Below are 56322 nucleotides of genomic sequence, written 5' to 3'. Positions count from 1 at the left end.
ATTAATCCTGATCTTTCTTCAGCCGGATACGACGATGAAGAACTCCCACTTGCTGTTATGCCAGTGCTGTCCTTTTGTAATGCCTGGTTTAGAAATATTGACACTGAACTGTCCATGATTGCTTGTTCTCAACAGCTCGGTAAAGCTGCCTCTTTCATCTCGGTTCATCTTCAGATCAAAGCAGACCTTTTCCTCTGGCAGATAGGACAGATATGTTGAATACAGTTTCTTGGCAAAGGAGCCATCCGGGATGGAAGGCATCAATAAAGTATTTGGCTGAGATTTAAAACTTTCCAATAAAGAAACTATCTCACCTAAGGTCGCCTTATGGGTAACCGGAACATAGCAGTATCTTCCATCTTCTTTACTTACTGTATCCAACCCATCAAATTCACAATGATGTTCTCTTCCTTCCAGGGCATCCAGCATCTCTTCGACAAGATCATCGATATATAAGAGCTCCAGTTCCGTACTTGGATCATTGACCTGGATTGGCAGATCCTTGGCCATGTTGTTGCAGAAGGTAGCTACGGCGCTGTTATAGTTTGGACGGCACCACTTTCCAAAAAGGTTCGGAAAACGGTAGACCAGTACTTTGGCACCGGTTTCCATTCCATAGGCAAAGAACAGTTCTTCTCCGGCTAATTTAGATCTTCCGTAGTCACTGGTTCCATAGCGGCCGATCAGGGTTGCCTGGATGGAACTGGACAGCATGACAGGACAAGTATTTTCATACTTCTTCAATGTATCCAGCAGGTCGGAAGCAAAGCCAAAGTTTCCCTTCATGAATTCTTCCTCATTCTTTGGACGGTTGACACCGGCCAGATTGAAGACGAAATCACATTCCCTGCAGTACTGTTCCAGTTCTTCCTTTGTTGAATCGATATCGTATTCAAAGATCGAATCAATCACTAGATCTCTTGTTCGGTTCTTGCCTTCTTGGATGTTCTTTAGATTTTCCACCAGGTTCTTTCCTACGAACCCCTTGGCTCCGGTTATTAGTATTTTCATAAGGCCTCCTTATAAATATAAAGTATCGAAACATATGTTCATCACTCTAATTCTATATCTCTATTACAATATGTACATCTAAGTTATTTGAAATATTTTATAGTTTTTTTATTTTCTAGTAGTTTTAATTATCACATCGAATAATGATTGCTCTTTATAATTTTTTATTTAAAATTATTCAATCGTTGTTGCAATTCTTTGATCATAAAATCTAAACGATTAATTTCGCTAATACTATAATAATTTCCCCACAAACTTTGTTTATTTTTATAATTGTTAAAAACTTGCTGAAATTGATTATAGTATTGTTTCACAAAAGAATAATCCATAAAAATTAGATAGTTTTTATAAATACTAGTTCTAAATCTAAATCTTGTTAGCGGTGGTACAATTGAATTTAATGAATGATATATTTCAAATATGTATTTTGAATATTTCATCATTATTTCATATTTTATAGAACTAAAATCAATATTAAAAAAAGCATTGTTTTCTATTGAATCTAATAGTAATTCATACTCGTTAAGCAAAGATAATTTTGGAATCATACATTGATAAAAATATTCCCTATCCGCTTCTTTCCGTTTGGTAGAGTGTTTATCCGAAAACACTATTTCAAACAGTGTCGGAATAACCTTTTTAACAAAAAACATCAATATATAAATTGCAATATATATGCATAAGCCAAAAGAAACAATCGATAAGAAATAATCAAGTAGTAAGTAAAATGATAAATTTTCCAATTTATTAAAAATCGATATGGTTCCGTTTAAAACAGCCATAATAATAGATACAATAAAAGAGCTAAGGTTATAAAAAGAAAACTTCTGATTTTGGTTTAATTCATAATTTTTTATAGTAGATTCCTTTTCTATAGTCTGTATATATAGATTTATTATTTCAATTTTTTTCATAATTACATTTTTGCTACAAAATAATCATACTCTTTCATTTCACACAAACTACTAAACAGTTTTTGCGCATTTACTGTTTTTTTAGAAAACAAAAAATCAAAAATAAATACTAGAGACTTTTTTATACATGCTATTTTCTTATCGGCATCTTTATCATTTAGTTGTTTATAATACCTTGTAAAGTCTGCTAATAATATTTCCCTTAATTCTTTTTTTAAATTTCTATATTCTTCATTATTATCCAGTATAAATAAAAAAATCCTTGACAATAATTCATCTAAACACATGGGCACTGCATTCCACCCAATCAACTTCTGATAAGCAATCTTTCTTAAAACAATTCCAGAAAACATATATTCCTTATTAAAAACATTATCTCGAATAAATTGAATACCTTTATTTACATTAGAAAAGCGTATTGAAAAATCTGTAGGATCTAAATCATAATAATTATTTACTTCTGATGTTAAATACTCAGTAAATGATTTTTCAATGCTATTTCCCTTTTCCCACTCTAAATACCTACCTATCACATCATAAATTTTTCTTAATTCATTGGCCCTAAATTCTAAAACACTATTTACATCTGGAGCTCCCATTACATAATCTCTTATATATTTTTTCCCCATAGAACTTCCTCTTTTTTATACTCATTATATAATTGATAATAGAATTTACTTTTCCCAATCTTTCAAAGCTTCCTGCACATAGTCTGTTGTAAGGATCTTCTGGATCGTTCCCTCTACATCCAGTCTCTTTGTATTGTGGCTTGTATAAGATTCATCCGCTTCCGTCTGTACCTTTCCATTTACCATGAACTTATCATAGTTAAGATCGCGGCTGTCTGCAGCTACTCGATAGTATCCACCCATATCTTCCGCTCTTAATCGTTCTTCTCTTGTCATCAATGTTTCGTATAACTTTTCTCCGTGTCTTGTCCCTATGATCTTGGTTCCTGTATCTCCAAACAAAGACTGTACAGCTTTGGCAAGATCTCCGATCGTAGAGGCATCGGCTTTCTGGATGAAAAGATCTCCCGGATTGGCATGTTCAAAAGCAAATTTAACAAGATCTACCGCTTCATCCAGGTTCATCAAAAATCTTGTCATATTTGGATCGGTGATCGTGATCGGATTTCCTGCTTTGATCTGATCGATGAACAAAGGAATGACGCTTCCTCTTGAACACATGACATTTCCATAACGGGTACAGCAGATCACTGTGTTTCCTCTTTCGGCTGCCACTCTGGCATTGGCAAAGATGACATGTTCCATCATTGCCTTTGAGATACCCATGGCATTGATTGGATAGGCTGCTTTATCCGTGCTTAGACATACGACACGTTTTACATTGTTCTCAATGGCTGCATGCAATAGATTGTCTGTACCGATAACGTTGGTACGAACCGCTTCCATAGGGAAGAATTCACAGGATGGCACCTGTTTCAAAGCTGCAGCATGGAAGATATAATCCACACCTGGCATGGCATCACGAATGGACTGCAGGTTACGGACATCCCCAATATAGAATTTTACCTTGTTTGCATATTCAGGATAACAGGCCTGCAGATCATGCCTCATATCATCCTGTTTCTTTTCATCACGGGAGAAGATACGGATCTCTCCAATATCGGTTGTTAGAAAGTGTTTTAGAACCGTATGACCAAAGGATCCGGTTCCTCCTGTGATCATCAATGTTTTTCCACTAAATGCTGACATATTAAGCCTCCTCCAATATATCTGCTATTCTTTTGCACGCAAATCCGTCCCCATAAGGATTAGATGCATGACTCATACGCTCATATTCGCTTTGATCACTTAATAGTTTTGAAAATTCTGAATAGATAGTTGTCTCTTCTGTCCCCACTAATTTTAAAGTTCCTGCTTTGACCCCCTCCGGTCTTTCTGTGGTATCTCTCATTACTAAAACCGGTTTCCCTAAAGATGGTGCCTCTTCCTGTATTCCACCACTATCAGTTAGGATCAAATAGCTTCTAGCCAAAAAATTATGAAAATCAAGAACATCCAGTGGTTCGATTATATGGATTCTATCGTCATCACCAAGAATAGAATTAGCAATTTCACGAACAGCAGGATTCATGTGAATTGGGTATATAGCTTTTACATCCTTATGTTCATCCATAACACGCTTGATAGCCCTAAACATATGTCTCATTGGTTCTCCTAGATTTTCTCTTCTATGCGCAGTGATTAAAATTAATCGACTATCTTTAGCCCAATCTAATTCAGGATGATTATAATCTGGTTTCACTGTTGTTTTTAAGGCATCTATTGCTGTATTTCCTGTTACATATATATTTTCTATTTTTTTGCCTTCATTTACTAAATTATTCTTTGACATTTCAGTCGGAGCAAAATTATATTTAGATATAATTCCAACAGCTTGGCGATTAAACTCTTCAGGAAATGGAGAATATATATTATATGTTCTTAATCCCGCTTCTACATGACCTACAGGTATTTGTAAATAAAAACAAGCTAGTGAAGTAACAAAAGTAGTTGTTGTATCACCGTGGACCAACACTACATCTGGATTTACTTCTTCTAGCACGTTTTTAATTTTACTTAAAATATTTGTAGTCACATCAAACAATGTTTGTTTATTTTTCATAATATCTAAATCATAATCTGGAACAACATTAAAGGTATCTAATACTTGTTTTAACATCTCTCTATGCTGACCTGTTACACAAACTATAGTGTTTCAATACTTTCAACATCTTACTTAAACAATACCCCTTCTACAAGCTCTACAGCTTGTTGATCAATTCGACACTTTAATAAATACACAGGCACATTTGATAATAACCCATTAATAGTTTTTAAGGCATCATTAACACCTTTTTCAAACCATTTTGGTAAAAATATATTTTTCATTACACTTTCAACCATCATAATTCCTGTTATTTTTTCAATTCTGTTCTCTAAGCTCTGTTCTAAAATAATAATTCCTGAAATTTCAACTTTACGATTTTCACAATAAGGTGAAGAACCATGTATTGGATATCCATAAGCGTAATATTTAGAATCTTCATAATGGATCAAAGACATATCTCCATTTATTATGATTGCATTCTTATATTGATTCCAAAGCATAGCCTGCGTTGTTTTTCCAATTCCAGAAGGGCCCACAAAAAGAATTCCTTTTTCTTGATATTCAACCACGGATGCATGCATCAATAATCCATTGCGAATTGATAAATGTGTCATGAGAACTGCACTCAATGCTCCTTCTAATCCATCTTGTTTTCCTGCTAATAAAGTGATATTGACCTTACTCCAATCCGAATTTGCAGACACAAGGGCATTTTCTGATTGAAATACCAAAGGATAATCCGTCTCAGGAAACACATTGATTCCACAATATTCAAATACACTTGAATTGATATCAATTGATAAATCACATTTTTCCGTATCTTCACATTGAAAAACATTCCAATATTTGCCAAGATTTTTATTGACTGAAACTCTATTTACAATTTTATACATAACTTTATTACATCAATTTAATATACCGTGACACATCCAGAAAAATAATTTTTAAATGCGCCCCAATCATACTCTGGATCTTGTCCATCATAATTTAGCACTCTATGAACATAATCATATACAAGATCATTGATTTTTTGGATTGCTTCATCTTCGCTCAATCCAGTTATCATTGATTGAACATCATCATCCGAATATAACTTTGTGCGATCAATTAAATATCCCCATGTGTTATGTTGAGTTATACCTCCAGGCAAAGACCAACCTACATGAACACCATAAGGTACATTATCATCAAACTTCCCTGATGAACCAGATAATCCTGTATCATTATTCATTGCAGATCTACTTAAATTATTTCCTCCAATTGGTGTATATTGAACATATACCTCTCCATACATAAACCATTTCCTCCTATTCTTCTAATTTTAAAAGCATTCTTTTAACTTGCTCACAATATGTCTTATCAACTTTATTAAATCCTCCACTTAGACAGGCTAAATGAGCTAAACATCTTCTACATTTATCTCTTATTTCGCATATATAACATTCTTTAGGCCATCGAAGTTTTTCACAAAACTCTAATAATTCTTTCCAACATTCTTCTAAACTATGTTCTAATACAGATAACTCAGGTTCTCCAACAAAAAGGCAAAAGATCATATTTCCATTCCAACTGATATTGAATTCCGTTCCATATCCCTTACAGTTATATATTGGTAAATCATTTTTTTGTGATGGAAGCTTTGTCCATAACCTTACCATCTCTTTTGAATATTCTGGAGAAAAAAAGTCAATTGCACATTTTGAGGCATTACTTTTAGCTCCTCTTAACGATGGATAACAAGAGCTACTATGATACCATGGTAAATGATTATCCCTGGCATATTGGGCAATATTAGATGCATCTTCTTTATTTTGTTTAACAAAAGTTGTTACTAATTGAATATAATTACCCTTTCTTTGTAAAGCTTTGATTCCTTTATCTACCTTAGTAAAACCATTTTCTATACCACATACTTTTTTATATACTTCATTATTTGATCCATATAAAGTGATTTTCGTAATATATGGTGGATATTCTTCAAATAATTTCAACATTTCATCATCAAATAAGGAAGCATTTGTTTGAAGTATTAGTTTAAATCCCATTTGAGACAATCCTATCCATATTTTTTTGAACTCAGGATGCAATAATGGATCACCTCCTGTAATACATATGGATAAGACTCCCATATCTGCTGCTTGCTTTCCAACCATCAACCACTGGTCAGCAGTTAATTCCTTACCAAATTTAGCTATTTCTTCAGTTAATAAATGAACATAACACATTTGACAGTTAAAGTTACATCTTGGTGTTAATTCAAAAGTTGCATGGATTGGAATTTTGTTTTCATAAGCTTTTTTTTTGATTTTAGACATAGTCAAAAGACCATGAAGATTCTGTTGTAACGCCATTACTCTTTATCCCTTTTTCAGCATATCTGCCTTTTCTTTTGTTAATTTAATTTTGGCAGTCCCAATCTTAGGTTCTGGTTTCCCATTATCTAGCATAAAGTTTTTATCCAACAATTCTAAGAATTCATGAATATCGTTTCTGGCCTGTTCTTCTGTGACTTCTGAAAAATATTCCATCACTTTTTCTACTAAACTATCTTCAGTAAATTCTTCTTTCTCCATTTGATTCCAAAGCCATACCGCGGAGCTCGTAATTTGCATCATCGGGGATAATTGTGATAGTTTTCCAATCGGAACAACAATATTTTCACCCGCAATTTGTCTTAAAACTAAATTTTTTTTTAACCTCATACCCTCCTCCTAGTTATTCATATAAATGAATTTTTTCATACAGTTCTTTTCTATCTTTACTTTTACAATAAGCTTGTTTTAACTTGACTGGTGCTCGCTTTTTTAATAAGATTCTAAGAATTCTTCTTAACGGAAAATATATCCAACCAAATATAATAAAAATAGGATGTTGTTTTGTTTTTGGCCAGTTTATTTCAATCATAGAATTCATCGTCCTAACAAATTGTATCGGTCTATTTCTATTTACTATATGTCTATCATAGTCAGTTATGAACATGCTCTCATAAATTCTCTGATTGTTATTTGCTCCAAAATTACCTCCATCAATGATATCGTTTAAAAGTTTTCGTGCTAAATCAAAATCATCTGACATATATGACTGATTTGGTAAATCAAACGCAATAGAACAAGCCCTTGATAAGATTGTTGCATAATTCCATAATCCTATCTTTTGAAGTTTATCTTTGAAAATTTTTTCAAAATCATCAATGCTTTGAATAAACACAGCCCAATCACATAAATGCCTTAATCCAAAACCCTCAGCAATTAAATGTTTTTGCGTATGCATTAACATTACTAACCCGTGATAAAAATCATTTGGAATTACAAAAGTAAACATTCCTTCTTGTACTTCTCTAGTTTCTTTAAAAAAGTCCTGAAGAGCATCTCTGACCTTATCTTCATGTTCTTTTTCGGGCATGCCAACAAAATCAAAATGCATTTCAAAATGCATATCATCTTTCGAATAAGCTTCATGACAAACATGATGCATATTCCATGCACGAAATCCTTCTTGTTTTAAAATTGCATCAACTCTTTTAAAATCTTCCTTTTTTACAATAAAATCCACATCTCCCATTTGTCGACTCATTTCTTGTGGATAATAATACGCAGAAGCTACACCTTTTAAAATACAATAATCAATAGCATGTTTTCGCATCAACTTGTGAAGATATGCATGGTGTGAATAATTTCTAGCAGTTAAAGCTGTTTGGTTAATTAATTCAGAAAGAATTTTTTGTTTAAGTTCAGAATCAATGGAATATTCATTGAGTTTTAAAAATGATGGTAGAACAGTCGCTTGTTTTTTAGCACATTCATACACTTTTTCAAAATCAATATTTGTTTCGATTTCCTGATTTGATTGGAATAATACATTTGCCAATAATTGGCAAAGTGTTCTTTGTTCCTTGGATAAAAAAAATTCATTCATCTCAATTAGTCCTAAACAATAAAATATCTTCTTTCTAAATACATATAATCATAGTGATTCTACCCCTCCCCCATTAATTCTGTCAATATGTTTTTTTTTTACATAACTCAGATTTTAAACAAAAATAACTAAAAACTATTATTTATGGCTCTTCTGTACTAAATGTGGGTAGATATTTATAGTAACGGATGAATAAACTCTTTATCCATCGAATAAAACTAGATTATTTGAATATAAAAAAACCATATGGTCAATTTTCAAGTGATCAATCAAGAAAGGAATACCATATGGCACTTAAAAAATCACTAAAATCTATCCTCAATGTCAATTACATCAAGATAAAAAATGTAGAATTCGATCAAATTTCCTCTTCTCTTCATATCCATGTCGAGATCACAAAAGGGCAAAGATCTCGTTGTCCAGTCTGTAGCAGGAAATGTAGCAGATATGATTCTACGACCGAACGCAGAGCTGAACAGACTGCCAGAGAACGATGGAAGATAAAAGAACGGCATGCGTCTTTCCACAGGATTTACAGCGGACACGGTGACAAGAAGCTTGAACTTACCGTGAGAAGTCCTTACATATCGTTCATAACTTGAATGCAGGACCATGTCATGTCTGCCACAAGTACAGGGGAGCCTGTGAAGATCGATCTTGGCAAGATACCGGTCATACAGGCTTTGAGAAAATTCTTCATCTAAATGTTGGACTTTTAGTGTTATCATAACATTGCCTTTTGGGTGATGAGAACGATGAAGCGCCTAAACTTACGATTGGTTCTCATCTTTTTTCTTTCATTTATAAATATCATAAGGTCCATCTACAAATAACTTATGAGTATTATACTTTAAAGTATATTGTTTACCATGATTGTGAATTTTTTTATATATACCGTTATCAGACTTTAATTAAGAAAAAACATTCAAGAAGTACCATACTACCAACTATAGAACAATATATCATTCTTTGACTAAAGCTCCAATTAGCACAGTTACTCATATTAGCTAGATGAAAAAGTAATTCGCTTATGTTTCTCAAATCATACACTGAAACTTAAACAACAGGTTCAATGACAGCGCCTTTTAACAATGCTAGAGTAATAGATATAAGATAGGAGGCAATAATATGTCAAACGAAGTTGTAATCTTTAAAAATGGAGAATTGGAATTAGAGGTCAATATAACACCCGAAAAAGAGACTGTATGGCTTACTCAAGATCAAATGTCATCATTGTTTGATACTGCAAGATCTTCTATTGCTTATCACATCAATAATATTTTTAAAGAAGGCGAATTAGTTAAAGAGACTTCTGTCGAAATTTTCGACAGAAGTCAAGGAAAAGCATCACGCCCACCAATGTACTATAACCTTGATGTAATTATCTCTGTTGGATATCGTGTGAAGTCGCAAAGAGGCATTGCCTTTAGAAAATGGGCTACCTCTATCTTAAAAGACTATATGATTAGAGGATATGCTATAAATCAAAAAAGACTAGATGCCTTGCATAAAACTGTTGAAATTCAAACCAGAATACTTGCATCAACCTTAGAATTAGACGAAAAAGAAGTTTTAAACGTTATTGAAACTTATGCCAACGCCTTATCTTTACTAGATGATTATGACCATGGTTTACTTTCTAAACCAGAAGGAACAAATTCTATTTATCGTTTAAGTTACCAAGAGTGTCGAGAGTTAATTGATAAAATGAAATTTGATTCTGATGTTTTTGGTGTAGAAAAAGAAGAAGGTAAACTTAATGGTATCTTAGCTGCCGTTTATCAAAATGTATTTGGTCAAGAATTATATCCAAGTATTGAAGAAAAGGCAGCCAATCTTCTTTACTTCTTAATTAAAGATCATCCATTTGCCGATGGTTGCAAACGAATTGGTGCAACCATTTTTCTTGAGTTTTTAAACAAGAATAATCATCTTATCATAGAAGGTACTCCAATTATCTCTAATAGCGCTCTTGTCGCAATTACTTTGATGATTGCTGAATCTAGACCAGAAGAAAAAGAAACAATGATCAGCTTAGTCATGAATTTCTTATCGAAATAATCCATTTGATTATTTGGAAATAATTTTTACTCTTTAGGTGGATCCAGAAATATTGGTAATATCTCATTAGTTTGTCCTACTGTCTATTGCGAAACTGATACCGGTGCCAGCCCAAAAGTTTATGCTCACAATCAAGATTTCATGCCATATGTTCATGGAGAAAACGTTCGATACTCTTTACATACAGCTACAAAAACTATGGTGATGACAGCATTTGATATCTTTAATGATCCAGAAATCATTAAATAAAACAACAAGGTTATCTATCCAAAATGGATAGATAACCTTGATTTTAATTTTCTCAATTTAACATCAGCTATAAACAAAGAAGTTTTATTCAATAAACTCTTTTGTCTTTTCTATTAAATACAATGGAATATTGGTAATCGATCCATCTGTTCGATATCCTCTTTTAGAAAATCGAATAGCTACTTTAGACTGATACTTCGAAATAAAATTTTTAAAAGATGCAGCGGATTTATCCTCTCCTGCTTTTACTTCAATAGGAATAATATCAATACCATTCTGGAGAATAAAATCAATTTCCTGATTCTTACTTGAATAATAATGAATCTTTGATTCAAAATGTCTACGAAGTTGTTGTAAAACATAGTTTTCCGTAAAAGGTCCCTTAAATTGATAATTATCCTTTAAAAGAATTGCTTTATTATCCAATCCGGACATATGTTTTAAGAGCCCTGTATCAAATAAAAACAACTTAAATTGATCCAATTTATTAAATGCATTCAATGGATGTTCTATTTTCGATACATTATAAACTCTAACTATCAATCCAGCTGAAACTAACCATTCTATTGCTTCTTCAAAATCTCGTGCACGTGCCCCTTCTCGTACTGCGCCATACATAAATTTCTCATTTGGCTTTGCCAATTGTGTAACAATGCTCCTAAATACCATTAGGATTCTACCACTGTTTACTTTTCCATTATATTTAGAAAAATCATTTTCATAGATTTCTATAAGCGCATGTTGAATTTGGTCTATCTTAGCTGGATCTTTGTATCTTAACCAGGAATAAACACATTCTGGCATACCACCAATAATTAGATAATAATCATAAACTTCTAATAATCGATTATGAAAAAATTCTTCTATTCTTTGATTTTTATCAATATCCTTATAGTATATGTATAAGTTTTCATCTATTGCGCAAAGAAATTCTTCAAATGATAAAGGATAAATATTTAGAATTTGAACCATTCCTACAGGATATGATTTTGGTTGAGCTAATAAGGTTCCCAATAAACTTCCTGCTACTACTATATGATATTCATTTGCTCTTTCTTTAAAATATTTTAGTGAATTCAGCGCTTCTGGACATTCCTGTATCTCGTCTAATATGATCAAAGTATTCCCTGGCTTTATTGGCTCTCCTGATATCATAGATAAGAGTTCAATAATTCGAAAAGGATTTTTATTAGTTTGGAAAATTGACTTTAAGTCATCTTCTTCGTCAAAATTGAAATATACATGATTATCATAATATTTTTTACCAAACTCTTTCATTAACCATGTTTTCCCGACTTGTCTTGCACCTTTTAATATAAGTGGTTTACGATCTTCACTTAATTTCCAATTCAATAAGTCTTGCATAGCCAATCGTTTCATTAAAATCACCTGCTTTATTACTCACATTTATGATATCACATTTTTCCAGTTTTATTTTATATAAATTACACATTTTTCTAAATTGTATTTATTATTTTTGCACATTTTTCCCTTATTATATTAAGTAATTTTACACATTTTTCTAAGTTTTTTTGATTTATAAATCACATTTTTATATTTTGAAATCTAGATTTAATATAAATTCAATCTCTTTATGATCTGAACTTTTATAATTTGTTTATGCTGATCCCAAATAAAATTGATTAATATTTTTTTAATTTATAGCCTTTACCTTGATAACACGTATTCATTTTATACGTGTTTTTTTGCTATAACACAAATGCAAAGAGGTGTCATATGCCAATGACGTCTAAGGATATAGAAAAACTTATCCTTGCAGATGGTTGGATATTAAAAAGTCAAGTAGGATCTCACAGACAATACATACATCCAACCAAAAAAGGTAAAGTTACGATTTCTTTTCATTCAAAAGACTTGAAAAAGGCTATGGATCTTTCCATTTTGAGGCAGGCGGGACCGAAATAATCCCTGACTCATAATTATATTTTCAGGAGGTTAATTTATGTTATCCATTTACCCAGCTATCTTTTATAAAGAAAAAAACGGATATTCTGTAATATTTCCAGATTTGAACTATCTCTCGACATGTGGTGAAAACTTAAATGATGCGATGGAAATGGCAATCGATTGTTTAGCCGGATATTTATATACCGCAAAACTAGATGATGATAAATTACCAGAACCATCAAAAATTGATGACATTCATCCTATTGACATCGCAAATACAATAGGTTTTGATGGAAAAGATTCATTTATTAATCTTATTTCAGTCGATTTAGAAGATTACGCAAAAACACACTTTAATAAATCCGTAAAGAAAACTCTTACGATACCTGAATGGCTGAATCGTGAAGCAACCAAAAAGAACATCAACTTTTCAAAAGTCCTACAAGAAGCTTTGATTGCTAAATTGCGTTCTTTGTAAACCTAGAAATCAATTATAAGCGTCATTGACATGATACAATTCTAAACAAAAATGAGCATTACATTTAAATTTTAAAAAAATGTAATGCTCATTTTCTTAATAAATCATTTAGAAAGAATCCAAATCTTAAAATTCATTGGTATAAGAGAATACAAACTGATCTCCATCGTTGATTTCTAAATTTTGTACAGCTGGGCACATTCCTTCTTCCTTACATGTTTCATTGTTTTCGCTGGAATATAACCACCATGGTCCTTTATTAAAATCTTGTTTTAACCCTAACATAGAATCAATATATGCCCCATAGCTGCCCTCTTCAAATACAATTTCTAATTCGTCACATTCAGATAAGAAATCATACAAGTTTTCAATATCTCCTTCTTTTGTCAAAGTTTCATTAAACAATTCTTTATCATTTACTTCATCTTTTACGACAATATCTAAAGAAACTTCTTTTATTGAAGATTCTGTTTCACTCTGTGAAGCACAACCTGTTAGAATCATTCCTGCACATAATCCCATTAATAAAATATTCTTTTTCATCTCAATATCTCCTCTGTAATTTTTCTAAAAATCCAACTAATTTATTTCCAATCAAGGCATACTCAACACCACTGATAATTCCCTGTGGAATTGAAACCTGTAACCCCAAAATTAAATATAAAACAGTAACCTGCTTTGAGAACAATAAGAATGGCAACTGTAAGATCTGTCCTGTTAAAAAGGAAAAGAAACCACATAACAAGATTGGATATATCTTTCTTTTTGCTAGTCTCTCTTTATTTAGACCTATGATCAAACTATAACTTGGATACACCAGAACATACATGGCATTCCAAGGGTTTACTCCTTTAATAAACATATTGACCACAGTAAAGATCAAAGATCCAATCACAGCCTGTTTGGTTGAAAAGCTCATCGCAATCACAAAAGTACATAAAGTGATTACCTCTAGATACATCACAAATGAAAGTGAAGTAAAGGCAACAAACTGAATCGCACCTAAGATTGCACACAAGACCATGTCACGTGTTGTCATAAAACAACCTCGTATGACTTAGATACAAACACCTTTTCTTCAAACCCCTCTTGTTCATTTTCATATAAAGCCATATAGAAGAACAAATTTGCCAATAGATTAAACAAATCATAGATCTTTTTATCCACTTGTTTTTCTTTTTCAATCTTCACGATCCAGCGAACGATATTTTTACATTCACTTCTTAATACATGAAGGTAGCTTGCGCCTATACAGCCAACTGGAAGATAGAACTCTTTAAATGGTCTTTCATACTTTTGATAAATCTGTTCTACTTTTTGAAATCTTATGTCATCAATGGCATTTTTACCACGAATCGATCCATTGGCATGATAAATCGTTTCACATAAAAATAAGAGTTCCTCTTGATCGATATGCTTGATATAGTGCATAGACAACCCTAGTAGACTTGCCAATCGATCAGTCATGATTTCATAATCACATTGATTTGATCCTTCTTTTAGAAAACTATATGCACAATAATCCACTTTCATCACCTCCTAAAAAAATCTGCCTTTTGGGCAGATTAAAAGAAATCCCTTTTTCTTGAGCCCAGAAGAAAAAACTATTTATAAGAAAGCAGGTCTCCCGACTTCATTTCATCCTCTGATCACCTTCCCATATTTCTATAGTGGCTTTGATCATCGTCCATATCACGGTTGCTGGGGCAGTTAAAGCTTTTACTTTATTCCCTTATCTTCCTTATAATTAATTCAATTTTATTGTTCTTCGATCTTCATCGTATTCATCTTTTTAAACTGACCAGGTGTTATAGAATAGATTCGTTTAAACTGATTTAAACCCGCAATTTTGCGCAATCTCTTCAATCGTCAATTGATCCTCTAACAACAAGCTCTTTACTTCTGTCAGTCTTCTTCGAACGATGAAATCATGCACCGAAAGCTCCATGACCTCCTGGAAAACATGTAAGACATAATACTTGCTGTAACCAAGAGATTCACAGATATCATCCAAACAAATATCTTCTTTAAAATGATCTTCAATATACTCTACAGCTTTTTTAACCAATAAAGATTTCTTATTGTCTTTATCTATATTCATATGTATCACATCCGAATAGAAACGATACACGCTGGAGCTGTTCATAAAGATATCACAAGTTTTATATTTCGTTAAGCTTGAATAAATCGAGCTGAAGAAATAATTGACCTTTTTATATGCAATTGAATCTAAGACATAAAAATCTTTCTGTAAAACCTTAGACATCTTCTTTCCCTTGATCAAACAATATTCCAATTCGACATAGTTAAGATTTAATTCAATCTTATGTTTTCCCAACAAAATCAAGGTTGTTTTTATATCTGGCGATATCTGTTTATCATCCACTGTAACAATACCTAAGTTTTCATACCAGGAAATCACCAGACAATCTTCTTTGCCTAATTCAAAAGAATATAAGATTCTACTTTTTTTACAAATTTGACCAATCTCAACTGCCAAATGTAGATCATTTTTTAAAGGATGTTCAGATTCTAATAAATAGTGTTTCTTATGTTCTACATGCTCTGTCTCACATAGTCATTCTCTTTCTACAAAATACATACCCACATTTAGTACAGAAGAGCCATTTTTCTTTAATAATATTTTAATTAAGGGCTTCTGTATCAAATTTAAATTCTAGTGCGTATAAAGGATAGAAATAAATACCATTTTCCTCATCTTTTCCTATATTCTTTGAAGACAACCTAAAAGCGTATTGCGGCTTATATTTGGCAACAAAATTTTTAAACGATTTTAAAGTTGTATGATTTCCAGCTTTTACTTCAATTGGCGTTATTCCATCCAAGCAATCAATCACAAAGTCTATCTTAGTATATTGATTTGGTTCATAGTAATATGCATTTATTGACAATCTTTTTAACATTTGCGAAACAACATTCTCGTATATTGCTCCTTTATATATACCAATTTCTCCCTGCATGATTCTCAATACATCTCGATCCTCAAAACAAGATACCAACAAACCTGTATCTCCCATATATATTTTGAATATAGATAATTCAATTTCTTTCTTGAGTGGATAATCTATATGTGCTAAGCGATTTGTTTGAATGACGATTCCTGCATCTTTCAACCATTGAAGACTATTATCAAAATACCGCGCACTATACCCTTTCCGTATCATAGAATATTGAAATTTATGATTCTCTTTTGCAAGCTGTAAAGGGATAGAATCAAAGCATTCTCGAATTTTGATTGCCTGAGTTGCATCTGAATATTTCACCATATCAGCCAAATAATCGTTTACAATAGCTCGCTGTATTCTTAAACAATTTTTTTTGTCTTGAGAATCAATATATTCTTGTACTACTTCCGGCATTCCTCCAATAACCATATATAAAGAAAAATATTCATTCATTTTATCATGCAGTAATTCCGGAATCGGTTCGCAGTTCTTCACACAATCAAAAACTTTCCTAAGTACTGTTTCATTGATATCTAATGCATTTAAAAACTCTATAAATGATAGAGGAAACATTTCTATCACTTCAACATATCGAACCGGATACGAAGAAGTTCTCGAAATCGCAACACCTAATAAACTGCCCGAACAAATAATATCACATGGAAAATCCTCTCCTATAAATTTTAAAGCCGTCAAAGCATCTGGACAAGCCTGTATCTCATCCAAAAACAATAAAGTATCTTGATCTATTCTCTCTTCTAAAGCAAAATATGTAAAATATTCATATATTTCCTTAGGATCATGCGTTTTCTGGAAAATTTCCCGTGCACTTAAATCTCTTTCAAAATTGATTTCTAATACATTTCGATAATTTTCTTTACCAAATTGGCGGATAATATACGTTTTTCCAACTTGTCTGGCTCCTTTAATTATTAAAGGTTTCTTCTTTTTTGAGTTTTTCCATTGGTGAAGTTTTTTCAAGATGCTTCGTTCCATATTGCCTCCTTTATATATAAAAGTATATAATAATTTTAAAAAATATGCAAAAATACATTTTTTTACATGTATTTTTATGCATTTTTACACTTTTTTAAAGTTTGTTATTTATTTACATTTGTTATTTATTCTCCTTATTTGCATTACCCCCTATATTTTGTCTATAATTTATTCGATAAAACGGAGAACAAAATGAAACTTAAAATTGGTACGAGAAATTCAAAATTGGCAATGATTCAAACAGAACTTGCAATCAAGATAATCAAAGAAAACATCCCAAATCTAGAATTTGAAATCATCCCTATATCTACTAGAGGAGATCAAGATAAAACAACACCACTTTATGCCATGCCTCAAACCGGTGTTTTCATCAAAGAAATTGAAAAAGCTTTGATCAATAAAGACATTGATATTGCCGTGCACTCTTTAAAAGATGTAAGTTCTACTTTAGATGATCGTCTAATGTTGATTGAACCATTTTTATTTGAAGATAAACGAGATGCACTGATCACAAAAGATCACTCAACCTTAAAAAATCTAAGAAAAAACGCTGTGCTTGCGACCAGCAGCATTCGCCGAATAGCCTGCATCCACCATGTACGTCCTGATATTCAATTTGCAAATATCAGAGGAAATATTGAGACACGTATTCAAAAATTCAAAGAAATGGATATCGATGGTATCGTTCTTGCAGCTGCTGGGCTAAAACGATTACATCTTGATTCTTTGATCGATGAATATCTCGATCCATCTATGATCATTCCTGCCTGCGGACAGGGAACCATTGCCTTAGAAATACGAAAAGAAGATAAAGATCTATTTTCAAAACTATCTCAATCATCCAATCAAACATTAGAAACCAAGATAGAAAGAGAATTCTTAAGCTTATCTAAAGCAGGCTGCCATTATCCAATTGGATGTTACGCAAAGTTTGTAGATGATCAACTACAAGTTCATGCCTGCCTAGGCGAAACAATAGAAGACTGTAAATTTGTTTCGATGACTTTTGATAAAATCGAATACAACAAAGCAGCAAGTTCTATATATAAGAAAATAAAGGAAGAAAATATATGATATGGTTTGTAGGAGCTGGATGCTATCATCCAGACATGTTAACAATAGGTGCTAAAAAATTATTAGAACAAGCTGACTGTGTTTTATACGATCATCTTGTAAACAAAGAATTTCTTCAATATGCTTCCAAAGGCTGTGAATGCATCTGTGTAGGAAAACGAGGACATCAAAGATCCTGCGCCCAGGAAGATATCTTTACCCTTTTGGTTCAAAAAGACAAACAATATAAAAACGTTGTTCGTTTAAAAGGCGGTGACCCTTATCTTTTTGCCAGAGGAAGCGAAGAAATGCATTATGTATTGGAAAATGGATGCAATTGTCAATATGTCCCAGGAATCAGCAGCGCCATTGGCGCTTTAGGCTATGCTGGCATTCCTGTAACACAAAGACATACTGCTACTGGTTTTATCGTGCATACGATGCATTATCAAGATGGCAAAGATCATCTGGACTATAAAAAGATTGCTCAGGAAACAAATACCCAGATTTTTTTCATGGGTTCTCATAAGATCAAGACACTGGCTCAAAAATGTATAGACAATGGCATGAGCGAAGATACTCCAATCGCAATTGGATCACATCTAACTTATCCTGAACAAAAAGTATACACATCCACGCTCAAGAAAATCTTGAATAAAGATCTAAATAGTTTTACCAGTCCATTGTTGATCGTATTAGGAAATGTCGTAAAAGAACAATCACTGCTGGATAACACAAAAAGGTTACCTGCTTTTGCCAAAAACGTTCTTTTTGCCAGCATCGATGAGAATCCCTGGCCAATTGAAGACCTGCTTTTAAGATATGGCATCTTTACCTATTCTAGACAGGTCGCAAATGTTATATATATACCAGATGAAATTGTCGATTTGAACTTATATGATACATTGATCTTCAGCTCTAAACACGCTGTTAAAAGTTTCTTTCAACATCTATCATATAATCACATTGATATAAGAAGCTTATTTTCAAGAAAGATCTTCTGCATTGGTAAAAAAACACAAGAAGAATTAGAACGAAGAGCCATACAAGTCGATCATGTTGAATCCAATTCATCCGATATGTTTACTTATATAAAGGAGCATAAAAACGCTCTTTATATAAAAGGAAAAGATGTTGATTGCCCAATCGATTCTTTAAGCACCTATCAAATTGCTCCGATAGAATTTGATTTACCTGAAGTAAAACTGGATGCCATTGGCATCAGCTGTCCACAAGCATTAGAAATCCTTGATCAAAAAGGCATTGATAAAACAATTCCAGTTTTCTGTTATGCGCATAAAACATACCAAAAGGCAAAGGAACTTGGATTTACAAATATTCATACGACGCCATCTTCAAAACAAGAGATCGTAAAGCATATCCTTGAATACTTTGGAGGAAACATATGAGAGTCTGTTTAGATATTGAATTTCAAGATGCGATCGTGTGTATCCTTGGAGGAGGGAAGGTTGCCTTACGGAAAACCAAACAATTTCTTGAAGCCGGCGCTACGATTTATATACATTCAATACAATATGAACCTGAATTTAACACACTACATATCAACAAAGTAGACAAAGATACTTTCATTCATACATTAGCCAAAGCTAAGTTAGCCATTGCCTGTACAAATAATGAATCTGTAAACAAAGAATTTATTCAAACAGCTAAAAAACATCATGTACTTGCCATGTCCTGTAATAAAAACCAGGAACAAGATACGTTTAGTACTGTGACTAAACGCGATAAACATCTTGTCTTGTCATGCCATACCAATGGAAGCTTTCCTGTGGCCAATCAGAATATAGTCAATGATTGGAAGGCTCGTCTAGAAATCCTGGAAACTTTGCGAAACAAGCTTCAAGACCATGCACTATGTCATGATCTTGTAAATCTGGATGATCAACATCTCTGCTTTTTTCAAGAAGTCTTTCAAACCAAGCAGGCCATTATCTACCTGCTTCATGGAAACTCTTCTTTAAAGGCAAGAATACAATGTCAAAATCTGATTCAACGCTCTAAAGCTAAATTTGAAGAATATACAAGCACAACTTTCTTTCTGGCAAAGAAATACCAGGATATTGATTTAGAAACACTTTGTAAACTTCTACAGGAGTTTCACATTAAACCTCATTTTGTCTTCTTGTTTTGGCAACAAGGTCGATATGTCATGCAGGGAGCACAAACAATCAATCAATTCGGCTTTGATCATCAACATATACAAATCAATCCAAATCAGTTCATAAAAGAAAGCGAAACTTTGATCATGCATACAAAACCAACCAGCAAAACACAGAATGCCGTTTTAGTCAGCATGTTGGATTCACCATTTTTACGATCACAATATCCTGATGCTCGTTTTGTTAGTTGCCTAGATGATACTAAAGTCATAGAAAGGATACTCTATGAAGTCAATTCAGCTCTTTAGTCGCATGGCTCTTTTTTTAGCACTGATGATCCTTTCAGCCTATATTCAAATTACCCTTCCAACCCCATTTATGCCTATGCATATCACCATGCAGTTATTTACTGCCATTCTATGCGGTTTTTGTCTTCCCAATAGATATGCATTCTTGTGTATGTTTACATATATATTGGTTGGTCTTCTTGGATTTCCTGTCTTTGCCAGCGGTGGAGGCCTGCAGTATATCATGAAACCAACCTTTGGCTTTGTGTTAGGTTTTCTTGCCTGCAGTACTATATGTGCCATCGCATACAAAAGAAAAAGTCCAGTCAGTCTGAAAGAATACTTTCTTGTCGGACTCACCGGACTTATCAGTTTTTATGTAGTAGGAAATATCTATTACTATTTTTCCTTTCCCATCTTGATGAATACCCGCATTCCTTTATGGTTATCTTTAACCAACGGATTTTTGGTTTCCATCATTCCAGATATATTAATCTGTTTTCTTGCCTGCAAAGTCGCAAAAACTCTACAGATACTTATCAAGTAACGCCTGCCACTGGTCGGCGTTTTCTTTTTGCCAGTTTTCAAATGTTGCATTGGCATTAGAAACCAGTGTACCAAGTTCAATAAAGAAATCATTGATATCACTTTCCAGGATCAACCCTACTTCTTTACCAAACTGTGTATCTTCTAGATCTGAAGATCCATTGACACTCATCTTAAATGCCGAATACGGTTTCTTATCTACCAACTTAGTAAATCCCTGTAATCCAATCGCTCCAATCTGATTGGTTCCACAAGAACTTGGACATCCAGAAATATACACACGAGGTAAAACTCCTTCTTTAAACTCATAAGGACGTAAAGCTTCGATCAAAGATTTTAAAACATTATTAGAATCACGAAGTCCAACTTGACATGTGCTGGCTCCAATGCAGGAAACACTTGTTTCAAACGTTGTATGAGCCCCATCTTGCGTATGTTCTAATACTTTTTGAACTTCATTTCCGTTTAGATTTACGATATAGATATCTTCCTGTGGCGTTAAACGAAGTTCAACTTCATCCATATCCTGGACCACATCATAAAGTTCTTTCCATTTATCCAGGCTCATATTTCCACATAATGGATGATATTTCACCGCATATAAACCTGATTGTTTTTGTTTGATCACACGATCTGGAATAACATCTAGTTCCTTGCCTTCTTTTTGGATCACTACATCTTCTACATGTACATCATGATCCAGATACTTCTTGGCTAATTCGACTTTTTCATGAAATTCCTCTACGATCCTGTCCTTTCCTAGACTCATCTGAAGATATCTAGAACGAGCTTTCGCGCGATTTTGATAATCCCCATGCTCCATGAACATCAAGACCATTGTATTAATATAATAAAGAATATCTTTAGGATCGATATGATCTCCAACCTTGACACCCATCATCGGATTGTTTCCAAGTCCTCCGCAACAATACACATCAAAAGTATGATCCTTATTGGCAATAAATCCCAAATCTCTAAAGTTGGCATGTACTTCATTGGTTTTGGAGTTTGAAAAAGCTACCTTAAGCTTTCTAGGAAGAGAATACTTGTTTACGATGCTTAACAAATACTCACCAGCTACCTTCGCATAAGGATAGACATCAAAAGCTTCTTCTGGATCCAATCCGGATAATACAGAACACATGACATTACGCGGATAATCTCCACCGCCGCCTCGCGTTACGATATCTTTTTCTAAAGCTTCTTTCATGATCGGCGTTAAAGCTTCCGGTCTTACATCATGCAGCTGAACGGTTTGACAAGTCGTACAATGCGTACGCACAATTCCATGTTCTTGACATTGATCAATGATAAATTTCAATTTTTCTTTTGTGATACGTCCCTGATTCATTCTAAGTCGCAACATAAAGGCTTCTCCACCACGCTGCGCATAAGAACCAAACCCACCGCTGTATCCTTTATACTCTTTCATAGAAATTTCTTTTTGGATAAACTGTTTGGTCTTACGTTCAAATTCAGGAAGTTCCTGTAATAATTCTTCTCGTAATGTATTCATATTCTTCTCCATTTCTTTCTTTCATTATACCTTATCAGATATTTATTACTATGAAAATTTATTAAAAGTCTGCGTCAAATCTGGTACGATTTGTTTTTTTCTTGATAATAAATCTTTTACAAATACATTCTTCTTTCCAAATGTCTGCCATAATAAATTTTCTTTCGATCCAGCCCCATATAAGATCGAACCCTTTTTCTTGATACTGGTAAAAGCTACGATCACTAGATCGCCATTATATTTGATTGTCATTTCCTCTAAGATTTCCTGCACCTTTTCTTTAATAGACCGGACAGAACTTAAATCCAATATAAAGACTTGAGAGATCAATACTTTTGATCCCTTCATATCAAAAGTCTTCATATCTGCTTCAATACGCTGAATCAATTCTTCTTTAGAGATATTCTTAGGAAGATTCATCGTGATCGAAAACATTTTATAGGCTAGAGCATCTGCATCTTCATGCGATATCATCGCCAACTGTTGGGCAAGCTCTGTATCTTTTTTTGTCGTTGTCGGAGATTGAAAATTTAATCCATCAGAAATAATAGCCCCTAAAAGTAAGCCCGCTAAATTCTCTGGAATTTCAATATGACGCTCAAAAAACATCGATGTAATGATCGAAGCTGTACTTCCTATGATCTCATTGCGAAACGCTATTGGCGAAAGCGTAGAAAAATTATGGATCCTATGATGATCGATCACTTCTAATAAGTTGGCTTTTTCAATCCCGTTTACCGATTGAGAGAATTCATTATGATCGACCATAATAATATTCTTATTTTGCGCATTCATGATATGGTATCTGGAAACATAACCAATCAAACAATCTTTTTTATCTAAAACAGGATATGTATTAAACGTCGTATCTCTCATCTTGATCATTACATCTTCGACAAACTCATCTTCTTTAAAATATGTGATCTTCTTTTGCATGATCAATTTAACCGGGATCGAGAAATACAAGTAACGTGAAGTATTCATACTTCCAATACCCGAAATAATGATCGAACAGTTATGTTCTCTAGCTGCCTTTAAGACATCTTCTTCAATATGATCTGTCCAGACCGCAATCAAGATACCCGCGCCTTTTTCAATGCTTTCTTTTTGTCCCTGTGGATCATCTCCAATAATAACGATACGATCTTGTATTTCATAGCGTTCCAGTTTTGTCTTGCAAAGCGCAATAATACTGACTTTACCATTCACATGGTGTTCATCTGCCTTATATATGATCTTTCCTTCAATTGTCTTTGCCATCAACTCAATCGGTGTCTCTTTTAATAAATCAATACCTAAAGCTGTATCTCCCATACCTAAAAGTGCTAAATCACTTCTTGTGACAACCCCTAATAACTTTTGATCTTGATCTAAAACGCCCAAAATACGCGCCTGATTCTGGTTCATGATTTCTTTGGCCTCAAAAATTGTTGTATCCGGTAAGATATGATCCGCCTGTTTTAATTCAATTTCAGATAAACGAACTCTTGCATCTTCTATTAATACAGGTTCTTCATACCCAAAGCGATCAAGAAGATAGGCTGTTTCTTCATTTATATCCCCTAAACGTCCCGCAACAGCTTTTTTCCCACATTGATTTAATAAATATGCATAAGCTATTGCACTGACAATGGAATCTGAATCTGGTTTTTTGTGTCCAATTACATAAATTTCATCATTTTTCATGCTATTACCTCAGATTGATTATAACAGTATTGTGATTTATACCGCAACATTTCTACAAGCTTTCAACCATAGTTTTTGTACATTTTAACAAACTAAAATTCTTTTTTTACAACCTCCCTTTATATAAAGGGAATGCACTTTTTTAGAGAAAATACAAGGTTGTTTTTTAAAAATTTCGATGTATACTCTAAGTACACAGTCAAAATAGTTGAACCGTCAACTATTTTGTGTTTAAGTATAAGTAGTAGTACAAAGATAAGGAGATTTAGTATGAACGTTATTAAAAGAAGCGGTGAAGAAGTCGCTTTTGATATTTCTAAGATCGAAAATGCCATCCGCAAAGCAAACAAAGCTACCTCTCATTCCCAAATGAGCGAAGCCACGATTTTAAAAATATCAAAACGCGTTTCCGACAAAGTTGAATCATTAAAGCGAAGCACAAGCGTAGAAGAAATCCAGGATATGGTCGAAACAGAAATCATGCGCGAAAATTATTTCGCAGTAGCGCATAATTACATCACATATCGTTATGAAAGAGCACTTGTCCGCAAAGCCAATTCAACAGACAAGCAGATCTTAAGCTTGTTGGAAAGAAACAATGAAGAAGTAAAACAGGAAAACTCAAATAAGAACCCATTAGTCAACAGCGTACAGCGTGACTACATGGCCGGCGAAGTTTCAAAAGACATAACAAAACGATTCCTATTACCTCAAGAAGTAATTGAAGCTCACGAACAAGGAATCATTCACTTCCATGATTCAGACTATTTTGCCCAGCACATGCATAACTGCTGTCTGGTTAACTTAGAAGACATGTTACAAAATGGTACGGTCATTTCTGAAACGATGATTGAAAAACCACACAGTTTCTCTACAGCATGTAATATTGCCACACAGATCATTGCTCAGGTCGCAAGTTCTCAATACGGCGGACAAAGCATCACCCTTTCCCACCTTGCCCCATTTGTACAGGTAAGTCGCGAAAAGGCAAGACGTGAAGTTAAAGAAGAATTGATCGCTTCTAATCTTGATTCAAGTGAAGAGACAGTAAACAAGATCGCTGAAATGCGTGTACGCAAAGAAATCGAAAAAGGTGTACAGGTCATCCAATATCAAGTCATTACTTTGATGACAACAAACGGACAAGCTCCATTTGTAACAGTGTTCATGTATCTAAACGAAGTACCAGAAGGACAGACACGCGATGACTTGGCATTGATCATTGAAGAAATGTTAAAACAGCGTATCAAAGGTGTTAAAAACGAAAAAGGCGTTTTCATTACACCAGCCTTCCCTAAATTGATCTATGTATTGGAAGAAAACAATATCCGCGAAGGAAGTCAATATTGGCACCTTACAAAACTTGCAGCTCAATGCACCGCAAAACGTATGGTCCCTGACTACATCTCTGAAAAGAAGATGTTGGAACTTAAAGTAGATAAAAATGGAAACGGAAACTGCTATCCTTGCATGGGATGCCGTTCTTTCCTTACTCCATACGTTGATGAAAACGGCAAACCTAAATATTATGGACGCTTCAACCAAGGTGTAGTTACGATCAACTTAGTTGACGTAGCATGTTCTTCAAAAGGTGATGAAGAAGCTTTCTGGAAGATCATGGACGAAAGATTAGCTCTATGTAAAGAAGCCTTGATGTGCCGTCATAAACGTTTGTTAGGAACACCAAGCGATGTAGCACCAATCCTTTGGCAAAATGGTGCTTTAGCTCGTCTTGAAAAAGGTGAACCAATCGACAAATTGCTATTTAATGGATATTCTACAATTTCATTAGGATACGCCGGATTATGCGAATGTGTATACTACATGACAGGCGGACCACACACAGAAGAACCAGGAACATCTTTTGGCTTAAAAGTAATGCAGTATCTAAACGATGCATGTGCTAAATGGAAAGCCGAAGAAAATATCGATTTCAGTATCTATGGAACACCAATGGAATCTACAACATACAAATTCTCTAAATGTTTGCAGGAACGTTTTGGTATCATTCCTCATGTAACGGATAAAAACTATATCACAAACAGTTATCACGTTCATGTTACGGAAGAAATCAACGCTTTCGATAAATTAACATTTGAAGCACAGTTCCAGAAACTTTCTCCAGGTGGAGCCATCTCTTATGTAGAAGTTCCAAACATGGAAAACAACATCGACGCCGTATTGGCAATCATGCAGCACATCTATGAAAACATCATGTATGCTGAATTGAACACAAAGAGCGATTATTGCCAGGTATGTGGCTACAGCGGTGAAATCCAGATCGTAGAAGATGAAAACCATAAATTGATCTGGGAATGTCCAAACTGTGGAAACCACGATCAGGAAAAGATGAATGTCGCAAGACGTACATGCGGTTATATCGGAACTCAGTTCTGGAACCAGGGACGTACACAAGAAATCAAAGAACGCGTAATGCATCTATAACCCCCTAGAAGACCTTTGATCCCCGAAATCAAAGGTCTTTTTCTATGCAAAGATTCTTTGCATGACAAAAGAATCAAACCTGTATTATGATGTAGTAAAGAAAGGAGGTCATCTTTATGTCAACCAATCTAGCAAACAATTTAAAGTATCTTAGAACATTACATAACTATTCCCAAGATGAATTAGCCAAACAACTTTATGTCAGCCATCAAACCATTTCCAATCATGAAACCGGAAAATCCCAACCAGATCTCGATACAATCCATGCCTACACCAAATTCTACGATGTAAACTTTCAAGATTTGATCCACACAGATCTTTCTAAGCACAACCATCGAACAAAAGTTATTTTCGATGAAGTGATCTTTGATAAAAGAGATAAGACGATGATCATCCTAAACGGTACAAAAGGAACTTATGATTATCGAAACTGCATCGCCTGCAAGATCTTAAACGAAGATGCCCGCTACAAAGGAAAGGAAAAACCTTTTACACATACTTTTATTGATCGAAAGATCCAATCAAGAATCTTATTTGAACCAACCTTCTACATCGGCTTAAAAATCATCTTAAAAGACAAAACAGAACTAGCCATCTATACCTCTAAAGAAAAAACGTACAGTGGAACCGATCAATATAGAATCGATCATGCCAAAGCAGAAGAAATCAAAAAATTTATCGATAAAATAATCAAAACATATAATAACTAAGGATGTGATCCTATGACTTACTTATCCAACAATCTTAAATATCTAAGAAACCAACAAAATTTATCACAAGCCACTTTAGCTAACCTATTATTTGTCACTCATCAAACGATATCCAATCATGAAACCGGAAAATCCAAACCGGACTTTAAGATGATCCAGAAGTATGCTGATTTTTATCATGTAGAAACCCATAATTTGATCTATAACGATCTTTCAATAGGCAAAAAAGAATCACTGAAAGTCTTTGATGAAGTCATCTTTAATAAAAGAGATAAAACAATGATCATCTTAAACGGAACCAAAGGAACTTATGACTATCGCCAAATCAAAAAATGTGAGATCCTAAACGAGGCTGCTCATCACAAAGGAAAAGAAGAGCCTTTTAAGCACATTATCGTAGCTGGTGTTGAATGGATGACACAAGCCAATATTCTGGAAAGATCTTTCTATGTCGGTCTAAAAATCACCATGAAAGACAATTCAGTATTAGGAATCTATACCTGCAACCAACCAACCCGTGTTCAAAGTGACATTCACATCAAAGGCTATAACGAAGCCAAACAAATCAAAGCTTTTATCGATAAGATCATGCGCAAATATAAAGAATAATGATATTGAATTTGGTATAATGAAACCAAGGAGGAAATCACAAATCATACATGTGATATCAATAACGGTTATGTATTATGGAAATATAAAAAAATACGATATTGCCGATGGCGAAGGCGTTCGTGTAACCTTGTTTGTATCTGGATGCACCAACCATTGTTTAAACTGTTTTCAACCGGAAACATGGGACTTTAACTATGGAAAACCATATACAAAAGAAACAGAAGATGAAATCATCGAAGCTTTAAAAGCTCCCTATATCAGCGGCTTAACACTTCTAGGGGGCGAACCATTCGAACCCGAGAATCAAAGAGAATTGGTCCACCTATTAAAAAGAGTACGTGAAGAACTTCCAAACAAAACTATTTGGAGCTACACAGGATTTGTCTTGGACCAGGATCTTTTGGATGGCGGCAGAAAGCATTGTGAAGTGACAGATGAAATGTTATCGTATCTAGATGTTTTGGTGGATGGTCCATTTATTGAAGCCAAAAAGAATATCTCTCTAGCTTTTCGCGGAAGCGAAAACCAAAGAGTTATCGATATGAAAAAATCATTAAAAGAACAAGAAGTCATTCTTTATCTTGAATAACAAAAAAAATTCGATTTCGCTATAATTGCGTCATCGAATTTTTTATTACTAACGAATTTCTACAGGTGTATATCCTTCTTCTTTTACCGCATTGAATAAAACTTCATCAGCGATTTCCTGACTCATCTCAATTTCAGCTGATTTAGAATCAAGATCTACATTGGCACTGATTACACCATCCACACCTTCCAAAGCATTTTTAACGTGTCTTACACAATTTTGACACATCATTCCATCCACGATCATAGTTTTCTTCATAGTTTTTACTTCCTCCTTTTCTATGATAGTTTCTTCATCTTTTACATTAATTACACTAGGCTTAAAGAAACGTAAACGCAATGCGTTTGTCACAACACAAACTGAACTTAAAGACATGGCAGCTGAACCAATCATCGGCGATAACAACCACCCAAATAATGGATAGAAGACACCAGCTGCAACTGGGATTCCTAAAAAGTTATAGAAGAAAGCCCAGAATAGATTCATCTTGATATTACGAATGATAGATGTACTAAGATCTATTGCGGTATTCACATCCAATAATGAATTTTTCATCAAGACGATATCTGCCGAATCAATCGCAATATCGGTTCCCTGTCCAATGGCAACACCAATATCTGCACGCATCAAGGCTGGTGCATCATTGATACCATCTCCAACCATCATAACTTTACGCTGTTCACTTTGTAATCTTCGAATGACACTTTCTTTATCCGCCGGCAATACATCCGAGATCACTTCATCGATATGCAATCCTTGGGCAACCGCTTTAGCTGTTCTTTGATTATCTCCGGTCAACATAACAACATGAAGACCTTTTCGTTTGAATTCTTGAATAGCTGCCTTGCTGGTGTTACGAATCGTATCGGCAACCGCAATGATTCCAAGCGCTTCTGTTTCATCCGTAAAGATCAAAGGTGTCTTTCCTTCATCTGCCAGTTTTTCTATATCTTTTTCATTAAAGGAAATTCCATTTTCTTTGATAAAAACCGAATTCCCAGCAAAATATGTTTGCCCATCTATCTTTGCCTTGACTCCTTTTCCTCCAACAGCTTCAAATTCTTCAACACTCTTTAAAGAAAGTTGTTTTTGTTTTGCCTTGCTTAAGATAGCCAAAGCTAAAGGATGCTCACTTCCCTGTTCAATCGATGCTGCTAAAGTAAGAAAAGCATCATCTGACATATCTTTATATTTGACAATATTTTGAATCAATGGTTTTCCTGAAGTAATCGTACCTGTTTTATCTAAAACGATCGTATCTACACTATGTAATGTTTCTAGACTTTGAGCTGATTTAATCAAGATACCCTGGCTGGCTGCTTTACCCGTTCCTACCATAATGGCTACCGGTGTAGCCAAGCCTAAAGCACAAGGACAGGAAATAACCAACACACTGATCGCATTAGATAGAGCAAATTCAAAACTTTGTCCTAATGCCAACCAGACGATTGCAGTTACAATGGCAATCCCAATAACGATCGGCACAAAGATTCCACTTACCTTATCAGCCAATCTAGCAATTGGAGCCTTAGAATTTCCAGCCTCATCCACAAGACGAATGATCTGTGCCAGGGTCGTATCATCACCAACTTTTAATGCCTCAAATTTAAATGAACCATTTTGATTTAAGGTTGCGGAAATAACCATATCCCCCGGTTGTTTTTCAACTGGAATGCTTTCACCAGTAATAGTGGATTGATCTACATACCCAGTTCCTGAAATGATCTTTCCATCAACGGGAATCTTTTGGCCTGGTTTGATGACTACGATATCCCCCTGCATCACTTCTGATGCCGATACCAAGATCTCTTTTCCATCGCGAATGACCGTAGCACTTTTTGGTGCCAGATCAACCAACTTGCTTAAGGCATCCGTTGTTTTTGATTTGGATCTAGATTCTAAATATTTCCCAACACTGACCAATGTTACGATCATAGCTGCTGATTCAAAATATAAGGCATGCATCGCATGATGTACCATTTCCATATTTCCATAGCCAAAACCATATGCCATCCTATATACAGAATATAAACCATATACATATGAAGCTAAAGAACCAATCGCAACCAATGAATCCATATTTGGCGCTCTTTTTATCAACGCTTTAAATCCATGCACAAAGAAATGATTCTGGATAAATAAGATAATTGTTGCTAGTAAAAGCTGGGTGATGCTGGAAATCATCGCATTTTCTTCGCCTGCCAAAATTGGGATCCCCATCATGGGCCCCATCGCAATCAACATCAAAGGCACCAGCAGGATCAAAGAATACACCAATCTTTGTTTGGCGTGTTTTTGTTCGTCCTGTACTCGCTTTTGACGATCATCCCACTCCTTTTTAAAACCTTCACTTTCTTTTTTCTTGCCCTTTGCGCTTGCACTATATCCAATATTTTCTACCGCTAAACTAATCTTGTCTTCATCCACCTTGTCTTCATCATATTCAACTTTCATAGAATTCGACAATAAGGATACATCGACATTTTTAACACCATCTAATTTTAATACACATTTTTCAACGTTAGCCTGACATGCTGCACATGTCATACCTCCAACATCAAACTGTTGCTCCTTCAAAAGCACCACCTTCTTTCTATTTCAATTTTTTAATTAATTCCATGACCTCTGTCATTACTTCTGGATCATCGGCTTTGGCTTTATCTCGCACACAAGTTTCAAGATGATCTTTTAATACGATATATCCAACTGACTGCAGTGCACTCTCTACAGCCGAAATCTGTACCAGCACATCTCCACAATAGCGATTGTCATCTAACATTTTTTCTATCCCGTTTAATTGACCAATGATACGATGAATACGACTTTTTAAATTTCTTAATTCCTTTTCATCTCTTGGTTGATCTTTAAATCTACATTCCATATACCCATACCTCCTATACACATCTGCATTATATACCCCTTAACTGTATATGACAAGTAAAAAGACCGAAGAAATTTCTTCAGTCTTTATTTACAGATCATATCTCTTGAAATATCACTCAAACTCTTGGCACCACACATCTCCATGGCATCTTTTAATTCTAAACCAAGCTTATCTACTAGAGTCTGGATCCCTTCTTTGGCTCCTCCATATACCGCATTGACAAATGGACGGGCAATAATGACTCCATCAGCTCCTAATGCAAGAGCCTTAAACACATCTGTTCCGCTGCGGATACCGCCATCAACCAAGATCTTCATATCCTGTCCAACGACTTTTACGATATCTTCTAAGACATCTGCTGTAGCCGGACAGCTATCCAGTACTCGTCCACCATGATTGGAAACAACAATAGCACTGGCTCCTGCTTCTTTAGCCTTTAAAGCCCCTTTTACGGTCATGATTCCTTTTACAATGAACGGCACTGGTGTTTGATCAATAATTTCTTTGAGTTCTTCAACGCTCTTTCTTCCAGCTGGTGGAATAGAACCTTTTAAAAATGGTAAACCAGCTGCATCGATATCCATCGCAATCGCAAATGTCCCTGAATCGATAGCCAGCTTTAATTTTTCCATATATACTTCTTTATTCCAAGGCTTGATTGTTGGAATTCCCATCCCTTCATTTTTCTTGATCGCAACCGTTATATCCTGCATGATCTTTGGATCTTTTCCATCTCCGCAAAACGCAACGATACCTGCTTCTTTGCAGCCTTCAACTAAAACATTATTATACTTTTCATCATCATAAAGATCTCCATAATGCAACTGCACAGCTCCAACCGGACCGGCAAAGAATGGATATTTAAATGTCTTTCCAAAGATTTCTAAACTTGTATCTGCTTCAACATTATCTACGATCGTATCCATATTTAAATAAATCTTCTGCCATGCATCATAGTTGCGGATTGCTGTTTCACCAACACCTTTAGCTCCTGGACCAGGAATTTGGTTTCTACATGCCTTTCCATTACAAATAGGACAGCTTTTACAATATGGTCCCATGACTTCTCTTGATTTTTGTAACACCGTTTCATATGTCATAAAAAAACTCCTCCAAACATATCTATTATATAGTTTGGAGAAGATTACTTCTACTATAATTTAATATCCAAATTCATCAAGATCCTTCTCGACAAATTTCTTTCCATCAAATGCCATCATAGATTGAAATCCACACTCTTTGATCAATTCGAGAGATTCTTTATAGTTACATTCTAGTTTAAATCGATTGTGACAATCGCTGTTTAACAATATCTTTCCACCCTTTTGATAAATATATTCCAACAATGTTTTATGTGGATAGGGACTCTTGCGATAACCACGGGCAATTGCCCCTGTATTCACTTCAAATATCTTATTGGCCTTGATCAACTCATCAATACATTCTTTGGCTAGTGCTAAATAGTCCAAGTTATCAAATCGAATAAAAGATTCATCTTCATTGAATTTGGTCAATAAATCGACGTGTCCTACGATATCCACTTCATCCATAGCAGCAATCTTTTTTACTTCTTCATAATAGACTTTGGCATATGTTAAAAAATCTCCACAAAATTCAACGATTTTCTCTGTTGTATTTTTATCCATATCTACTGCCAGATATTGATCCGCTACATTCACAAAATGAACACTTCCAATAATATAATCAAAAGGATCATTCTTTTCAAAGCGTTTTCCCAAGACATCCTGTTCTATTCCTAGATAAATAGAAATCTGATCTTTATACTTTTCTTTTGCCTGTTGTACGTCTAGGATGTATTTTTCCATTTCATCAAATGGCATGGAATATGTATCAATGCTGCAATAACCATGGCCTGAAAATCCAAGCACATCAAAATTTCTGGAAATTGCCTCTTGAACCATTTCTTCGATCGTATCTTTTCCATCACAATACAACGAATGAGTATGAAGATTTTGTTTGAACATAGAACCACCTCGTTGGTATTATCGCATGTTATGCTTAAATTTGCCTGTTAATTTTTATTAACTTTTAAGATCCTGTCAAGCCAGATAACACAACCGGTATAAATATCTTGATATGCCGTCTCAAAATCATCTGTATACCAAGGATCTGCCACATCTTTTCCATCCAGCAACTTATGAATTTTCTGTTTTGGATCTTCACGAATGATATATTGAATATTTCGCATATTGTTTCGATCCATACAAAAGATATGATCCCATTCATCATATTCATTAGCTCTAATTTGTCTAGCTCTATGTCTTGCATATGGAATCTTTTTCTCACTTAACTTTCGCTTTGCACATGGATACATGTCATTTCCAATTTCTTCTGTACTTGTTGCGGCCGATTCAATTAAAAATTCATTTCCCAATCCTTTATCTTGAACCAGCTTTCTCATAATAAACATAGCCATTGGACTTCGACAAATATTGCCATGACAGACAAATAATATTTTAATCATAAACGAAAACTCTCCTAAAATATCGTATTCTGCTTCAATTTGTCACAGTTTACAAACTATAAATTTTACTCTAAGATTGTTAAATATCACAGATTGCGCAAAATGCAGCAAAACAGAGCAAGCTGAGACAATCAAACGTAGTAAGAATTGAATTTTTTTACTACTGTGCTTATTTTATCATAGTTTTCTAGATTTAGAGAGTAAGGAATCATAGTAGTCATCCATTGTCGATGTCAAACTTAACATTAATCCTTGTTCCTTCAAATCAGCGAATACTCCTTGCCTGACGTTAACATCTTGCTCTTATTTAATAATTATATTTATCGTAATTTCAAGACTTTTGATTCAATTTATTCACATAGATGTATAATTTTTATTAGAAATTAACGAATTAAACATCACCACAAGCATTTCCTGCAGTGCTATCTAACTTCCCCATTCCACATGCAATTTCTTTGCATAATAATAGAAGTATCCATAATCAATTGAAAAAACTTCTTCATTCAAAGGGCAGTTTCGCCATTTGAAATAGTATCTGTTACTCCTTGAGCTTCATTTCCTAACTGTTCCAAGAATCATTATTGTTTCATATATTTCATTCTGCAAATCATCTGCACACAGAAATACATCTTGCCTCTACTTAATACGCAATCCTAAAATAATTCAAATACGCTTTATACTTATCCTGTGCTGTCAAGCAGGTATCTGTTAGATACCCTTTTTCATTATCCCATTCTTTTAACCCACGGTAATAAAACAGTTTCAGATTATCCTCGATAATGAATGGAACTATATTGTGTTTCAAGCATTCCTTAAACATGATCAATCTACCTACGCGACCATTTCCATCCTGAAAAGGATGAATTCGTTCAAATTTTACATGAAAATCCAAGATGTCTTCAAGTGTCTTTTCTTTTATTACGTTATATTCTTTCAATAACATTTTCATCTTATCGGCAACTTCTTCAGGCAAAGCAGTATCCATTCCACCCACTTCATTAGGTATTTTCTTATACTCTCCCACTGCAACCCTCTCTTTTCTAGAATCGCAGGTTCCATTTTTCAAAGTCAGATGAAGTTTCTTAATAAACTTTTCACTTAAAATATCATCTGCATGATCTATGACCAGATCAATACAACAAAAATGATTTACGGTTTCAATTATATCATCTACATTAAGAACTTCATTCTCTACACCGACAGTATTGGTTTCAAAAATATATCTAGTCTGATTACGAGTCAAACGACTCCCTTCCATATGATTGGAGTTATACGTTAAATCAATTTGTGTCCTGTGGTAAATACCACCGGAATATTTTCCTTCTTTTTGGTCCCTTAAAATATCCAACAAAGTAAGCGTATGTCCTTTCTTTTTGTTGGAACGTTCTGGTTTTTCAGCATTCTCAGGAATATTCCAAGTCTTTCCTGTAAGAAAAGCCCCCTGCACACGCCCATGAGCGCAATAATTTCTTACACTGCGTTCAGATATATTCCATTTTTTTGCTATTTCTATTACCGAAAGATATCTCATATTTCCTCCATTCAACCATAAAGTTCAATCATTACCCTTTTTGTAAAATATCTTACAAGCCTTTTTATCGTTATAGTTGAATATTTAACATACAAAGGCAACAATGAATTCACATCATTTTCTAGGTTCACATAATCTTTATTGATTCATTCCACTATATCAAGTATATCATGCATCGGCAATATTTTAACATAAAATAGATTTAAATTATCACATTTTTTGCCGATAGAGGAAACTTTATTCATTAGATTTCATCAAAAAAAGCCGCTTGATCATTTAAACGACTATATCTTATTTTGATAATTGATCTACAACTTCATCAATGATATTCATTGCGTTTAAAGTTCGAGGATATCCTATATAAGGCATGCACTGTTCTACGATGCTATAAAGTTTTGCCTTATCATTTCCTGCCATGATATTTCCAGCTGTATGACCTCGAAGCTGATTTTCACATCCACCTTGGGCAAGAATAAAACAGAATGTGATCATTTTTCGTTCCCTATCATTTAAACCATTTCGAGTATAATAATCTCCAAAACAATTATCTGCTAACCATCGATTGACATTGCTTCTTAATTCTGGTGCATCTGTCTGTTACTTTCTCATACCTAGGCCAAACAAGGAAACTTGTTTTTCCAATCCATCATGAAATCTTGTCTTCTCTGTCACAGTTTTTTGTGAAGGCAATGGCAATGTAACCCCAAATTCTTCCATCACTTTATTTGTCGCAACTAGAAAATCATGAACACGTCCAATACCTAGGTAAGCTGTAGCCTGATAAACAGTTTCTTTGATCGCAACAGGATCTACCCCACTCTTTAAAGCAGCATGCAGCCACATGCTCTACATCTGCTATACTTACAGTAAATGCTTTATTGATCATGATATTATCCGTAGTTTGATGATCACCTAAAGAGATAATGATTTGATCCATTCCAACAATACCACCCCAGGCTGCGTTCATCGCATTCGCTTTTCCATGTTCATCATAACTTGCGATAATCATAACAGGTTGTGGAAACAAATAAGGTTTTGCTCCTAAGTTTTTTTCATATAGAATTCCTCCTATTTCACAAATCAGACAATCAATGAGAATATTTAAAATTCTCACTTTTATATCGACCTAGTTAATCAAATTATAGAAATAGATCAATTTAGTGTACAATACCAATTTTGCAAACTAGTATAACTAAAATGCATACTAAAAAAGTCGAGATATACTCGACTTATTTCAATTCCTCATAAAATGAGCTTAAGACTTTAGCAGATTGAATCAATTCTTCCTTTTCTTCCGGCAACAAACGAATTTCTACTGTTTCTTTAGCTCCACTGCTATTTAAGATCGTAGGAACAGATAGATAGACTTGATCAATACCGTATAAACCTTCCACTAAAACGCTGACTGGTAAGATACGGTTTTCATTAAACAAGATTGATTTAACAATAGCTGTTGTTGAAGCGGCAATACCATAACAAGTATTCCCTTTTCTACTAAAGATTTCCCAACCAGCTGCTTTAGTTTGTTCTAATAATGTTTCTTTCGTTTCATTCTTTGTACGATCTGCATTATCGCTCATAACATCCGTTAAACTTTTTCCACCAATTGTCGAAGAAGACCAGGCAACCATTTCACTATCACCATGCTCTCCTAAAATAAATGTGTGAACACTTTTTGAATCTAGATCATACATCGATGCCAGGCTGCAGCATAATCTTGCGGTATCCAAAGTCGTTCCACTTCCTATAACCTGTTTTGCGGGAAGACCCGAAAACTTCCATACAAGATATGCCATGATATCAACTGGGTTTGAAACAACAATAAAGATTCCTGAAAAACCACTATCCATAACAGAAGAAACAATGCTCTTCATGATCTGAATGCTTGGTTTTAACATTTCCAAACGATTGTTTGAATCCTTTGGCATTGGTGCACTTGCGGTAATGATTACGATGTCTGCATCTTTACATTCTTCATAATCTCCTGCATGAATCGTAATGTTTCGATTCATAAAATGAATCGCATGTTGCATATCCAATGCTTCTCCATATGCCTTTTCTTTATTTACATCAATCAAAACAATTTCTTCGCATAAGCCTTGATTGATAATGCTGTATGCAGTTGTAGAACCAACATTTCCAGCTCCTACAATGACAACTTTTGAATTTTTAAATTTCATGTTCTCCTCTTTCTAAGAATGTCATTCATCCTGAACACTGATCTTATTCTATCATCCTTCATACTATATAGCCAGCTAAGCGCCTGATTAGCGATCTATCGGTGTATAGTTAATTTCAGCTTCTTCATCCGTTGTTTCCAATTTCATAATAACTGGACGCAAACCATCATTACAGCTGCAAATCGCAACACCTGGTTTCTTGATCCAGTCCCCATAATAAAACAACTCTTTTTCAGCACCATGCGCTAACGCAAACACATATTGATAAATCGCCTTCCATGCCTCATCACAAAAACCCTCCGGTTTCGCATAATCTGCATAGAAAACCTGTCCCTATTGCATCATTGGACAAGCTGTTAGGCCAGGCACTCCATATTCTTCAGCCAATTCTTTATCTAATGTTGTCTTTAAAATTGTTATCTTAACTCTTTTCATACTTTCACCCCATAACTCAATTATAAATTATATATTCTAATAAGACACATATAAAAAAGGAACTAGGTTTTCCCTAATTCCTTAAATCTTCTTATTTTGCATCAATACGACGTTTGATTGTGATGATTGCCACCAAACTTGCACATGCTGTCATCAATGCGATATACAATGGTGCATTCTGGAATAATCCTGTATCTGCTCTGTCTTTATTCTTGACGATTTCTCCGGCTTCATCCGTTCCCCAGATTACTACAAATGGTGAGAATGATGTTGTTTCAAATTCAATATGATCATCCAGCTGTGTTACGGTCATTTTTTCCATTTCACAATTCATAATTGCACTTTGAACATCATCATAAGTCATATCACGATTTAGATCTTTATAATGTAAAACAATAATACTTGTATCTTTGTCTACTCCTTCTGGATAAGGCATATACACAGTAACATTCTTATCAGCTTTTAAAACAACATTTCCATTGTTTTGGTCTACGATATCCATATACTTAAATGAATACTGTGGATTTGTAATTCCTGCCTGTTCCAATAGACCATACTGATTACATAGTTGTTCAGCCTTTTCTGTCAACCATCCAATACGACGATCATTGTTCGCATCGGTTCCTTCTGGAAGGATATCATCATACAACAAAGATGGATCCGCATTTTTCTGAACTTCCAATCCTTCTTCACCGTTGATGTAGAAGTTAGTTCCTTCAGGTACAGTTGCCATAGGAACACCTGCTTTTGGCTCGGTTCCTTCTTTCTGGATAGAAGTTGTTAAGTTTTCATCTGTCACATTGACAACACCACGAACATATAATTTACCTGTAGCAATTACTGTTCTATCAAAATCCACATCGATTGCATCAGTTTGCACATTTGCGGTTAATGATTTAGATTCATTTATTTCTCCAGATGTGAATGAGTCTCCCTCTACAGATCCAACCATTGTTGTATATACTTTGTTCACTGCATTCGTCAAATCAAAATTAGCATTTGTTTGGATATTACCAGCATCATCAATAACTCGTAAAGTCGGTTTACGACCATCTGCCAATGCCAACGAATATACATAATTTCCATCTTTTGTAGATTCAGAACCATCAGCATCTGTATATTTTGTCATTTTCCAATGGCGTAATTCTTCACCATTGTTATAGTTATATGTATACTCAAAACTGAAGTTATTTGTTTCTTCAGATAAATCAACTGGTTGTCCATTTGATTGAATTGCATCATTAATTTCTTTTGGCAAAGTTACATAATATCCTGGTTCAGGGAAACCATTGCTTGTATCGTTATCCTCAACTTTATCAACATTTTCATATCCTTCACCACCAACATACATAGTTAAATCAATTGGTGTAAATGTTGTAACTGGTGCATAAGCAGCTTTTAGACCAATATTTCCAGTAACGTTTTCTCCTGCTTCAGGCATTGTAAATGTTTTTACATATTTATATTGATTCCAACGAGCTGTTTCACCATTTTTCATCTTTCCACTATAGCTTGGATTTGCACCATCGTAGAACCAATTTGTAATTGCCTGATCTTCATTTGTGTCATCTCCATCATGAGTTAAGATATTTCCAATAGATGGTTGACTAATTTGTAGTCTAGCACCATTACCATTGTAAATATCATCACCTGCTGTTTTAGCGCTGTTATTATAGATCAAGGCATTTTGAGGAAGTATTAAATTTGCAGCATTACCTGAGTTATAAATACCGCCTCCATTGCTTGTTTTTCCTTTGTCATTTACATTATCAACAATTGTTAGATTAACATTATCATCAAATTTAATGTTTCCATTATTAGATAATCCACTGCAATAGTTGTTTGTAATAGTTACAACTGCTCCATCTTGAACATGTCCATCTGTAACACCGCTCGTTAATTTCAAACCAGCAAAATCGCCATTATATGAATTACGAGTTACTTTCAATGTAGAGGTTCCATCTACTTGTAAATCTTCACTTGCATAAACACCATAGTAACCATTATTATCTGACTCAAAATTAGTATAATTGCTTAACTTAACTCTTGAAGCAGACAAGCCATGTCCAGCATTATTCAAATACTTAACAACAGCATAGTTTGTTGCTGTAAAAACGCCACCATTTGAAGCATTAGCTGTACAATTCTGTACTGTAAACTGTGAATTATCCACATATATTTCTGGACTGTTTACATATCCACGGTTGGTTCCATCAATCAAGAAAGTACTTCCACCTGTTACGTTAACTTTAGCTTGTCCTGTTTTATCCAGCTGAAGTCCTTGTCCTTCTTTTCCACCTGTTGAGTATCCAAAAATATTAAAATGTCCGCCATTGGTAACATTAATCTCAGATCCTGCATTCATGTAAATAGCATTTCGACTACCTGTTGATCCACTATCTACAGTCATAGACAATGTTGCACCATTAGTAATATTCAGTTTCCCACTTAAGCTTAACATTAACCAAGGAGATGTTCCTACTTCAGATTTCCACTCCCAAGTAAGTCCTGCACCATCTAGAGTCAATTCTCTTGATGAATCATACAATCCAAAACACATCCAACCTTCACCATCACTAGTCAATTGTTTGTTAGTTGTGATTTTTCCATTACCGGTAAAAGTTAAAGTCTTATTAAAGCCTTTTGTCAAATCAGCATCTTTTAACAATTCAATTGTGTCACCTTCAGTTGCTTCTTCGACCGCTGTATCTAGCAACTCATAAGTTTCTCCTGTGGTACGGTTTCTCGCAACATCTGTTTCAGCCAATTCTTCTGTATTGTCTGATTCTGGAGTTGTAGGTTGTTCTGTTACTACTTCACCTTGAATTTCGTCTGTTACAGGTGCTTCTCCTGTATCAGCTTCATCCTTCTTTTCTTCTGTTGGTGTTTCTGTAACAGTCTGATCCTCAGTTACTTGATCAGTATTTTCTTCTACAGCCAAAATAGGCGTGGATACAACACCACTCAACGACAATGTCATCGAAAACGCTACCACAAAGCCAAAAAATTTTTTTAAGTTTTTCATTTTGTTATTGCCCTCCCCCCTCAAAAATTCTTTGTGATATTATAATTTTACATCCCTACTTCGTACGTTGTCAATTAAATTAAAATGCTGTAAATTGTAAAAAATACTTAATTTAATTACGATGCCTGTAATTAATATTTATGTATTTCCTCTAAAATTATGCAAAAAAATCGAGATATATATCCCGATTTCTTCAAATTATTCATTTTTCTTTAAATTCTTCTTTTTTTCCTCTCTCTTGTAACGATCAACATTGTTAATAACCAACATGACAAGATCAAACACGCTAACATTAGGTTTTGATTTGTCTTAGTTGAAGTCTTTATTCCTTCACTGCTTTACTGCGGCCATATTTTACTGTATCATTTCAAACATTAAATATAGTTATTTTCGTTTAAATAAAGGAATGGAATTTATTACAATAGAAATAATGGTACATACCCATAAGATTTTCGATATTGTAGGCACAATATCCATTAATGCTGAAAAATCTTCCTGAGCCACAAAATTTGCGGCATTCTGATAAAAAGCACATACCGTTAAAGCCGTGAAAGCTAAACTAATATATCCTAACCAGCCATGTTGATTTCTTATTACAATATTTAATACCATAAAAACAATAGCAACTAATCCTAATATGATCCACATAAAAATATCACCCATAAAACATGATACATGATAAAAAGAAAAAAGGCCATTAAATGACCTGTCAATCTCTGATAGATAAAATGTTATGAGGCTCAATGCCTACATATACTTTTTGTCCTTCTTCAAACAAGGCAAAACTCCTGAACAATACCTCGGAAGTAAAGAAGACATCTCCACAACGTAATGTATAACGCAATACATTTCCTCGAGAGATAAAGTTTTCAACTACAGCCTCAAAAGTATACATTCCATTATCCATAATTGGTTCTCCTTGAATTTGAACCGTTTCTGGACGGATTGCATAGAAACCATCATCAAACTTTTCCAAAGGTAATAAAATATTTAATTTTGACTTATCTAAAATATTGTAATGTCCAATAAATTCAGCCGCAAATTTAGAAACTGGATGTGTATACAAATCAACTGGTTTTCCACTTTGTTCAATAATGCCTTGATTCATCAAATGAATTCGATCGGACATGATCATCGCCTCATCTTGATCGTGAGTTACAAAGATCGTTGTGATTTTTAACTTCTTTTGAACATTTTTGATTTTTTCCTGAAGCTCGCGTCTTAACTTTGCATCAATCGCACTTAATGGTTCATCTAGCAAAAGCACTTTAGGTTCCATTACTATAGCACGAGCAATAGCAACACGCTGCTGCTGACCACCAGATAACTGTGAAGGATAACTTTTTTCCTTACCTACAAGATCAACCATTTCAATAGCTTTTTTAACTTTTTCTGAAATTGTCAATTTATCCATTTTTGCTATCTTAAGACCAAAGGCAATATTCTCTTCTACATTCATATTCTGAAATAAAGAATACTGTTGGAACACCATGCCAATACCACGTTTTTGTACTGGTAAGTTGGTAATATCTTCACCATCTAAGATGATCTTTCCTGAACTAATTTGTTCAAGTCCAGCTAATGAACGTAGAAGCGTTGATTTTCCACAACCACTTGGTCCCAACAAAGTAACCAATTCACCTTTTTCTACATCAAGATCAATATTCTTTAAAACTTGATTGACTCCATCATAGCTTTTACAAATTCCTCTAAATTCAATATATGCCATTATGACTTCCTCCCTTTTGTCGCCTGTTTATTCTGAATTGTCAATGTTAAAGTTGAAATAATCAAAGTCGTAATAAACAAGATTACGATGATTGCACTGGATGTCTGTCCAGATTTAGACATTGTTTGATACAAGTAAATTCCAGCTGTTCTGAATGAACTTCCGGCAATCATATTTACAACGACAAAATCTGCAAACAGCATCGTAAAAGCTAACATCATCGTTGATATGATACCTCTTTTCATCTGAGGAATAACAATTGTAAAAAATGCATGTAGTTTCGAGCAGCCCAGTACTTGAGCCGCTTCAATCACACATCGAACATTTAAAGCTCCGATAGTATTTTTTAGCCCTCTAAATATATAAGGCAAAATAATAATGCAATATGCTCCTACTAAAAGAAATACACGATTTGATAAAAACCCGGGTTTTCCTGAATAAAGAGAGATTACGCCCGCAGCTAAAATTACACCTTGAATTGCATATGGAATATTGCATAATATTTCAATATACTTTTCTAATTTTGGAATATATAGTGTTATGACATACAGCACTAATAGAATAGAAATAGTACAAATAACAACAGGAACAAACGATATTACGATTGATCTCAACAGTGAATTAATGAAAGCTCCATCAGAAAAGATTCCTGCATAAAAGCTAAGCGTAAATCCTGTTGGAAGAATATCCATCCACTCGGTAAATACAGAATAGAAAAAAGTTAATGCCAAAGGAAGAATCAAAAATGCAGCAATCAAGAATAATATGATCCCGTCCCAAATATGTGTTTTTACTTTCATGCCATGCCTCCTCCAGCTCGTTTCTGTAATTTATTTGTAATCAAAATTGAAAGTACCATCAATGCCATCATAACTAAAGATAAGGCACATCCAAATTCCTGATTCTGGACAACTTCACCAACATATTGTTGTGAAATTCGAATTGGTAACAAAGCAATATTATTGCTTAAAAGAGCATAAGCTGTACCATATGCCGCTAAGGAATTGGCAAATAAAACAGAGAATGTACCTAAGATACTAGGCAATAATGATGGAATAGCAACTTTAAACCAATAATGGAAACTATTCCCTCCTAAAAGACCAACTGCCTCTCTCCATTCTTTTTTTAATCCGCCAAAAATTGGTAACATTAATAAGGTTGCCAACGGAATTTGGAAATAAATATATGTCAACAACAACCCATTGATCGTATACAAATCAAAATCTGCCAAAAAACTGATTCCATAGTTTTTCCCAATCAAGGTCAAGATACCTACATTTCCTAACAAGATCATAAATGCAAATGCCAAAGGTACCCCAGCAAAATTACTTGTAATATTTAATACACTGGTAAAAATATTACGAACTTTAGCACTAGCTGCATTAGCAGCTTTAGCGCCTAAAAATGCAATAATAATACCTGCTAAAGCAGAAAAAATGGAAATCCATAAAGAGTTAAAAATAGATTGCTGATATAGTCTTGTCGTAAAGATCTTTACAAAATGCTCTAAAGTAAAACCATTTCCTCCTGTTTTTGAAAAACTTTCAATCACAATATTGGCAAGTGGTAATATTTCGAATAAAAACGCAATTAAAAAGAAAGGAAGTAAACCTATCAAATACATTTTATTTCCCTTTAAAGACTTATTCATTAAAAGCGACCTCCAATCCTTTCATCCGTTTTGTTGGTTTTAATCCTAACAATTTGCACAATAATGGTGCCATCTGTAAAGTTGTTAATTCTTTTTCATGATATCCGCAGACGACATCATTACTGATAATATAAAGTGCAGTTCTTCTTTGTTCATCACTGTTTCCGCCATGATATCCATTCTGGCTCATACCATGGTCTGCACCTACTACTACGTTATATCCAGCTTCGATCCATTTTGGGATATAGGTTGAAAGCTGTTTATCATTATCCATTACTGTCTTGGCATATTCTTTAGAACCCGAACCAAATCTATGTCCTGCATCGTCAATGCTCATTGGATGGATGAATACAAAATCATAGTTTTCTTTTTCCATAAAGCTGGAAGAAAGTGAATAAAGATGATTATCTGGGAAAACATCTTCATAGTAAAAAAAGCCTTGGTCTATGCAGGAACTTGAATCGTTGTGATATACATCTTTCGCTTTATCAAAAGGAGCCGATATATACAATTCACTGATCCAATAATATGCTAAAGTAAGACTTTTTTTATGGGCTTCATGAAGCATTTTGAACAAATGCTGTTGGTTCGATAAACGACAAATACCATTGTTCACAATACCGTGTTCATATGCTTCCAAGCCGGTAAAGATTGTTTCATACATAGGGCGGGAAGCACTAGGAAGTTCTCCCAGCACTTCATATTTTGCCGCTCTTTGTTTTTCACATAGATGTTCTAAATATCCTAAATGTTCTTTTGCGTATTCACTTTGTAACCCATCCAACAAAACAAACACTGTTTTATTGTGCATAAGCTACTACTTCTTCCTGCCAAGATGTTGCAAGATCAGCTACAGCAGCATCCCAAGCTTCTTGATCTTCAATAAAACGGGCATTTGTATACTGTTCATTTGGTAATAACTGTGCCTGTACTTCTTCTGGTAAAACAACATCATCACGAATTGGTCGAGCGAATCCTTTGGCAAGATTGATCTGTCCTTCATCAGACAAAATATATTCTCTTGCCGCAGCAGCTGCATATGGACGTTTTGTATAAGCGTTGATAATCGTGCAATATCCACTCTGGATTGCTCCATCCGTTGGTACGGATACTTCAAAGTTTGCATCTGGGTTGTTTGCTTGAATCTGAGAACGATAACCCAAAGAGTTATAATCCCATAACACTGCTACTTCAATTTCACCTTTTTCAAGACGAGCCACACTTGTATCACCCATGTCTAAACGACCTTCTTCAGCCAATGTTTTAAAGAAATCTAGCCCTGGCTGGATATCGCTTTCGCTTCCGCCAAATGCGATTGCAGCACTTAATAGGGCACTTTGAGCCTGTGTTGCTACTGAAACATCACCGATCGTTACTGTATAGTCACCATCAAGAATATCCTGCCAACTTGTAGGTGCTGTATCTACAAGATCTGTATTTGTAATAAAGGTAATCGTTCCGTAGTAACCAATGATCCAATCACCATCATCATCCTTAGCCCAATCTGGAATTGAATCCCAATAAGATGTTTTATATGGAAGTGTAACACCTTGTTCTTCCGCTACTGGTCCAAATGACTGACCAACATCTCCAATATCTTTTGTTGCGTCGTTTGCTTCATTAGCAAATAATGCTAATTCCTCAGCACTTGACATGTCTGTATCTGTATGTTTAATTCCGTATGTTTCTTCAATTTCTGTCCAAGTTTCTCCCCAGTTTGCCCATGTATCTGGCATACCAACTGAGTTTACTTCTCCATCTTCTGAAGCTTTTTGAGCTATTTCTTCAAATGTCATAGAATTAAGATCGACTGTATTTGCTGCGCTTTCTTCTGCACATCCTGTAAGACATCCACATGCTACCAAAGCACAAAGACCAGCCTTCAATAGTTTACTTTTCATCCTTGATTTCTCCTCCTAAGTACACTTAAAAATATAGAGCCTGCATGTTAAAAAAACATTACTCAAAAGTTAAATCAACGTTAATTGTCAAAACAAAAATCAAATAAAATTTACATATTCATTCAAATGAAAAATCAAGTTTAAAAGATTGAAAAATTCTATATCTTTTTATAAGTATGCTATAATAGCGTCATGCTAAATTTTAAACAAAAACTATTGATTTATTTCACCGCCTTATCCGCTGGTGCTCTATTGATATCCAATCTTTGCGCAGTTAAACTGTGGAATTTTATTGGTATCGCTGTTGATGGCGGCGTCATCTTATTTCCATTCACTTACATATTAGGTGACTTAACAATCGAATTTTATGGTCAAAAAATTTCTAAAAACATCATTTTTTCAAGTTTTCTGATCAATATCATAGCTATCCTTATATTTTATATCGTCATTGCCTTACCACCCTATCCAGGTTGGAGCCTACAGAACTCTTTTCAAAACGTATTAGGGTTCACGCCAAGGATCATTCTTGGCTCTTTGATAGCCTTTGTCTTATCCAATCTGCTTAATAATTATATTTTTACTCAACTTAAACAAAGAAAAGGCATCTTTGAAAGAGTATTCATAGCCCGTGCTTTAGGTTCCAGCGCCTTTGCCCATTTAATTGACTCTTTTATTTTTGAGACCATTGCCTTTTTAGGTGTATTATCATTCAATGAATTCTTGATACAAGCTGGATTTGCATATATATTAGGATTAGTATTAGAAATCGTTTTATCACCAATTGAAATGATCATTCAAAAACACTTGGAAGGAAAGATAACACATGAATCATAACTATCAAAACAACAATACATTTAGTTTCGAAATCACAAAACGCATTCCTGGACAACTCGGAAGAGCTGGCATCATTCATACACCACACGGTGATATCAAGACACCTGCTTTTATGTGTGTAGGAACCTATGGAGAAGTTCGTTTCATGTCCATGGAAGATCTTCATGCCATCAATGCTCAAGCTATGTTATCTAATGGATATCATTTAAGAAATATATCTCCTGAAATCGCTCAAAAAGGGGGTTTAGCAGCCTGGTCGGGATGGAATGGACCCACACTAACCGATTCTGGTGGGTTTCAAGTTATGTCTCTGGGATCAGGGATGGGCAAGGTTGTCAGCATGGACCGTGAAAAAGAAGTTACCAATACCGATCCAAAAGAAAGACTCGCTCATGTCAGTGAAGATGGTGTTGAATTCTTTGATCCCTTCACCAATCAAAAAGATTTCATTGGTCCAGAAGAATCCATGCAGATTCAATGTCGTATTGGAGCTGATATCCATATGGCCTATGATGAATTAACTTCTTTAGCAGATAGTTATGAATACAATGTTGAGGCCTTGGCAAGAACGGAAAGATGGGCCCTTCGTAGTCTTGAAGAACATAAAAAACGCCATATGGATCTAGGCTATTATCAAGCGCTTTATGGCGTTATCCAAGGTGGAAGATGGGAAGATCTACGACGTTCTGCCTGTAAAAAATTCGCTAAGATGGATTTTGATGGATACGGATTAGGTGGAGCCTTCTTAAAGGAAAGTCTTGGAGAAATCTTAAAATGGTGTAATGAAGAATTACCTGAACATAAACCAAGACACTTATTAGGCTTATCTAGACCGGATGATATCTTGATCGGTGCCCAAAATGGAGCTGATACATTTGACTGTGTTGCCCCATCTAGAGAAGCAAGACATGGAAGAATTTATACTCGTCACGGTAACATTAGTATCAAAAAATTCACTGACAGCGAGGAGCCATTAGATATTGGATGTGATTGTCCAACCTGCCAAGCTGGATGGACAAAGAAAAGACTTCGCGAGCTTTTAAAATCCGAAAACAAAGAAGACAAATATCTATACTTTAATCTGGCTACTGCACACAACCTTCGATTTATTATTCGTTTAACCGAAGAGATTCATCAAGCTATCTTAGAAGAACGATTTGAAGAATATAAGAATAAATTCTTAAAAGATTTTTATGGCAATTAAAAAAGTTCAGAGGCATCCTAAGATGTTTCTGAACTCCTTTTTTATTAAGAAAATAAAGCTGTTAGTTTAATGAATCTAAGATATCTTTCATCTTTTTGGCCAGACCTTTAATTTTGTCTAGTGAAAGAGAACATACCGCAACACGAATTCCTTTGTTTACTTTTACCGTATAAATATGATTTGCCATCAAAGCTTCATGGTATTTATCACGAGTTTCATTATCCATTGACAATGTGACAAAGAATCCTTCTTTATATGGATAGTGTTTTAAACCAACTTCATTGGCTTCTTTGACAAAGATATCGCTTCTTTCTTTTAATAGATTTACATAATAATTTCTTTCCTTATTATATTCATCCAAATGATTTTCTAATACATCAACAAACATAGCCATAGCCCCATTGTTAATATTTGACCAGGTTGCTCTAGCTTCCTTTTCAAATACGATCTTGATCTCCTGCACGATTTCTTCTTGTTGTGCCATGATGATGGCCGCTCCACAGCGTAGACCATAACTTGTCATAGACTTAGACAAACTAAACGCAACGATGACAGCCATATTATCGCTAATTCCATCAAATACAGAATAATACTCTTTCGCCTTTGCCTGTCCATACGAAAAATCGATATACGCAATATCATTTAACAACACAACTTTATGCGTTTTTGAACACTCATTTAAGAAATCAACAACTTCTTTCCATTCTTCCTTTGTCAAAGAATAACCAGTTGGATTATGGCAAGGATCATTGATGATCATGACAAGTTTATCCTGTACTTCCATGACCTTCTTACAAGTTTCTTTAAAAGACGTTAAGTTAAAATGATCTCCTTCAAATAAAGAGTAGTTTTCTACCTTTAAATTATGCATTTGCGCCATCAAAGCATAAGAACCCCAGGCAATTTCTGGCAAGATAATTGTCTGTCCTTCTTCTAAGCACTCATTGACAACCATGCCAACTGCACCGGTTCCTCCCGGAGTCGCAATAACTTCATGATATAGTTTTGAATTTCCATCCAAGACCCAGTCATAAACAGCTTTTTGAAAATCGGGATTTCCCGTAAAGCTTGTCGCATATTTGGCAAGCACTCGATTATCCTGCTTTTTTAAAGATTCGAAAACAGTATCTAAGGCAACTAGCTTTCCATCTTCACTATAAAGAGAACCTATTGTCGCATCGACAACATTTTCTGCACCCACTTCTTCTTTAGCTTTTTTAGCCTTGTCTACGATTACAAATACAGTATCTACGATCGGTGTCTTATTTACACTTTCCTTTGTAAAACTCATCTTAATCATCCTTTCCTTTTAACGAATATGTTCCTAAATATTTTACACTCTGTGTCACCTTTTTAATATCTTTTAAACATTCTCGTGTGTTTTTCATCTCAAGATTTCCATCCATTTCAATAAAAAAGAAATATTCAAATGGTCGATTTTTGATAGGTCTTGACTGAATGCTTTGCATATTTAAACCATGCTGGGCAATCGTTTCAATGATACGAGCTAAAGCCCCACTTTGATGCTTGACAATCAAACATACGCTAAAACGATTCCCTTGTGTCTGTGGTTCTAATCCAATCACAATAAAACGAGTCGTATTCGAAATATTTTCTTCGATATTTTCTGCCAGGATCTTTAATCCATAAAGATCTGCATTTTCCTTGGCTCCGATTGCAGCCTTTCTCACATCATTTTGACTTGCTACATATTGAGCCGCCATAGCTGTATTAGGATAAGCTACAGTCTGAACATTCAACCCTTTTAAAAATACCTTGGATTGTGCTAAAGCCTGATCTTTAGAATAAACCCATTCCACATCTTTTAGTGTAGCATTTTCGACCCCTAACAAACATTGTTCTACTCTTTGATCGACCACCTGCTGTATATAAACCGGGTATTCCAATAAAGCATCTAAAACTTCTCCAACAAGACCAGAATTGGTGTTTTCAAAAGGGATAATCCCATATTGAGCATCCTTATTTACGACCGCCTTAAAAACATCTTCAAAATTTGTATAATTCAATTTTTTCTCGGCCGGAAACATACGACTGGCAACAATTTGAGAAAACGCTCCTTTCACCCCGGCATACGCAACAACATCGCTTGACAATAAAGTTTGTTGAAAATCACGGGAATTGCTCATGACTTTTTTCATAAAGTCAATGTATGAATCGACATATTCTTTATTTTGAATATACTTCTGATTCTTTTCTATGATCGCATCTTCCCTGCCTGCATCCAAGATAGGAAGAGCATTTACTTTTTTATACTCCAATACTTCTTTGACTGCATCTAAGCGTTTTTCATAGAGTCTGGCAATTTCTTTATCGACGCTATCAATTTCTAATCTAGCTTTTTCAATTTGATTCATTTTGTCATCTCCATGCGTATATAATACCATAAGAAACAGGTTTTCATCCGGTTTTCTGAAAATTTTTTCTTTTCGTGCTATTATAGTTCTATATCTAAAGGAGATCATCTATTATGCAATTAAATGTGAATTTAAAAGACTGCGCATATCCAATTACGATTCAACGAAATGCGCTTAACAATATTCAAGAAACGATCCAAACCAATCGTAAGGTCATGATCATCACAGACAGCGGTGTTCCTCAAAAATGGATCGATATCGTATCCAGTCAATGTTTAGATTCTTTTATCGTAACGATTCCAAATGGTGAACAATCAAAATGTTTTAAACAATATGAAGAATTATTGCTGGAAGCTATTGAACATGAAATGACTCGAAAAGACGCCATCATTGCCTTAGGTGGCGGAGTTGTTGGTGATTTAGCTGGATTTGTAGCCGCTACATATATGCGCGGTATTGATTTCTATAATATTCCTACAACATTACTTAGCCAGGTGGATTCAAGCGTAGGTGGTAAAGTCGCTATTGATGCTGGAAACTATAAAAATATCGTTGGCGCTTTCTGGCAGCCTAAAGCTGTCATCATCGACCCTAATGTGCTTTCAACCTTACCACAAAGACATATAAATAACGGACTGGTTGAAGCTTTAAAAACTGGATTGATCCAAGACAAAGAACTGGTTGAACTATTCAAACAAGATGATTTAGATATCGATCAGATCATCTATCGTTCAATCAATGTAAAAAGAAAAGTAGTTGAACAAGATGAAAGAGAATCCAGCCTTAGAAAGATATTAAATTTCGGGCATACGATCGGGCATGCCATCGAAGGAGCCTATGGTTTGGATACTTATCTACATGGAGAATGTGTTGCGATGGGAATGTTATTCTTTATCGACAATAAAGAACTAAAAGAAGATGTATTAAAAATCTATGAAAAACTACATCTTCCTAAAGTACCCGATTATGATGTTGATACATTGATGAACTTTATTCAACATGATAAAAAAAGCAGCTCTTCATCCATAACAATCGTACTTGTCAAACAGGCAGGTACCTATGAATTACAAGAAGTATCGTATGATACTATCAAAACATACTTAGAAAGAGGACCTTATGAAAAATAACTTTGGAACAAATATATCCATGACGATCTTTGGGGAAAGTCATGGTCCCTGCATAGGAATCACCTTGGATGGACTTCCCGCTGGATTTAAGATCAATCTTGAAAGAATAAAAGAAGACATGGAAAAGCGAAAGGCAAAAGGAAGCATATCCACACAACGCCATGAAGACGATGAAGTTGAAATTGTCTCAGGATTTTTTAATGGATATACGACCGGAACCTCTTTAACGATCTTAATCCAGAATAAAAATACCCAGTCAAAAGACTATTCCGATATTCAATATCGCCTGCGACCTGGACACGCAGATTTTAGTGCATATGAAAAATACCATGGCTTTCAAGATTATCGCGGAGGTGGACATTTCTCAGGAAGATTAACAGCTCCTATTGTAGCGGCCGGTAGTATTTGTCGACAAATCTTAGAAACAAAAAACATTTTAATTGGCTCACACATTGAGCAACTTTATGCTTTGCATGATGCTCCTTTTTCAAATAACATTGATGAATTAAAAAAACAAATCCAAATCTTAAACAAAAAAGAATTTTCAACCTTAGATGAACAAGTAGCTCAAAACATGGAACAAGCCATCCTGGAAGCTAAAAATGAGCAGGATTCCATTGGAGGGATCCTTGAAAGTGCCATCATCAATCTTCCAGCTGGAATTGGCGAGCCTTTCTTTGATTCCATCGAAAGCATCCTGGCCCATCTATTATTCAGCATTCCAGCAGTAAAAGGCGTTTCTTTTGGAGCTGGTTTTCAAATGGCTTCTAAAAAAGGCAGCGAAGCCAATGATGCCTTTATCATGAATGATACCATTCAAACAAAGACCAACAATAATGGTGGAATCAATGGTGGTATCTCGAATGGAATGCCTATCATCATTCACACTTGTATCAAACCTACACCATCCATATATAAAACTCAGGAGACGGTGGATTACAAGACTAAAGAAAGCCAAACATTAAATATAAAAGGAAGACACGACCCATGTATCCTTCATAGAGCTCGTATTGTCGTTGACTCTATGATTGCCTTTGGTATTTTAGATCTATTGATGTCTAGCAATGCCAATAATATCTTAGAAAAGGAGATCCAACATGAAAGTTAAGATCACACCATCTAAAGTAAGTGGAACCATAGCCATTCCCGCCAGCAAATCCATCAGTCATCGTGCGATTATCTGTGCATCTTTAGCACAGGGAAAATCAACAATTACAAATTTAACATTTTCCAAAGATATTGAAGCTACGATCAGCTGTATGAGATCCTTTGGAGCTAAGATTGAAGTACAGAAAAACAGCTGTATCATTGAAGGCTGTAATTTATTTGATTTACAAGATGGAATTTGCTGCGACTGTAACGAATCAGGATCTACCCTGCGCTTTTTAATTCCAGCAGGTGCTTTATCCAATAAGAAAGTTACATATCTAGGAAAAGGCAGATTATTAGAAAGGCCTATGGGAATCTATCAAAAAATATTTGATGAGCAAAAGCTGTTATTTGAACAATCACAAGATGCAATCCGAATTCAAGGGAAACTGCAGTCTGGTCATTATCAAATCGACGGAAACATTTCCAGCCAGTTTATCAGTGGCCTGCTCTTTGTTCTTCCTCTTTTAGATTCAGACAGTACGCTTACAATTAATGAACCCTATGAATCAAGATCTTATGTTGATCTAACGCTGGATATGTTGAAATGCTTCGGCATTGAGATCAAACAAGATAAAAATACTTACTATATCAAAGGAAACCAGAAATATATCGCTCATGATGTAAAGATCGAAGGAGATTATTCTCAAATGGCATTCTTTGGTGTTCTTGCAGGCTTGAACAGCTCTTTGACCTGCTCAAACATGAACTTAAATTCTGTTCAAGGTGACAAGGCCATCCTTGATATCTTAGCCAGTGCTGGATGTAGTATTAATTCTAAAAAAGACTTTATTACGATTCATCCATCAAAGTTGCAACCAAAAACTATTGATCTATCCGATTGTCCAGATCTTGGACCTATTTTATGTGTACTAGCCAGCTATTGTGAGCAAACAACAACGATCATTAACGCACAAAGGCTTCGCATGAAAGAAAGCGACCGTATCGAAGCTATGGAAGTAGAACTTAAAAAATGGAATGTCGATATTCAAACTACTTTTGATACAATTACGATCCATGGAAAGAGTGGATATGCCTTAGATGATATTCCAATCATTGATTCACATAACGATCATCGTATCGTAATGGCTATGTGTGTCTTTGGTTTATGTGCCAATACACCATGTATAATTGAAAATGCGCAGGCCATCACAAAATCATATCCAGATTTCTTTGAAGATATCCAACGTATTGGTGGAAAGGTAGAAATTTTATGAATATAGGTATTATCGGACTAGGTTTAATGGGTGCCAGCTTTGCGAAAAGACTCAGTCCTCAAAAAGATAAAACGATTTATGGCATTGACCAAAATGAGCAAACAATACAAACCGCTCTTGAATTAAACATTATCAAGGAAGGTAGTACCGATCCAGGCAAGCTTATCAAAAAATGTAACTTGATCATCCTTGCCTTATATCCAACTATGATCAAACCTTGGATCGTAGAAAACCAGCAATATCTTGAGTCTGGAACGATACTAATGGATATCAGTGGAGTAAAAACAAACATTGTAGAACCTGTTCAGGCAATTTTAAGAGAAGATCTTGAACTCATCAGCATCCATCCAATGTGTGGTCGTGAATCTAGAGGGATTGATTTTGCCCAGGCAGATATTTTTGATAATGCCAACTATATTATCGTGCCTACTAACAAAAACACGCCTAAGGCCATCGAAGCCGCTAAACAGTTAGGAAAAGATCTTCGCGTTAAAAATATTTCCATCCTATCTTGTGAAGAACATGATCGCATGATTGGCTTTTTATCCCAGCTTACCCATGTTATTGCGGTTAGCTTGATGAATACCCATGATAATTCCCATCTTGTCGAATATACAGGCGACAGCTTTCGTGACCTTACTCGTATCGCTACCATTAATGAAGATCTATGGAGCGAGCTCTTCTTATTAAATAAAGATATCTTATTAGATGAAATCGATCAGTTTTTAGATGCAACCAAACATTTTAGAGATTCTTTAGAAAAAGAAGATATTGATGAAATGAAGCGTTTGTTCATTCAATCAACAAACCGAAGAAAATTATTTAACAAATAACTCTGGAGAAATCTAGAGTTTTTTTATCAAATATCGCTAAATTATGGAAAGTTATGTGAAATTAGCACTCTTCTTGAAAAACTGCTAATTTGATGTATAATCTTCCTATAAAAATACTTTAGGAGGTTAAATAATTTCATGAATAAACAAAAGAAACCTTTGTATTGGTACTATTTCATCGTACTGATCATTCTTTTATTATTAGACTTTGTATTCATCCCTATGTATACCAATAGCCGCATTGAAGAAACCAGCTATTCTTCTTTCTTAAATCAAATTGAAGAGAAGAAAGTGGATGAAGTACAAATTGAAAATACCGATATCTATTACACGCTCAAAAATGATGATAATGATAAAACGTATCAAACCGGTGTCATGAATGATCCTGATCTTGTAAATCGATTACAAAATGCAAACGTTGAATTCACTCAAGTCTACACAGAAGCAACCAACCCACTTCTTTACTGGTTTGCGACATTTGCAATCTTTGCCTTCTTTATATGGCTGGGTAACCGCATGTTTAAAAGAGCTCAAAAAGCTGGCGGAAATGATTCCATGTCATTTAATCAAGGTGGATTTGGCTTAGGAAATCTAGGTAAGAGCAATGCTAAAGTTTATGTTGGCCAACAAACAGGAAAAACATTTAAAGATGTTGCCGGACAGGAAGAAGCCAAAAACAGCCTAAAAGAAATCGTAGACTTTTTAAATGATCCTAAAAAATATCAGGCAATTGGTGCTAAGATGCCAAAAGGAGCTTTATTAGTAGGTCCTCCTGGTACTGGTAAAACTTTATTAGCTAAAGCTGTAGCTGGTGAAGCCGGGGTTCCTTTCTTCTCTATTTCTGGTAGTGAATTTGTTGAAATGTTTGTCGGACGTGGTGCAGCCAAAGTTCGTGATTTGTTCAAACAAGCCAGAGAAAAAGCACCATGTATCGTATTTATTGATGAGATCGATACCATTGGTAAAAAACGTGATGGCCAAGGATTAAGCGGTAATGATGAACGTGAACAAACATTGAACCAGTTATTGGCAGAAATGGATGGATTTGACGGTTCAAAGGGTGTTGTTTTGCTCGCGGCAACAA

At 34.7% G+C, this 56322-nt stretch carries 53 protein-coding genes, 2 pseudogenes and 1 riboswitch; of the genes and pseudogenes, 18 read left to right on the top strand and 37 right to left on the bottom strand.

Going from position 1 to position 56322, the window contains the following annotated elements; genetic code table 11:
* Nucleotides 1-18 precede the first annotated feature (18 nt).
* The 10 genes from HMPREF0367_RS06745 to HMPREF0367_RS06700 form a co-directional block, all read right to left on the bottom strand.
* Nucleotides 19-1011: an NAD-dependent epimerase/dehydratase family protein gene (locus tag HMPREF0367_RS06745; RefSeq protein ID WP_035402586.1), complete on the bottom strand. Its 993-nt coding sequence runs from the start codon at nucleotides 1009-1011 to the stop codon at nucleotides 19-21.
* Nucleotides 1012-1175: 164 nt separating this feature from the next.
* Nucleotides 1176-1925, bottom strand: a complete 750-nt coding sequence (locus HMPREF0367_RS06740; RefSeq protein WP_035402553.1) for a hypothetical protein — start codon at nucleotides 1923-1925, stop codon at nucleotides 1176-1178.
* 2 nt (nucleotides 1926-1927) lie between these two features.
* On the bottom strand, nucleotides 1928-2554 hold the full coding sequence (locus HMPREF0367_RS06735; RefSeq protein WP_035402550.1) for a hypothetical protein: 627 nt from the start codon (nucleotides 2552-2554) through the stop codon (nucleotides 1928-1930).
* 45 nt (nucleotides 2555-2599) lie between these two features.
* Nucleotides 2600-3643, bottom strand: a complete 1044-nt coding sequence (locus HMPREF0367_RS06730; RefSeq protein ID WP_035402547.1) for a polysaccharide biosynthesis protein — start codon at nucleotides 3641-3643, stop codon at nucleotides 2600-2602.
* A gap of 1 nt (nucleotide 3644) precedes the next feature.
* The gene (gene wecB, locus HMPREF0367_RS06725; protein WP_282705534.1) at nucleotides 3645-4643 is read right to left on the bottom strand and encodes a non-hydrolyzing UDP-N-acetylglucosamine 2-epimerase; all 999 of its coding nucleotides are present in this window, start codon (nucleotides 4641-4643) and stop codon (nucleotides 3645-3647) included.
* Between the two features lie 23 nt (nucleotides 4644-4666).
* The gene (locus tag HMPREF0367_RS10090) at nucleotides 4667-5434 is read right to left on the bottom strand and encodes a phosphoenolpyruvate carboxykinase (ATP) (protein ID WP_051335209.1); all 768 of its coding nucleotides are present in this window, start codon (nucleotides 5432-5434) and stop codon (nucleotides 4667-4669) included.
* Nucleotides 5435-5451: 17 nt separating this feature from the next.
* Complete coding sequence (locus tag HMPREF0367_RS06715; RefSeq protein ID WP_035402544.1) at nucleotides 5452-5835, bottom strand: hypothetical protein; 384 nt, start codon at nucleotides 5833-5835, stop codon at nucleotides 5452-5454.
* A 13-nt stretch (nucleotides 5836-5848) separates the two neighbouring features.
* Nucleotides 5849-6892 carry a radical SAM protein gene (locus HMPREF0367_RS06710; protein ID WP_051335208.1) on the bottom strand — a complete coding sequence of 348 codons (1044 nt, stop codon included), beginning with the start codon at nucleotides 6890-6892 and terminating at the stop codon, nucleotides 5849-5851.
* Between the two features lie 6 nt (nucleotides 6893-6898).
* The gene (locus tag HMPREF0367_RS06705) at nucleotides 6899-7243 is read right to left on the bottom strand and encodes a PqqD family protein (RefSeq protein WP_035402541.1); all 345 of its coding nucleotides are present in this window, start codon (nucleotides 7241-7243) and stop codon (nucleotides 6899-6901) included.
* Between the two features lie 13 nt (nucleotides 7244-7256).
* Nucleotides 7257-8456: a nucleotidyltransferase family protein gene (locus HMPREF0367_RS06700; RefSeq protein WP_035402538.1), complete on the bottom strand. Its 1200-nt coding sequence runs from the start codon at nucleotides 8454-8456 to the stop codon at nucleotides 7257-7259.
* Nucleotides 8457-9584: 1128 nt separating this feature from the next.
* On the opposite strand from HMPREF0367_RS06700, the gene HMPREF0367_RS06690 reads away from it, so the two are divergent.
* Nucleotides 9585-10517: a virulence RhuM family protein/type II toxin-antitoxin system death-on-curing family toxin gene (locus tag HMPREF0367_RS06690; RefSeq protein ID WP_035402532.1), complete on the top strand. Its 933-nt coding sequence runs from the start codon at nucleotides 9585-9587 to the stop codon at nucleotides 10515-10517.
* 333 nt (nucleotides 10518-10850) lie between these two features.
* On the opposite strand, the gene HMPREF0367_RS06685 is transcribed toward HMPREF0367_RS06690, so the two are convergent.
* Complete coding sequence (locus HMPREF0367_RS06685) at nucleotides 10851-12146, bottom strand: ATP-binding protein (RefSeq protein ID WP_035402529.1); 1296 nt, start codon at nucleotides 12144-12146, stop codon at nucleotides 10851-10853.
* A gap of 357 nt (nucleotides 12147-12503) precedes the next feature.
* Here HMPREF0367_RS06685 and HMPREF0367_RS06680 point away from each other — a divergent pair, with 357 nt between their 5' ends.
* Nucleotides 12504-12692: a type II toxin-antitoxin system HicA family toxin gene (locus HMPREF0367_RS06680; protein WP_035402527.1), complete on the top strand. Its 189-nt coding sequence runs from the start codon at nucleotides 12504-12506 to the stop codon at nucleotides 12690-12692.
* Nucleotides 12693-12729: 37 nt separating this feature from the next.
* The gene (locus HMPREF0367_RS06675; RefSeq protein ID WP_035402525.1) at nucleotides 12730-13152 is read left to right on the top strand and encodes a type II toxin-antitoxin system HicB family antitoxin; all 423 of its coding nucleotides are present in this window, start codon (nucleotides 12730-12732) and stop codon (nucleotides 13150-13152) included.
* 126 nt (nucleotides 13153-13278) lie between these two features.
* Here HMPREF0367_RS06675 and HMPREF0367_RS06670 read toward each other — a convergent pair whose 3' ends face one another.
* The 5 genes from HMPREF0367_RS06670 to HMPREF0367_RS06650 form a co-directional block, all read right to left on the bottom strand.
* On the bottom strand, nucleotides 13279-13695 hold the full coding sequence (locus tag HMPREF0367_RS06670) for a DUF4430 domain-containing protein (RefSeq protein WP_035402522.1): 417 nt from the start codon (nucleotides 13693-13695) through the stop codon (nucleotides 13279-13281).
* A 1-nt stretch (nucleotide 13696) separates the two neighbouring features.
* On the bottom strand, nucleotides 13697-14191 hold the full coding sequence (locus HMPREF0367_RS06665) for a hypothetical protein (RefSeq protein ID WP_022356349.1): 495 nt from the start codon (nucleotides 14189-14191) through the stop codon (nucleotides 13697-13699).
* Complete coding sequence (locus HMPREF0367_RS06660) at nucleotides 14188-14685, bottom strand: ATP-binding protein (protein ID WP_035402519.1); 498 nt, start codon at nucleotides 14683-14685, stop codon at nucleotides 14188-14190. The genes HMPREF0367_RS06665 and HMPREF0367_RS06660 overlap by 4 nt, the downstream gene beginning before the upstream one ends.
* Nucleotides 14686-14752: 67 nt before the next feature.
* A riboswitch (cobalamin riboswitch) is annotated at nucleotides 14753-14908 on the bottom strand.
* A 69-nt stretch (nucleotides 14909-14977) separates the two neighbouring features.
* Nucleotides 14978-15652 (bottom strand): helix-turn-helix transcriptional regulator, encoded by a 675-nt coding sequence (locus HMPREF0367_RS06655; protein ID WP_051335207.1) that lies wholly within the window; start codon nucleotides 15650-15652, stop codon nucleotides 14978-14980.
* A gap of 145 nt (nucleotides 15653-15797) precedes the next feature.
* The gene (locus HMPREF0367_RS06650; protein ID WP_035402516.1) at nucleotides 15798-17114 is read right to left on the bottom strand and encodes an ATP-binding protein; all 1317 of its coding nucleotides are present in this window, start codon (nucleotides 17112-17114) and stop codon (nucleotides 15798-15800) included.
* Between the two features lie 192 nt (nucleotides 17115-17306).
* Between HMPREF0367_RS06650 and hemC the strand changes: the two genes are divergently transcribed.
* Genes hemC through HMPREF0367_RS06630 form a run of 4 tightly spaced genes read left to right on the top strand, consistent with a single transcriptional unit; the run spans nucleotide 17307 to nucleotide 21121 of the window.
* Entirely contained in the window at nucleotides 17307-18188 is an 882-nt protein-coding gene (gene hemC, locus HMPREF0367_RS06645) for a hydroxymethylbilane synthase (RefSeq protein WP_051335206.1), read from the top strand.
* Nucleotides 18185-19576, top strand: a complete 1392-nt coding sequence (gene cobA, locus HMPREF0367_RS06640; RefSeq protein WP_035402513.1) for a uroporphyrinogen-III C-methyltransferase — start codon at nucleotides 18185-18187, stop codon at nucleotides 19574-19576. Before hemC ends, cobA begins: the two co-directional genes overlap by 4 nt.
* Nucleotides 19573-20595: an NAD(P)-dependent oxidoreductase gene (locus HMPREF0367_RS06635; protein ID WP_035402510.1), complete on the top strand. Its 1023-nt coding sequence runs from the start codon at nucleotides 19573-19575 to the stop codon at nucleotides 20593-20595. Before cobA ends, HMPREF0367_RS06635 begins: the two co-directional genes overlap by 4 nt.
* Nucleotides 20573-21121, top strand: coding sequence for a biotin transporter BioY (locus tag HMPREF0367_RS06630; RefSeq protein ID WP_035402507.1), 549 nt, complete (start codon nucleotides 20573-20575; stop codon nucleotides 21119-21121). The genes HMPREF0367_RS06635 and HMPREF0367_RS06630 overlap by 23 nt, the downstream gene beginning before the upstream one ends.
* Here HMPREF0367_RS06630 and HMPREF0367_RS06625 read toward each other — a convergent pair.
* Nucleotides 21101-22636, bottom strand: coding sequence for a nitrite/sulfite reductase (locus HMPREF0367_RS06625; protein WP_035402504.1), 1536 nt, complete (start codon nucleotides 22634-22636; stop codon nucleotides 21101-21103). The two genes, HMPREF0367_RS06630 and HMPREF0367_RS06625, sit on opposite strands and share 21 nt — an antisense overlap.
* A gap of 48 nt (nucleotides 22637-22684) precedes the next feature.
* On the bottom strand, nucleotides 22685-24322 hold the full coding sequence (locus HMPREF0367_RS06620; protein ID WP_035402501.1) for a putative manganese-dependent inorganic diphosphatase: 1638 nt from the start codon (nucleotides 24320-24322) through the stop codon (nucleotides 22685-22687).
* Between the two features lie 270 nt (nucleotides 24323-24592).
* Between HMPREF0367_RS06620 and nrdD the strand changes: the two genes are divergently transcribed.
* From nrdD to nrdG, 4 genes are all read left to right on the top strand, one after another.
* Entirely contained in the window at nucleotides 24593-26767 is a 2175-nt protein-coding gene (nrdD, locus tag HMPREF0367_RS06615; RefSeq protein ID WP_035402498.1) for an anaerobic ribonucleoside-triphosphate reductase, read from the top strand.
* A 116-nt stretch (nucleotides 26768-26883) separates the two neighbouring features.
* Nucleotides 26884-27477: a helix-turn-helix transcriptional regulator gene (locus tag HMPREF0367_RS10085; RefSeq protein ID WP_051335205.1), complete on the top strand. Its 594-nt coding sequence runs from the start codon at nucleotides 26884-26886 to the stop codon at nucleotides 27475-27477.
* A gap of 12 nt (nucleotides 27478-27489) precedes the next feature.
* The gene (locus tag HMPREF0367_RS10080; RefSeq protein WP_051335204.1) at nucleotides 27490-28086 is read left to right on the top strand and encodes a helix-turn-helix transcriptional regulator; all 597 of its coding nucleotides are present in this window, start codon (nucleotides 27490-27492) and stop codon (nucleotides 28084-28086) included.
* A 70-nt stretch (nucleotides 28087-28156) separates the two neighbouring features.
* Nucleotides 28157-28678, top strand: coding sequence for an anaerobic ribonucleoside-triphosphate reductase activating protein (gene nrdG / locus HMPREF0367_RS06595; RefSeq protein WP_035402558.1), 522 nt, complete (start codon nucleotides 28157-28159; stop codon nucleotides 28676-28678).
* 48 nt (nucleotides 28679-28726) lie between these two features.
* Here the strand turns inward: nrdG and HMPREF0367_RS06590 are convergent, their stop codons facing one another.
* From HMPREF0367_RS06590 to HMPREF0367_RS06515, 17 genes and pseudogenes are all read right to left on the bottom strand, one after another.
* Nucleotides 28727-31261 carry a heavy metal translocating P-type ATPase gene (locus HMPREF0367_RS06590; protein WP_187365572.1) on the bottom strand — a complete coding sequence of 845 codons (2535 nt, stop codon included), beginning with the start codon at nucleotides 31259-31261 and terminating at the stop codon, nucleotides 28727-28729.
* A 10-nt stretch (nucleotides 31262-31271) separates the two neighbouring features.
* A complete protein-coding gene (locus tag HMPREF0367_RS06585; RefSeq protein WP_022356298.1) occupies nucleotides 31272-31559 on the bottom strand; it encodes a metal-sensing transcriptional repressor in 288 nt (95 codons plus the stop codon).
* Nucleotides 31560-31645: 86 nt separating this feature from the next.
* Nucleotides 31646-32662: an alpha-hydroxy-acid oxidizing protein gene (locus tag HMPREF0367_RS06580; RefSeq protein ID WP_035402490.1), complete on the bottom strand. Its 1017-nt coding sequence runs from the start codon at nucleotides 32660-32662 to the stop codon at nucleotides 31646-31648.
* Between the two features lie 60 nt (nucleotides 32663-32722).
* On the bottom strand, nucleotides 32723-33547 hold the full coding sequence (locus HMPREF0367_RS06575; RefSeq protein WP_035402487.1) for a histidinol-phosphatase: 825 nt from the start codon (nucleotides 33545-33547) through the stop codon (nucleotides 32723-32725).
* Nucleotides 33548-33594: 47 nt separating this feature from the next.
* The gene (locus HMPREF0367_RS06570; protein WP_035402484.1) at nucleotides 33595-34047 is read right to left on the bottom strand and encodes a low molecular weight protein-tyrosine-phosphatase; all 453 of its coding nucleotides are present in this window, start codon (nucleotides 34045-34047) and stop codon (nucleotides 33595-33597) included.
* 640 nt (nucleotides 34048-34687) lie between these two features.
* Complete coding sequence (locus tag HMPREF0367_RS06565) at nucleotides 34688-35578, bottom strand: Fic family protein (RefSeq protein WP_035402482.1); 891 nt, start codon at nucleotides 35576-35578, stop codon at nucleotides 34688-34690.
* A 291-nt stretch (nucleotides 35579-35869) separates the two neighbouring features.
* Nucleotides 35870-36130 (bottom strand): annotated as a pseudogene (locus HMPREF0367_RS10645) (carboxymuconolactone decarboxylase family protein); the annotation flags it as partial.
* 45 nt (nucleotides 36131-36175) lie between these two features.
* Nucleotides 36176-36421 (bottom strand): carboxymuconolactone decarboxylase family protein, encoded by a 246-nt coding sequence (locus HMPREF0367_RS10640; RefSeq protein ID WP_051335202.1) that lies wholly within the window; start codon nucleotides 36419-36421, stop codon nucleotides 36176-36178.
* 386 nt (nucleotides 36422-36807) lie between these two features.
* Nucleotides 36808-37758 carry an L-lactate dehydrogenase gene (locus tag HMPREF0367_RS06555; protein WP_035402479.1) on the bottom strand — a complete coding sequence of 317 codons (951 nt, stop codon included), beginning with the start codon at nucleotides 37756-37758 and terminating at the stop codon, nucleotides 36808-36810.
* 87 nt (nucleotides 37759-37845) lie between these two features.
* Nucleotides 37846-38079: pseudogene (locus HMPREF0367_RS10745) on the bottom strand (TIGR04076 family protein); the annotation flags it as partial.
* Nucleotides 38080-38284: 205 nt separating this feature from the next.
* Entirely contained in the window at nucleotides 38285-41218 is a 2934-nt protein-coding gene (locus HMPREF0367_RS06545; RefSeq protein WP_035402474.1) for a hypothetical protein, read from the bottom strand.
* A 384-nt stretch (nucleotides 41219-41602) separates the two neighbouring features.
* A complete protein-coding gene (locus HMPREF0367_RS06540) occupies nucleotides 41603-41866 on the bottom strand; it encodes a hypothetical protein (RefSeq protein WP_035402471.1) in 264 nt (87 codons plus the stop codon).
* Between the two features lie 61 nt (nucleotides 41867-41927).
* Nucleotides 41928-42947 (bottom strand): ABC transporter ATP-binding protein, encoded by a 1020-nt coding sequence (locus tag HMPREF0367_RS06535; protein WP_022356286.1) that lies wholly within the window; start codon nucleotides 42945-42947, stop codon nucleotides 41928-41930.
* Entirely contained in the window at nucleotides 42947-43747 is an 801-nt protein-coding gene (locus HMPREF0367_RS06530; protein WP_035402468.1) for an ABC transporter permease, read from the bottom strand. The genes HMPREF0367_RS06535 and HMPREF0367_RS06530 overlap by 1 nt, the downstream gene beginning before the upstream one ends.
* Nucleotides 43744-44598: an ABC transporter permease gene (locus tag HMPREF0367_RS06525; protein WP_022356285.1), complete on the bottom strand. Its 855-nt coding sequence runs from the start codon at nucleotides 44596-44598 to the stop codon at nucleotides 43744-43746. Before HMPREF0367_RS06525 ends, HMPREF0367_RS06530 begins: the two co-directional genes overlap by 4 nt.
* Complete coding sequence (locus HMPREF0367_RS06520) at nucleotides 44591-45409, bottom strand: alkaline phosphatase family protein (RefSeq protein WP_035402465.1); 819 nt, start codon at nucleotides 45407-45409, stop codon at nucleotides 44591-44593. The genes HMPREF0367_RS06525 and HMPREF0367_RS06520 overlap by 8 nt, the downstream gene beginning before the upstream one ends.
* Nucleotides 45399-46499, bottom strand: coding sequence for an ABC transporter substrate-binding protein (locus HMPREF0367_RS06515; protein WP_035402462.1), 1101 nt, complete (start codon nucleotides 46497-46499; stop codon nucleotides 45399-45401). The genes HMPREF0367_RS06520 and HMPREF0367_RS06515 overlap by 11 nt, the downstream gene beginning before the upstream one ends.
* Before the next feature lie 192 nt (nucleotides 46500-46691).
* Here HMPREF0367_RS06515 and HMPREF0367_RS06510 point away from each other — a divergent pair, with 192 nt between their 5' ends.
* Both HMPREF0367_RS06510 and tgt read left to right on the top strand, forming a co-directional pair.
* Entirely contained in the window at nucleotides 46692-47333 is a 642-nt protein-coding gene (locus HMPREF0367_RS06510; RefSeq protein WP_035402459.1) for a queuosine precursor transporter, read from the top strand.
* Nucleotides 47323-48537 (top strand): tRNA guanosine(34) transglycosylase Tgt, encoded by a 1215-nt coding sequence (gene tgt / locus HMPREF0367_RS06505; protein ID WP_035402456.1) that lies wholly within the window; start codon nucleotides 47323-47325, stop codon nucleotides 48535-48537. The genes HMPREF0367_RS06510 and tgt overlap by 11 nt, the downstream gene beginning before the upstream one ends.
* 61 nt (nucleotides 48538-48598) lie before the next feature.
* Here the strand turns inward: tgt and HMPREF0367_RS06500 are convergent, their stop codons facing one another.
* Nucleotides 48599-49828, bottom strand: coding sequence for a pyridoxal phosphate-dependent aminotransferase (locus tag HMPREF0367_RS06500; protein ID WP_035402453.1), 1230 nt, complete (start codon nucleotides 49826-49828; stop codon nucleotides 48599-48601).
* Nucleotide 49829: 1 nt separating this feature from the next.
* Nucleotides 49830-50912 (bottom strand): chorismate mutase, encoded by a 1083-nt coding sequence (locus HMPREF0367_RS06495; protein ID WP_035402450.1) that lies wholly within the window; start codon nucleotides 50910-50912, stop codon nucleotides 49830-49832.
* Nucleotides 50913-51025: 113 nt separating this feature from the next.
* On the opposite strand from HMPREF0367_RS06495, the gene aroB reads away from it, so the two are divergent.
* The 5 genes from aroB to HMPREF0367_RS06470 form a co-directional block, all read left to right on the top strand.
* Complete coding sequence (gene aroB, locus HMPREF0367_RS06490) at nucleotides 51026-52039, top strand: 3-dehydroquinate synthase (protein WP_015535437.1); 1014 nt, start codon at nucleotides 51026-51028, stop codon at nucleotides 52037-52039.
* Nucleotides 52029-53147 carry a chorismate synthase gene (aroC, locus tag HMPREF0367_RS06485; RefSeq protein ID WP_035402446.1) on the top strand — a complete coding sequence of 373 codons (1119 nt, stop codon included), beginning with the start codon at nucleotides 52029-52031 and terminating at the stop codon, nucleotides 53145-53147. Before aroB ends, aroC begins: the two co-directional genes overlap by 11 nt.
* Entirely contained in the window at nucleotides 53137-54405 is a 1269-nt protein-coding gene (gene aroA / locus HMPREF0367_RS06480; RefSeq protein ID WP_035402443.1) for a 3-phosphoshikimate 1-carboxyvinyltransferase, read from the top strand. Before aroC ends, aroA begins: the two co-directional genes overlap by 11 nt.
* On the top strand, nucleotides 54402-55238 hold the full coding sequence (locus HMPREF0367_RS06475) for a prephenate dehydrogenase (protein WP_035402440.1): 837 nt from the start codon (nucleotides 54402-54404) through the stop codon (nucleotides 55236-55238). Before aroA ends, HMPREF0367_RS06475 begins: the two co-directional genes overlap by 4 nt.
* Before the next feature lie 138 nt (nucleotides 55239-55376).
* Nucleotides 55377-56322, top strand: a 946-nt coding sequence (locus HMPREF0367_RS06470) for an ATP-dependent metallopeptidase FtsH/Yme1/Tma family protein (protein ID WP_035402438.1), incomplete at its 3' end; no start/stop codon positions are given.

The sequence above is a fragment of the Faecalitalea cylindroides ATCC 27803 genome, from assembly GCF_000469305.1.
Taxonomy (GTDB): Bacteria; Bacillota_I; Bacilli_A; order Erysipelotrichales; family Erysipelotrichaceae; genus Faecalitalea; species Faecalitalea cylindroides.
Note: the sequence above shows the minus strand (reverse complement) of the source record. Positions and strands in the feature narration are given on the sequence as shown.

What these genes read in the sequence shown, in the direction of transcription:
- HMPREF0367_RS06745 (WP_035402586.1), bottom strand. Translation starts at nt 1,011, where the DNA reads ATGAAAATACTAATAACCGGAGCCAAGGGGTTCGTAGGAAAGAACCTG.
- HMPREF0367_RS06740 (WP_035402553.1), bottom strand. Translation starts at nt 1,925, where the DNA reads ATGAAAAAAATTGAAATAATAAATCTATATATACAGACTATAGAAAAG.
- HMPREF0367_RS06735 (WP_035402550.1), bottom strand. Translation starts at nt 2,554, where the DNA reads ATGGGGAAAAAATATATAAGAGATTATGTAATGGGAGCTCCAGATGTA.
- HMPREF0367_RS06730 (WP_035402547.1), bottom strand. Translation starts at nt 3,643, where the DNA reads ATGTCAGCATTTAGTGGAAAAACATTGATGATCACAGGAGGAACCGGA.
- HMPREF0367_RS10090 (WP_051335209.1), bottom strand. Translation starts at nt 5,434, where the DNA reads ATGTATAAAATTGTAAATAGAGTTTCAGTCAATAAAAATCTTGGCAAA.
- HMPREF0367_RS06715 (WP_035402544.1), bottom strand. Translation starts at nt 5,835, where the DNA reads ATGTATGGAGAGGTATATGTTCAATATACACCAATTGGAGGAAATAAT.
- HMPREF0367_RS06710 (WP_051335208.1), bottom strand. Translation starts at nt 6,892, where the DNA reads ATGGCGTTACAACAGAATCTTCATGGTCTTTTGACTATGTCTAAAATC.
- HMPREF0367_RS06705 (WP_035402541.1), bottom strand. Translation starts at nt 7,243, where the DNA reads ATGAGGTTAAAAAAAAATTTAGTTTTAAGACAAATTGCGGGTGAAAAT.
- HMPREF0367_RS06700 (WP_035402538.1), bottom strand. Translation starts at nt 8,456, where the DNA reads ATGAATGAATTTTTTTTATCCAAGGAACAAAGAACACTTTGCCAATTA.
- HMPREF0367_RS06690 (WP_035402532.1), top strand. Translation starts at nt 9,585, where the DNA reads ATGTCAAACGAAGTTGTAATCTTTAAAAATGGAGAATTGGAATTAGAG.
- HMPREF0367_RS06685 (WP_035402529.1), bottom strand. Translation starts at nt 12,146, where the DNA reads ATGAAACGATTGGCTATGCAAGACTTATTGAATTGGAAATTAAGTGAA.
- HMPREF0367_RS06680 (WP_035402527.1), top strand. Translation starts at nt 12,504, where the DNA reads ATGCCAATGACGTCTAAGGATATAGAAAAACTTATCCTTGCAGATGGT.
- HMPREF0367_RS06675 (WP_035402525.1), top strand. Translation starts at nt 12,730, where the DNA reads ATGTTATCCATTTACCCAGCTATCTTTTATAAAGAAAAAAACGGATAT.
- HMPREF0367_RS06670 (WP_035402522.1), bottom strand. Translation starts at nt 13,695, where the DNA reads ATGAAAAAGAATATTTTATTAATGGGATTATGTGCAGGAATGATTCTA.
- HMPREF0367_RS06665 (WP_022356349.1), bottom strand. Translation starts at nt 14,191, where the DNA reads ATGACAACACGTGACATGGTCTTGTGTGCAATCTTAGGTGCGATTCAG.
- HMPREF0367_RS06660 (WP_035402519.1), bottom strand. Translation starts at nt 14,685, where the DNA reads ATGAAAGTGGATTATTGTGCATATAGTTTTCTAAAAGAAGGATCAAAT.
- HMPREF0367_RS06650 (WP_035402516.1), bottom strand. Translation starts at nt 17,114, where the DNA reads ATGGAACGAAGCATCTTGAAAAAACTTCACCAATGGAAAAACTCAAAA.
- hemC (WP_051335206.1), top strand. Translation starts at nt 17,307, where the DNA reads ATGAAACTTAAAATTGGTACGAGAAATTCAAAATTGGCAATGATTCAA.
- cobA (WP_035402513.1), top strand. Translation starts at nt 18,185, where the DNA reads ATGATATGGTTTGTAGGAGCTGGATGCTATCATCCAGACATGTTAACA.
- HMPREF0367_RS06635 (WP_035402510.1), top strand. Translation starts at nt 19,573, where the DNA reads ATGAGAGTCTGTTTAGATATTGAATTTCAAGATGCGATCGTGTGTATC.
- HMPREF0367_RS06630 (WP_035402507.1), top strand. Translation starts at nt 20,573, where the DNA reads ATGAAGTCAATTCAGCTCTTTAGTCGCATGGCTCTTTTTTTAGCACTG.
- HMPREF0367_RS06625 (WP_035402504.1), bottom strand. Translation starts at nt 22,636, where the DNA reads ATGAATACATTACGAGAAGAATTATTACAGGAACTTCCTGAATTTGAA.
- HMPREF0367_RS06620 (WP_035402501.1), bottom strand. Translation starts at nt 24,322, where the DNA reads ATGAAAAATGATGAAATTTATGTAATTGGACACAAAAAACCAGATTCA.
- nrdD (WP_035402498.1), top strand. Translation starts at nt 24,593, where the DNA reads ATGAACGTTATTAAAAGAAGCGGTGAAGAAGTCGCTTTTGATATTTCT.
- HMPREF0367_RS10085 (WP_051335205.1), top strand. Translation starts at nt 26,884, where the DNA reads ATGTCAACCAATCTAGCAAACAATTTAAAGTATCTTAGAACATTACAT.
- HMPREF0367_RS10080 (WP_051335204.1), top strand. Translation starts at nt 27,490, where the DNA reads ATGACTTACTTATCCAACAATCTTAAATATCTAAGAAACCAACAAAAT.
- nrdG (WP_035402558.1), top strand. Translation starts at nt 28,157, where the DNA reads ATGTATTATGGAAATATAAAAAAATACGATATTGCCGATGGCGAAGGC.
- HMPREF0367_RS06585 (WP_022356298.1), bottom strand. Translation starts at nt 31,559, where the DNA reads ATGGAATGTAGATTTAAAGATCAACCAAGAGATGAAAAGGAATTAAGA.
- HMPREF0367_RS06580 (WP_035402490.1), bottom strand. Translation starts at nt 32,662, where the DNA reads ATGACATATGAAACGGTGTTACAAAAATCAAGAGAAGTCATGGGACCA.
- HMPREF0367_RS06575 (WP_035402487.1), bottom strand. Translation starts at nt 33,547, where the DNA reads ATGTTCAAACAAAATCTTCATACTCATTCGTTGTATTGTGATGGAAAA.
- HMPREF0367_RS06570 (WP_035402484.1), bottom strand. Translation starts at nt 34,047, where the DNA reads ATGATTAAAATATTATTTGTCTGTCATGGCAATATTTGTCGAAGTCCA.
- HMPREF0367_RS06565 (WP_035402482.1), bottom strand. Translation starts at nt 35,578, where the DNA reads ATGAGATATCTTTCGGTAATAGAAATAGCAAAAAAATGGAATATATCT.
- HMPREF0367_RS10640 (WP_051335202.1), bottom strand. Translation starts at nt 36,421, where the DNA reads ATGTGGCTGCATGCTGCTTTAAAGAGTGGGGTAGATCCTGTTGCGATC.
- HMPREF0367_RS06555 (WP_035402479.1), bottom strand. Translation starts at nt 37,758, where the DNA reads ATGAAATTTAAAAATTCAAAAGTTGTCATTGTAGGAGCTGGAAATGTT.
- HMPREF0367_RS06545 (WP_035402474.1), bottom strand. Translation starts at nt 41,218, where the DNA reads ATGAAAAACTTAAAAAAATTTTTTGGCTTTGTGGTAGCGTTTTCGATG.
- HMPREF0367_RS06540 (WP_035402471.1), bottom strand. Translation starts at nt 41,866, where the DNA reads ATGTGGATCATATTAGGATTAGTTGCTATTGTTTTTATGGTATTAAAT.
- HMPREF0367_RS06535 (WP_022356286.1), bottom strand. Translation starts at nt 42,947, where the DNA reads ATGGCATATATTGAATTTAGAGGAATTTGTAAAAGCTATGATGGAGTC.
- HMPREF0367_RS06530 (WP_035402468.1), bottom strand. Translation starts at nt 43,747, where the DNA reads ATGAAAGTAAAAACACATATTTGGGACGGGATCATATTATTCTTGATT.
- HMPREF0367_RS06525 (WP_022356285.1), bottom strand. Translation starts at nt 44,598, where the DNA reads ATGAATAAGTCTTTAAAGGGAAATAAAATGTATTTGATAGGTTTACTT.
- HMPREF0367_RS06520 (WP_035402465.1), bottom strand. Translation starts at nt 45,409, where the DNA reads ATGCACAATAAAACAGTGTTTGTTTTGTTGGATGGGTTACAAAGTGAA.
- HMPREF0367_RS06515 (WP_035402462.1), bottom strand. Translation starts at nt 46,499, where the DNA reads ATGAAAAGTAAACTATTGAAGGCTGGTCTTTGTGCTTTGGTAGCATGT.
- HMPREF0367_RS06510 (WP_035402459.1), top strand. Translation starts at nt 46,692, where the DNA reads ATGCTAAATTTTAAACAAAAACTATTGATTTATTTCACCGCCTTATCC.
- tgt (WP_035402456.1), top strand. Translation starts at nt 47,323, where the DNA reads ATGAATCATAACTATCAAAACAACAATACATTTAGTTTCGAAATCACA.
- HMPREF0367_RS06500 (WP_035402453.1), bottom strand. Translation starts at nt 49,828, where the DNA reads ATGAGTTTTACAAAGGAAAGTGTAAATAAGACACCGATCGTAGATACT.
- HMPREF0367_RS06495 (WP_035402450.1), bottom strand. Translation starts at nt 50,912, where the DNA reads ATGAATCAAATTGAAAAAGCTAGATTAGAAATTGATAGCGTCGATAAA.
- aroB (WP_015535437.1), top strand. Translation starts at nt 51,026, where the DNA reads ATGCAATTAAATGTGAATTTAAAAGACTGCGCATATCCAATTACGATT.
- aroC (WP_035402446.1), top strand. Translation starts at nt 52,029, where the DNA reads ATGAAAAATAACTTTGGAACAAATATATCCATGACGATCTTTGGGGAA.
- aroA (WP_035402443.1), top strand. Translation starts at nt 53,137, where the DNA reads ATGAAAGTTAAGATCACACCATCTAAAGTAAGTGGAACCATAGCCATT.
- HMPREF0367_RS06475 (WP_035402440.1), top strand. Translation starts at nt 54,402, where the DNA reads ATGAATATAGGTATTATCGGACTAGGTTTAATGGGTGCCAGCTTTGCG.